Origin of the sequence: Arthrobacter sp. HS15c, assembly GCF_040812005.1 — a bacterium.
Taxonomy (GTDB): Bacteria; Actinomycetota; Actinomycetes; order Actinomycetales; family Micrococcaceae; genus Arthrobacter.
Genome location: NZ_JBFOHM010000006.1, coordinates 1 through 54,478, shown reverse-complemented (window position 1 = coordinate 54,478; position 54,478 = coordinate 1). Strand labels below are relative to the sequence as shown.

The following is a 54,478-nucleotide window of genomic DNA, read 5'->3' as shown; positions in this document are numbered from 1 at the left end:
CCTGCCAAGGCACCCTGGGCAAGCGTGCCCGGCAGCTGGTCCGTGTAGTTTTCGAGGTACCAGCCGTTGCGGAGGATGGCGAACGGGACACCGGAGTCCTTCAGGATGGCCTCGGTGGCCTGGTGTTCGGCGGCCAGTTTCATGGCGGTGGTGTCGGCGTTGGCGATGCTCGTGTACGCGACCAGGTCCACGCCTTCAGCCTTGGCCGCCTCAATCACCGTGCGGTGCTGGTCAACCCGCTGGCCAACCTCGCTGCCGGAGATGAGCAGCACTTTGCTGGCGCCCTGCAGTGCCTTCGCCACGGACGCGGGGTCCGAATAGTCCATCGGCTTGATCTGCACACCGCGGGCGCCGAAATCGGCCAGCTTTTCGAGGGAACGGCCGGTGGCCACGATCTCCGCTGCCGGAACGTTGCGCTGCAGGAGTGCCTCGACGACGTGGCGGCCAAGCTGTCCGGTGGCTCCGGTAATGACGATGCTCATGGGGTGTTTCCTTTCACCATTTGTAAGGGGGTCACCATCCACAACCAGCTGTCCGCATAAATACTTCCTGAAAGAGAGTACGCACTTATAAGTAAGGTACTGACCTTTTGGTAAGATATGGCCATGGAAGCGAAGACCCTGCGTGCACCGCAGTTGGCACCCCTGCCGGCGGACTTTACCAACGGCGTGTTCCAGGCCGGGTGCCCCAGCCGGACGGTCCTGGACCACATCACCAGCAAATGGGGAGTGCTCATCCTCGTGGCGCTCTCGGAAGGTGAGCATCGCTGGAGCGAACTGCGGCGGCGGGCCGAGGGCATCAGCGAGAAGATGCTCGCACAGACCCTGAAGACACTGGAACGTGACGGCCTGGTGCTGCGGAAGGCCCAGCCGGTGATTCCGCCGCATGTTGACTACAGCCTGACGGTCCGCGGCTATGAACTCACCGCCCTGCTGGTTCCTTTGGTCACGTGGGCCTACGACAACGCCGACGACATTCTCGACGGCCAGCGCTGACGGAAGGCCAGCACCGACCGGAAAGTCCCTAAGTAGTGGGTCTCCGCCAAAACGAGTACCTGTTACTGGTGTGACTGGTGTGAATAGCACCTAGCGTATGTGTAAGGTGCCAGCCAGGAATAGGAGGACCATCCTCTGCTGGAGCGTTCCGGCAACCGCACCGCAGTGGGCGGCTCCATGCCGCCTTCAAGGAGTGGTTCATGGTGAAAGCACATGTCCCGGACCTGGCCAGCATGGGCCGGCCAGTCAGACTTTCCTCCCTCATCATCAGCATCCGGGACCGGATCCTGGTGACCCTCGGCCCGAAGTGCCCTTACCGCGTGGGGGATGCCGTGGTGGGGGATGATCCGTATAACGGCCGGCACGAGGGGATCGTCATGACCCGCCGGGGTTCGTCCGTGGAACTCGGAACAGCGGCAGGAGTCTTCTTCTACGACCACCGCCACCTGAGGCGGCTGGACTGAGTTTTTGTCCAGATAACGCGCCTTGACCTTTTTGGCACGCTATCTGGACAAAAACTCATTGGGGCTACCGCGCGGACCAGCCGCCGTCCATGGTGTAGCTGGCCCCGGTGACCATGCCGGCATGATCGGACGCCAGCCAGGCCACCAGTGACGCCACTTCCTCGGGCTCCACCAGCCGTTTCACGGCGGATTCGGTGAGCATGACCTTGGCCAGTACCTCCGACTCCGGGATGCCGTGCACCTGGGACTGGTCGGCGATCTGCTTCTCCACCAGCGCCGTCCGGACGTAGCCCGGGTTGACGCAGTTGGACGTGACACCGCGCTCCCCGCCCTCAAGCGCCGTCACCTTGCTCAGCCCTTCCAGGCCATGCTTCGCGGAAACGTATGCGCTTTTGAACGGGGAGGCACGGAGTCCGTGCACGGAGGACAGGTTGATGATGCGGCCGAAGCCGTTGGCGTACATGTGCGGCAGGGCTGCCCGGATCAGCAGGAACGGGGCCTCCAGCATGAGGGCGATGATCCGGCGGAACTCCGCCGGATCGAACTCCTCGATGGGGCTGATGCGCTGGATCCCGGCGTTGTTCACCAGGATGTCGCAGTCCAGGCTCAGGGTGGCGAGCGTGTCCACGTCCAGCAGGTCAACGGCCCAGGAGGTGCCGCCTACTTCGTCGGCGAGTGCGGCGGCGCCGGCGGAGTCGACGTCGGCAACCACCACCTTTGCCCCGCGGGCGGCGAGCTCCCTGACACACGCGGCGCCGATCCCGCTGGCTCCGCCGGTCACCAGGGCCTTGCGGCCGTTCAAACAGTTTTCCATTGCACTTCCCATCGTCTGCCAGTCAGCCTTCGTGCCCGGTCCTCAGCGGCTCAAGCAGCTCAGCGTGAGCCGGCCGGCAGGAGTCCTTCGCGGGCGGCGTCGGCCTTGTCCACGTCCTCCAGGGCGATGCCCTTGGTTTCCTTCAGGCTCAGCACCGCCACCGTGGTGATGGCACAGGCCACCACGAGGTAGACGGCGGTGGGCAGCCAGGAGCCGGTGTCCTTGAGCCACTGGGTGGCCAGGAGCGGCGCCAGCGAACCGGCAAAGATGGACGTCACCTGCGAGCCCAGCGAGACGCCCGAGTAGCGCATCCGGGTGGGGAACAGCTCGGCCATAATGGCAGGCTGGCCGGCGTACATAAACGCGTGCAGGCACAGGCCGATGGTCACCGCCAAAACGATTACCACGGCGTTGCGGGTGTCGAACATGGGGAACGCGAAGAAGGGCCAGGCCGCCCCGGCGATGGCGCCGAAGAGGTAGACAGGCTTGCGTCCCAGCTTGTCCACGAGACGGCCCACCTGCGGGATGACCAGGAAGTGGATGACATGCGCGATCAGGAGTGCCAGCAGGAGCGAGGACGTGTCGTACTTGTGCACGCTCTTGAGGTAGACAATGGCGAAGCTGACCATCAGGTAGTACATGATGTTTTCCGCGAAGCGCAGTCCCATGGCCTGCAGGATGCCCTTGGGGTACTTGCGGACAACCTCGAAGACGCCGTAGCTGACGGCCTGTTCCTTCTCCACCAGGGCCTTGGCCTCCAGGAAGATGGGGGCTTCGGTGACGTGGGTACGGATGTAGTAGCCCACAAACACGATCACGGCGGAGAGCCAGAAGGCCACGCGCCAGCCCCAGCCGAGGAACGCTTCGGGGCTCAGGGTGGTGGACATGATGAACAGCACCAGCGTGGCCAGGAGGTTGCCCACGGGCACGGCGGCCTGCGGCCAGCTGGACCAGAATCCGCGGGAGGCGTTGGGGCTGTGTTCTGCAACCAGCAGCACCGCGCCGCCCCATTCGCCGCCGAGTGCGAAGCCCTGGATAAAGCGCAGGGCCACCAGGAGGGCCGGTGCCAGGTAACCGATGTCGGCGAAGCCGGGGAGGCAGCCCATCAGGAACGTGGCGACACCCACGATCACGATGGTCAGCTGCAGGGTGGGCTTGCGGCCCAGCTTGTCGCCGATCTGGCCGAACACGATTCCACCGAGCGGGCGGGCCACAAAGCCCACGGCATAGGTGAGGAAGGCCTGGATGATGCCGTCCAGCTCGTTTCCTGTGGCGGGGAAGAAGTACTTCCCGAACACGAGGGTTGCGGCGGTGGCGTAAAGGAAGAACTCGTACCACTCCACTACGGTGCCCACCATTGAGGCGGCTACAATCTTCTTCAGTCCGGATCCTTTAGGTGCGGATCCGGCGGCATTGTCTGCCGAGCGTTGTCCTACGCTCATGGGGTTTCTCCTTAGTGTCCACTCCGACACGTGCTGTGATCCACAGCACTAATGGCTTCACTGAGTATTGCTGCACAAACATGCACGTTCAATGCCCAATCCAGCACCAACCATGTGCACAATTGCAGATATGAATGCCAATCCGGACGACCTGCTGGTCCTGCTCGCCGTCTCCCGGTCCGCTAAATTTACGACGGCGGCACAGGCCCTGGGCCTCAACCACACCACCGTCTCACGCCGGATAGCCTCCCTTGAGAAGGCGCTCGGCGGCCGGGTCCTGGCCAGGGCGGCCGGTGGCTGGGAACTGACGGAGCTCGGCACGGAGGCCGTTCGGGTTGCCGAACAGGTGGAGGCTGCGGTGAGTGCGCTGGGACCGGCAGGAAAGGCACCCGACCCGATTACCGGCGTCGTACGCATGACGGCGACTGACGGCTTCAGCGCCTACATCGCGGCCCCGGCCGTGGCCCGGCTGCGGCGCCACCACCCGGGGCTCACCGTGGAGGTGGTGACCATGACCCGGCGGGCATTGCAGCAGCGCTCGGGCCTGGACATCGAGGTGGTGGTGGGTGAACCGCAGGTCCACCGGGCCGAGGCCGTGCGGCTGGGCGACTACATGCTGGGGATGTACGCCTCGCGCGCCTACCTGGCGGAGCACGGGACGCCCGCCAGTGTGGCGGAGCTGACGGAGCATCCGCTGGTCTATTTTGTGGACTCGATGCTGCAGGTGGACGACCTCGACGCTCCCCGCCGGCTGGTGCCGGCGATGCGCGACGGACTCACCTCCACCAACGTCTTTGTCCACGTGGAGGCCACCCGCGCCGGCGCGGGCATCGGCTTCCTGCCGTGCTTTATGGGCGACCTGCACAACGACCTGGTCCGGCTGCTCCCTGGCGACTTCGCCGAGCTGCTCCCCTATTGGATGGTGCTCCGGCCGGATTCGATGCGCCGCCCCGCCGTGGCCGCCGTCGTGCAGGCCTTGCGGGACCAGACGGCGGCGCACCGGGAGGCTCTCCTGGGCCGGGGAAAAACCCCATCGGTTGCTCCGTAACGGCCCTTTTAGGGCCTGAAAACGGCGGTTACGGAGCAATCGATAGGGCCGCCGGGTCGTGGCGCACCGGGGAGCCGGCGGCGAAGGCGCGCACCTGGGCGTCGTTCCAGATATGGGCCGGGACTGCACCACCCAGGAGCCGGCGGGCCAGCTGCGGGTCGCCGTCGAGCGGGGCGTCGCTGCCGGCCATCACCATGTTCCCGTACCGGCGGCCCTTGAGCATGGCGGGATCGGCGATGATGACTGTGTGTTCGAAGGCTGCGGCGATGGTGGCGGCGTCCTCGCGGGCGTTTTTCAGGTCCGGAGCGTCGCCGGAGTTGACCACATAGATGCCGCCCGGGGCCAGGACACGCCTGATGTGGCTGTTGAATTCCGCCGTGGTGAGCGGGCGCGGGGTCAGCGATCCGGCAAAGACATCGCGGATGATGAAGTCGCGGGTGTCCGGCGTGAGCGTCTCGGTGACCTCGCGGGCCTCCCCCACGCGGATCCGAAGCAGCGGCGCCTTGGGGAGGTCGAACCAGCCGCGGACGTATTCGGCCAGCTTGCCGTCAAGCTCCACCACCACCTGGCGCGCGTCCGGGTAGGCGGCGTGGAAATAGCGGGCCAGGGAACATGCCCCGCCGCCCAGGTGCAGCCCACGGAGGCGGTACGGTTCGGGCTGGGCCCCGCCCTTTCCGGACGCCACCGGCCAGCGCGACTCGATCAGCGCCGCCATCCAGCGCATGTATTCAAAATCGAGGAAGAGCGGATCGGCGAGGTCGATGTGGGAACTCATAACACCGTTGATCCTCAGGAGCCAGCCGTTGGAGTTGTCCTGGTCCGCGATGAGCTCGCAGTCGCCCGTGTCGATGTAGTAGACGCCCTCGACGGGGCCGTCCGGCCGGGTTCCCTTGGGCACCTCGATGACTCCCGCCGCCGGACGCTGGCTGTTCCGGCCGCCTGACTTGCCGCGTTTTGCCATTATCCGTGCGCCGCATCAGTCATGGTTCAACATTAGTGGACCGGACCGCGCGGGACAGGCGCCCTACTGGCCCGGCCCGGCTCCTTCGCCCGCCCGGATGCGGTTGACGACCGCCGACGTCGAACGTTCCGCCACGTAGTCCAGGATGGCTACCCTCCCGCCGCATTCCTCCACCGCGCCGGTTTCCTCAAGCATTTCCGGAGTGTAGTCCCCGCCCTTGGCATACACCTCCGGCCGGAACCGCCGGATCAGCGGACTTGCCGTGGGGGTGTCAAAGACCGTGACATAGTCCACGCAGCTGAGCGCGGCGACGACCGCTGCCCGGTCCGCCTCGGTATTGATGGGACGGTCCGGCCCCTTGAGCCGGCGGACTGAGGCATCGCTGTTCAGCGCCACCACCAGGACGTCGCCCAGCTGCTTGGCCTGGTTCAGGTAGCGGGTATGGCCCTTGTGCAGCACGTCGAAGCAGCCGTTGGTCAGCACGATCCGCTGGCCCTGGGACCTGTGCGCTTCGAGTTCGAGGGCCAGTTCCTCGATGCCGAGGGCCGTGTCGGCGAAGCTCGCCAAGTAGCGGCCCAGCTGCGCGGTGCTGCACACCGACGTGCCGGGCTGGTGGACCACCACGTCCGCCGCGGCCTGGGCGAGGTCCAGGCTTGCCGTCAGCGGGAGGCCCGCCGAGTGGGCCAGGGTCAGGGCCGCCACAAAGGTGTCTCCGGCGCCGGAAGCCTGCTTCTCCGCAGCTGGCCTCGCCCACGTCCGGTGGGTGCCGCCGTCGGCCGGGAACAGGACTGTTCCGTCCCGGTCCAGCGTCACCACCACCGCACGTGCCCCGGTGGCAGCGCACAGGGCGTCGCGGTGCCGGGTCACGGCAGTCACCCGGTCCGGCCCCTCGGGCAGGCGCAGGCCCAGCAGGCGGCCTGCTTCCTGGGCATTGGGGGTGGCCAGGTCCGGCCGCAGCGGGGCCCAGGGCCGGGGATCGTGGGCGTCCACCACGGTCAGCGGCCGGGATTCGGCCTGGCCCAGCGCCTCAATGATGGCCGCACGCACGGGACCGGCCAGGACACCGGTGCCGTAGTCGCACACCAACACCGCGTCCTGATGGTCGACGGCGGCACGCACCACTGCGGCGAGCGCCGCCAGCGCCTCGGCCGGGACGGATGTGGCTGAGTCGTCGATGCGCAGCATCACCTGGCCGCCGCTGCTGATCCGGATCTTTGTGGTGGTGACCATTTGCGGGTGGGCAAGCAGATGCCGGACGTCAATCCCAGCATCCTGAAGTTTCCTCCGAAGCGTGGTCCCGGCGTCGTCCGTTCCGATGATGCCGGCCACCGCCACCCGGGCTCCGAGCGCCGCGAGGTTCATGGCGGTATTCGCTGCCCCGCCGGGGGCGAAGTCGCGGGCGGCAACGTCCACCACGGGGGCGGGCGCTTCCCGGCACAGGCGCTCGATGGTTCCGCTCCACCAGCCATCAAGCATCACGTCGCCGATCACCGTGATGGCAGGCCGTTCGGCGGCGAGGCGGCGGGGAAGCCATTCGGAGAGCGCCCGCTGGCTGGCGAGGTCCCCGGCGCTGGCATCCGCCGGACTCATGGCTGCTCCTTGTGCGGCGGCTGGAGGGCGAACGGCGGCGGGGCCGCGACGTGCACCACCTTCACGCGGGTGAATTCATCCAACAGCTCCGGGCCGTAGCCGAATCCCTCGCCGCTCGCGCCCCGCGGCTGGGCCGAACCGCCTGGCGCCCCGCCAAACACCTCGTTGATTTTCACGGTGCCCACCGGAAGCGCCGCGATGGCCTGCTGAACGTGGGCAATGCTCCCGGTCAGGACTGTGGCAGCCAGCCCGTAGCGGCCGCTGCCCGCCAGCTTGAGCCCTTCCTCGAAACTTTGGACCACCCTGACCGCAGCCACCGGGCCGAAGGTTTCCTCGGTCATCACCTGCATGCCGTCCGTGCAGCCGAGCAGGACTGTCGCCGGGTAGAAGGCGCCGGCGCCCTCGGGAACTGAACCGCCTTCCACGGCACGCGCCCCCTGCTCCAGCGCCTCGGAGACCTGGGCGTGAACCGCGTCCCGAAGTCTCGTGTCCACCAGCGGAGCGACGGTGCCGTTGCTGTTGCGGAGCGCTGCTTCGGCTTCCAGGGCGGCGCAGAACCCGGCGGCGATGGCTTCATGGACGTAGATCCGTTCCACGGAGGTGCAGATCTGTCCGCTGTTGCTGAAAGCACCGATGGCAGCCTGCTCGGCCGCCCACGCCGGGTCGACGTCCCGGTCCACCACCAGGGGATCGTTCCCGCCGTTCTCCCGGACCACATGGGCTCCGGTCTGCACCGCGGCGTGGGCGATCCGCTCGCCGGAGGCGCTGGACCCCACATGCGCGATGACGTCGACGCCGGCCTGCGTCAGGAGGGCGCCCACCCCCGCCCCGCCTGAGACGGTCAGCAGGACGCCCGGGGGAAAGGCCGGTGCCAGCACTTCGCCCAGGGCTTCGCCGAGGCGCGGGCAGCGCTCGCTGGGCTTGTGCACCACGGTGTTACCCGTGACAAGGGCCGCGCCAATCAGTCCGCAGGCCACAGCCACCGGATCGTTCCACGGGGTGAGGAGGACAGCGACGCCGCGGGGTTCGGCAACCGTATAGTCGGAAGCCGACCTGTTGCCCAGCAGGCTGTGTCCGCGGTGCACCGGGCCCAGCTCGGCATACTGCTCCAGGGTGGAGACTCCGGCCGCGATGCCGGCCAGGGCTTCCTCCAGTGGACGCCCGGTTTCGCTGCTGTTCAGCTCCGCCAGTTCCTGCGCGGCGGCGTCGAGTGCCCTGGCAGCGGCCCGGAGGGCGGCACCCCGCTCAGCCGGCGCGACGGCGGGCCACCGCCCGGCCGCGCTCCTGGCCACATCGACAGCGTGGTTCACGGCGCCGGGTTCGGCCTCGGGAACGGACCACAGATACTCTCCGGTCCGGGGATCCTTGATTGTCAGTCCGGAGCCGTCACGGGTCAGGTCGGCAGGCATTGTGGTTCTGGCAGTCGTATACATGGAACTCCTCCGTCCGTACTTCTCCTTGGAGTCCCGTACCCCGGGAACGGATGTTTACACGGTGGACGCACCGACAGAATGCGCCCCTAGCCAGCAGGCCGGAGCATCCGTAGGGTGGCACCACACGGACGGAGCGGCGCGTGGAAGGAGCCCGCATGGAACAGACCAGCCGGGGCGTTGGACCGGTGCTGGGCAGGTTCGACGGCGTCTGCCGTATTGCCGTGCTGCGTGGCGGCGGCCTGGGCGACCTGATGTTCGCGCTTCCCGCAGTGACCGCATTGAAGAAGGCGTACCCCGGCTCGACGGTGACCCTGCTGGGAACACCGCTGCACGGGTCGTTGCTGGCGGAGGTCCGGAGCCCGGTGGACGATTTCATGGTGCTGCCGTTCGCCGAAGGGGTTCGGCCCGGCACGGAGGACGTAGCCGCCGTCGACCGGTTTTTCCTCGACGCCCGGGCACGGGCGTTTGACCTGGCGGTCCAGTTGCATGGCGGCGGCCGGTTTTCCAACCCGTTCCTGCTGCGGCTGCAGGCCCGGCACACGGTGGGATCCGCGACGCCCGACGCTGTCCCCCTGGAGCGGACGCTCCCGTACGCCTACTACCAGCACGAGCCGATGCGTGCCCTGGAAGTCGCGGGCCTGGCCGGCGCCTTGCCAGCGGCACTCGAAGCGCGGCTCCAGCCGCAGGAGAGGTTCGTTGCACAGCTGCCTGCCAAGCTCGGTGCGGCGCTGGCACCCGTTGGGGAGCCTTTGCTGGTGATCCATCCGGGGGCCAGCGATCCCCGCCGACGCTGGCCCGCTGCCAGCTTCGGCGAGGCGGCCCGGGCAGCGGCCGACGACGGCTGCCGGGTCCTGGTGGTGGGTGACCGGAGCGAAACCGGGCTGGCGGAAGCAGTGGTGACTGCCGCCGTCGGGCCCTCCAGCGGAACCGGTCCCGGTGCGGCGTGGGTGGCCGGTCCCGTGGCCTCCGTGGCCGGGAAGCTGGGGCTGGGTGAACTGGCCGCCCTGCTGGCCCGCGCCGACGTGGTGCTGGCCAACGACAGCGGCCCGCGGCACCTGGCGCAGGCGCTGGGTGCGGCAACGGTAGGGATCTACTGGGCGGGGAACGCCCTCACGGCCGCTCCCCTGGGCCGCGGCATGCACCGGATCCGGCTGTCCTGGGTAACGCACTGTCCGGTGTGCGGCGCTGACGTGACGCAGGTGGGCTGGACGGCGCCGCGCTGCCCGCACGACGAGTGCCTGGTGGCCGGAATCCAGCCGGCCGACGTGTACCGGGACGTCCGAAGCCTGCTGGGGCACTAGCCCAAGCTCGGGGGCAGGACCGCAGCCTCAAGGCCAGGAGCCCTCCTCAGCATGGCAGATCAGCATCTCCCGCACCTCGCACCCCGGGGGCTGGGAGAGCACAAACAGGATGGCCTGTGCCACGTTGCCCGGGCTGTTCAGCCGGGAGTCGTCCTGCGGCTTGTACTGCTCGGTCCGGTCGTCAAAAAAGTGGGTGTTCATGCCTCCGGGGATCATGGTGGTGACGCCGATCCGGCCGCCGGTTTCCGCGGCAAGGGCGTGGCTGAACCCCACTACGCCGAACTTGGAAGCGCAGTAGGCCGTGGCGTCAGCCACCGCCCGCTTGCCCAGCGTCGAGGCCACCGTGACCACCCTTCCTCGGGACTCCATCAGGTAGGGCAGCGCGGCGCGGACCACGGAGACCGTGCCCAGGAGATTGACGCCGATCACTTTCTCCCACTCGCCGGCGTCGACGTCGGCGAGCTTGCCGCAGCGGTCGATCCCGGCGGCAGTGACCACCGCCTCGAGTCCGCCCAGGGACTCCGCAGCTTCCCGCACCGCCTGCTCTACGGCCAGGCGGTCAGCGACGTCGACTTCGAAGGCCTTCACGCCGGAGACGGCACTGATGTCCCGGTCCAGGACCACCGGCGTTCCGCCCGCCTGCAGGACGGCGTCGACGACGGCAGCCCCCAGTCCGGAGGCTCCTCCGGTGACCAGGATGCGGCCGGGCCAGGGTGTCTCTGTATGCATGGTGTTCCTTTCGATTGCGGGATACGTTGCCTAGCTGACCTTGCCCAACGCCTCTGCGAGTCCGGTGGTGGACCGGGCCGGATGGTAGGGGACGGTGACGCAGCGGCCGCCCCAGCCCTCAACGAGCTCGGCCTCGGGAAGCTTGGCGCCCTTGTAGTCGCCGCCTTTCACCCAGATGTCCGGCCGCAGCCGGGCCAGCGCGGCCTCCGGCGTGTCCTCGTCGAAGACCATCACGGCGTCCACGCATTCCAGCGCCAGCAGCAGTTCGGCGCGGTCCTGCTGGTTCATGATGGGCCGCCCATCGCCCTTGAGCCGGCGGACCGATGCGTCCGAGTTCAGGCAGACAACAAGGCACTCACCCATTTCGCGGGCGGCCGCCAGTGACCTGACGTGGCCGGCGTGCAGCAGGTCGAAGCAGCCGCCGGTCGCCACCACCCTGCCGCCGTTTTCCCGTACGCTGCGGGCCAGGAGCAGGGGCTCGGTGGTGCGGTGCCTGCGTTTGACGGGCACGCCCGGCTCCGGCAACGATGCCACTCCCCCGGCGGCCAGGAAATCCGCGGCCTCATGGACGGCGAGGACAGCGGAGTCTTCCATGTCCCGGCCTGCCGCGAGGTGCACTGCCAGGCTCGCCGTCAGCCGGTCGCCTGCCCCGCAAGGATCGGATGCCTCCACCCTGGGTGCCGGAACGGACCGCGGCACGCGGTCACGCTCGCGCAGCAGCATGGCCCCGCGCTCGCCCGTGGTCACTAAGACAGCGCGGCTGCTCCACCGGTCCAACAGGATGCCGGCAACCTCGGCGGCCCCGTCCACCGGGTCGGATCGCCCCCGTCCACTCGCGCCGCTGCCGGCCGCCTGGTGCGCCTCCGCCAGGTTGGGCGTCACCACCGCAACCCCCGCAACGGGAGGCGCTCCGGCGGGATGCGGATCCCACACGATCGGCACGTCCTCCGCCAGTGCGGCCAGCAGCTCCCGCAACTGCGGGTTGGCCGCCAGGCCGCGGCCGTAGTCCGCAACAATAATGGCGCCGGCCTTTTCCACGGCCCGCAGCATTGCGGGCGTGACATCGGGCACCGGCACAGGACTGCAGCCCTGGTCGAACCGGACCACGGGGTGTTTCCCGGCCCGGACGCGCGTCTTGACCGGAGTGGGGAAGCTGGTGGGACCGGCCGCCAGGCGAACCCCTGCGAGCGCCGCCTCAAGCTGCCGCCCGGCGTCGTCATCCGCCAGCACCGTGACCAGGGTGACGGGCCAGCCGTCCCCGGCAAGCATCCTGGCCACCAGCCCGGCTCCGCCCGCGCGCCGCTTCACCCCGGTCACATCAACCACCGGAACCGGCGCGTCCGGGCTCAGCCTGGTGGCATCCCCGGACAGGTCAACGTCCAGGATCACATCCCCGACCACTACGATTCCCATGGCGCACCCCACTCCGATTGTGCCGGTCCGGCCTGGACTCCGGCGCTCGGCCGGCGGACCTCCAGGTCAAAAGCCCGGCAGATGGCGTGCAGGGCAATCAGGTGCCCCTCCTGCGCGTTGGCGTTGAGGGCGTCAACCATCACTGCCTCGTCGCAGGCGGTGGCCAGCGGATTTGGCCCGGGGCCCGTCAGCGCCCAGGTGGTGACGTTAAGGCGCCCGGCAGCTTCCACCGCGCGCAGCAGGTTGGGGCTTTGGCCGCTGGTGGATAGGAGTAGCAGCACATCCCCGGAACGGCCGTGGGCCCGGACCTGCCTGGCGAACACCTGCTCGTAGCCGTAATCGTTGGCAAGCGCCGTCACTGCTGACGTGTCGGCGTGCAGCGAAATGGCAGAGAAGGGGACACGCTCGCCGTCGAACCTCCCCACCAGTTCGGCCGTCAGATGCTGGGCTTCGGCCGCCGAGCCCCCGTTTCCGGCTGCCAGGAGCCGCTGGCCCCGGAGGAGGCGCTGCGCCAATTCCACGCCCCACGCCGAGAGCCGGCCGGACTGGGCCCGGAGTGATTCCAGTGCAGGAACCACGTTGTCCAGGTGCAGCCGCACGGCTTCACTGGCCGCCGTGTCCCCGGACGCGCTGTCCGCCATCTCCCTGTCCGAGGCCTCCAGCCCCGGCAGGGTGGCCGGAAACGCGAGCGCCTGAAGGTCGGCTTCACGGACGGACCATTCGGCCGTCACAGTGCTGCCCCTTCCATTCGCAGGGCCGGAAGTTTCGCCATCGCCAACTGGTAAGCCTTCTCTGTTTCTGCGGCAACCCGGTCCCAGGAGTACCGGGCCCGGGCGCGGGCCTGCCCTGCGGCCCCCAGTTCCGCGCGAAGGTCCGGGTTTCCCAGCAGGACGGCCAGGGCGTTGGCAATCGCCTCCGGGTCCCGGGGCGGCACGTGCAGCCCGGTGCCGTGGTCCAGCACTGTGTCCTGGAGGCCGCCCACCGCGGCAGCCACCACCGGCACCCCGCAGGCCATGGCTTCCAGTGGAACGATGCCGAACGGTTCATACCACGGCGTGCACACGACGGCGTCGGCGCTGCGGAAGATCCCGGGCATGGCCTCCCGCGGCACCTGCCCCGCCAATGTCACTTTGTCCGCAATGCCCAGCCCTTCGGCAAGGTCCAGGAGCCTGCGCACTTCCGGGTCTGCGTGGAGCGTCCCAGGCTCTGCTCCACCGCCAACGATGAGGAGTTCGACGTCGGTGAAGCCCGCCTTGGCCAAGAGCGGAAGCGCGCGGATCACCAAGTCCACGCCCTTGCGCGGCACCAGCCTGCCAACAGAGAGGAGCCGGTGCGCCCTGGGTTTGGGGGCACGCGGGCCGTCCGTGGAAAAGAGGCCCAGGTCCACGCCGCACGGCGCGATGGACACCTTGCCGGCGTCGATTCCCATCGCCTTCAGTTCGAACACCTCGTCCGAGCAGGTGGCGATGATTCTGTCCACCGACCGGCCAACAGCGGGTTCCAGCCAGCGCCGCTGCGGCGGGCTGGTGTCCTCACTGCCCTGGTGCCTGCGTTTGACGGTACCGAGCGCGTGGAAGGTCTGGATGACCGGAACCCGGTATTCAGCATCGTCCTGCCCGGGGGCCCGTCCGGTGGAGTCCCGGGCCACCGGGCCCTCCCGGCGTGCGGCGCGACGGGCCGCCTCAAGGGCAGCGATCCCAGACATCCAGAAATGCCCGTGCACCACGTCCGGCGGCCGCTGCCCCCAGTCCTCGGCGATGCCCTGCGCGAGGTCCCCCATGTGGGGCAAAAGCCCGTCCTTGGGGACGTGGCAGGGAGGTCCGGCGTCCACGTGCACCACCTCCAGCCGCGAACCTGCCTTAACCCGGGCGGGCAGGTCCTCCGCGTCGCGCCGGGTGTACACGGTCACCGTGTGGCCGCGGCGCGCCAGCGCCTCCGACAGGGCGGCAACGTGGACGTTTTGTCCGCCCGCGTCAACCCCGCCCAGTGCTGCCAGCGGGCTGGCGTGCTCGGAAACCATCGAGATCTTCATGGGATGTTCCTTTCTCGCGCCGGAGCGGGGATCTGCTCTTCCAGACGTGTGGTGTGGGGGTGCCGGTGGCCGTTGGCGGCGGGCTGGGTGCGGAGGTCCGCGAGGACCTCGTTCCAGCGGTCCAAAAACCGGGCCAGGCCGTAGCGTTCCAGCGCCGAAGCGCGGGCGGCGAGGCCCCGCCGTCGTGCTTCCTCAGGGTTGGCGAGCAGGCGGCGGGCGGAGCGGAGCAGTTCGTCGACGTCGGCGGACACCGCGCCGGCTTCCGGCGGCACCGCCCGCGGCGCCTCCGTGGCGGCCAGGGCGAGGACCGGCATGCCCAGGTGCATGGCCTCCAGGAGGGACAGTCCCAGGGATGTCCACCGCATGGGGTGCAGGTATACACGGCAGCGGGCCAGTTCGCGGTGCAGTTCACGGGTCCGCAGATCCCCGCGGAGCTTCAGCCTGGACTTGTCCCCACCGATCGCGGCAGCAAGGCCCTCTGTTTTCATGCCGAACACCTGCAGGGGTGCCACCGCCGCGAAGGCAGGCAGCAGGTCCGTCCCAGTCACCCGCCCCCGCCGCACAGGTTCATTGACCACCACTCCGAGCTCCGGAAGCTCACCGGAGTAGAGGTGCCCGGGATCCGGGATTCCGTGTTCGATCACCACGGCGGGCGCGCTGCCACTGTCCCAGGCCAGCCTGTTGAAGTGGGTTACGTGGACGATGGGGATAGCCCCTTGGTCGGCGAGCGGATGCCGTGTGAACGGGAAATCGCCCTTCGGCGTGTTGTGCTCCACGAACACCGCCGGCAACCCGATCCCCGGCGGCCGCCCCAGCGCCCTGGCAACCTCGGCGATTTCTTCGGGCCGTTGAAGAACGACGGCGTCAATACAGTCAGCGTCGAGGTCCGCCAATGCCACCTCCCGGGCGGCGGCAGGCCACTCCCTGCCCGCACGTCCCAGACCCCACGGTCCGCCTTCGGGGAGGACCGGCAACAGGTACTCGTGGGGGCCGCGGACGAAGGCATCCGTCCAGGACCCGTGCACGTGCCACAGCAAAATCCTCATCAGCTTCTGGCCTTTCTCCGGGTACTGACGTGAGTGCTGAAGGAGGACACTCCGCCGATCAGCCTTTCCACCGCATCGACCACGTCCTGGGGTGAGACCGAACCGAGGCAGGGGTGGCCCGGGACAGGGCAGACCCGCGCCCGCGTGAGCCGGCAAGGTGCGTCCTGGTCGCCGAGGAGCTCCAGCGGAACGCCGTACGGCGCCCACTGCACGGCCGGAACCACCGGGGCGAACAGGCAGGCAACCGGTGTTCCCACGGCAGCTGCCAGGTGGGCCGGACCGGTGTTGCCGGTGACCACGGCGTCTGCCCCGGCGAGGACGCCGGCGAGCGTGGACAGATCGGTGCGGCCTCCAAGGTCAACTGCGGCGGGACCCGCGACCGTGGCGGTCAGTGAGGTTTCCGAGGGGCCCCCGGTCACCACCACGCGGTGTCCCGCGCCTTCGAGGAGTTCTACGGCGGCAGCGTGGTGAAGGGGCGGCCAGGCCCGGGCTGGAACGGCTGCACCCGGGTGGACCACCACATAGCGGCCTTCGCCCACGAGGTCTCTGACGTCCGGAACGGCTTTCACTTTCAGTTTTCCGTCGTCCCGTTCAGGGAGCCGGAAGCCCGCCGCTTGGGCGATGCCCAGGGCCCGTTCCGCCTCGGGCTGTTCCTCCGGGAAGTCCTCGCCGGGCCGGAGCCTGACATCCAGGAGTGAGCCTGCGTAGTCGATGGAGGCCCCGGTAATGTGCCCCACGCCGCCCAGGCGCAGCAGCAGCGCCAGCGGCAGCGGCGACTGGTGGAAGGACGTGAGGATCACTGCCTGGCTGATCCTGGAGTCTTTGACGTACTCAATCAGGCGGTCCGCATGGGGTCCTGTCATCGCGGGGGCGGGATTCACGATCCAGGGGCTGTCCCAGGTGTAGATCTCCGTGGCCTCCGGCAGCAGTGCCGCTGCCGCCCCACCCTCGCGGCCGCACAGCATCACCACCTCATTGGGCTGCCCACCGTCAGGCCGCCGGCCATTCGCTACGGCTCGCACCGCCGGCCCGGCCAGCAGGACATCGCCGGCACTGTCCATGCGTGCCACCAGTACGCGTGCCATCAGGCCTTCTCCAGCAGGAGCCGGACTGCTCCGGCAAGATCCGGCGCCACCAGCCGGGACCGGGCCACCTCGTCGGGGCGCGTCACGGGGGTGGGAACCAGCACGCCGACGGCTCCGGCGGCTTCGGCAGCCTCAACGTCGGATCCAATGTCCCCGATCAGGGCTACCTCGGAGGTTTCAAGGCCCAGTTTCCGGCAGGCATTGTGCACCATTCCGGGAGCGGGCTTACGGCAACTGCAGCCTTCCCCCGCTGCATGTGGACAGATTTCCCAGACGTCGAACGGGCCCAGGATCTGCTCCACGCGGGCATTAACCCGGTCCACCTGTGCCCGGTCCAGCAGCCCGCGGCCCAGGCCGGACTGGTTGCTGACCACGCCCGTGGCCAGGCCATTGCGACGCACCCAGTCGACGGCGTCCCTGGCTCCTGGCATGGGCCGGACCTGGGCCGGGTCGCCGTTGTAGGGCACGTCGACTACCAGCGTTCCGTCCCGGTCGAAAAGGACAGCCCGGAGCTGCGGACTTTCGGAGCTTCCCATACCCACCTAGTTCCCCATGGTCCAGGCTCCTAAACAGCACAGGTCCATTTCCCGGGTACTAGACTCCTCAGCACGGCAGGGAGGTGTAGTTATGACCATTCCGACGGCGGCGCGTGAGGGCCAGCCGCAGCTGCTGGTGCTGCGGGCACTCGCTTTGGGCGACCTTCTTGTGGCCGTGCCGGCACTTCACGCGTTGCGGAGGGCATTTCCGGGGCACCGGCTGCTGTATGCTGCTCCGGGCTGGCTGGCCGGCGTTGTGGATCTGGTGGGCGGTTTCGACCTGTTGCCGGTGCCGGGCCTTGAGGCTCCGCTTCCCTTCCGGCCGGGTGGCGTGGATATTGCCGTGAACCTCCATGGCAAAGGTCCGCAGAGCAGTGAACTCCTCCAGGCCATCGGGTCCCGTCGGGTCCTGCAGCATCGGGGAAGGTCCGGCGACGGCCCGGAATGGGTCGAGGACATGCATGAGCGGGAGCGCTGGACACGCCTGCTGCAGTGGCACGGGATCGACGCCGACCCACTCGAATGCGGGTTGCTCCTCCCGCCCCGGCCTACTGATTTTCCCGGCGCCACGGTGATCCACGTCGGCGCAGCTTTCGCCAGCCGGCTCTGGCCGGCGGAACGGTTCGCCCACGTTGCCAGACAGTTGTCAGCTGACGGCCATGAAGTGGTGTTTACGGGGAGCGCCCCGGAGCGGGACCGGGCGCGTGAGGTCTGCCGCCTGGCAGGACTCACCGAAACTGCCGTCCTGGCCGGCCTGCTCGACCTGCAGGCTTTTGCCGCTTGTGTGGCCGGCGCGCGGATGGTGATTTCCGCCGATACCGGCGCTGCCCATCTGGCGTCGGCGTATGCCCGGCCTTCGGTTGTGCTGTTCGGGCCGGTGGGGCCGGAACGGTGGGGGCCGCCGCCGGGACCTCACGTGGTTCTGACGCGGGCGGAACTGCGCCGCGGGGATCCTTTCTCGGACCGTCCTGATCCCGCCCTTCTCGCGATCTCCGCCGATGAGGTGCTGGCGGCCGCCGCAGGGCTCGAATCTGCGTAGTTGCCCTCCTGCAGCCGGCGTTGGAGCGCAACCAGGACGCGGGCGAGCCGGCGGGAAACCTGCATCTGGGACATGCCCAGCCGCTCGCCCAACTGCACCTGGGTCTCTTCGCAGAAGTACCGCCGATACAGCAGTTCGCGGTCCGCAGGGGCAAGATCATGCATCGCCTCCCGCAGGCAGGCCAGTTCCTCCAGGCGTTCAATCGGCGAGTCTGGCGTGGCAAGCATTTCGGCGACCGGAAGCGAATCACCGTTGGGATTGACGGCGTCGAGTGAGTCCGGATGCATGCTGCTCGAGGCGCAGATCGCTTCCAGCACGTCGGCGGGGTCCGTCTCGAGCTCCTGCGCGAGTTCGGCGATACTGGGCGTCCGGCCGAGCGCCTGGGCCAGTTCGGGTTCCACCCGGTACAGGCGGGTACGGAGGTCCTGGATGTGCCGCGGCGGCCGGACCATCCAGCTGCGGTCGCGGAGATACCGCTTCAGCTCGCCGTTGATGGTGGGGGCTGCATAGGCGGGGAAGCTGTCTCCTTTGGCCTGGTCGAAGCCCCGGGCGGCCTTGACCAGGCCCAGGTATGCAACCTGGTTCAGGTCGGCACGCTCCCTGCCCCGGGCATCGAAACGGGCGGCCAGCGCCTCGGCAAGGTCCAGGAACTCCAGGACAAGGTCTTGCTCAAAGGTCTCCCGGAGTTGTCCACCCCTCGAAGCCGGCCCTTGTGGGCTGCGCTCCTCCTGTGGTGGAGCGGTGGGCTGATCCAGGGCAGGTGGCTGATCCAAGGCAAGTGCAGGAAGGAAGTCGGGCATCGTCGTGGGTTCCCTCGGTCTGGGTCCGAAAGCCTGCGGCAAGACTTAGAAGTAGGAAATCATAAGGTTGCTTATTAAACAATGGTTCCGGAGATAGTGTCGGTGTGCAGGTGGCCAAGACAGCCACGCGAAGGGAGAATCCTGCTATGCGAATCGCCATTACCGGAGCAAGCGGAAACGTGGGGACTGCGGTGCTCCACAATCTCCAGCGCCAACTCGAATCAAAGCCCGGATCCCTGGAACTGGTGGGCATCAGCCGAAGGCTTCCGGACACCTCACGGGCACCGTACCGGGGCGTGGAATGGCACACCCTGGATGTCGGCCTGGAATCTGACCTCCCACTGCTCCGCGCAGCGCTGGCGGGCGTGGATGCGGTGGTCCACCTGGCCTGGCAACTCCAGCCCAACCGCGACCTTGAACAGCTGTTCCGCACTAATGTCACCGGGACGGCCAATGTCCTGGAGGCTGCCGGGCAATCCGGGGTGGGGCATATTGTCTGCGCCTCATCGGTGGGCGCCTACAGCAGAGCCCCCAAGGACCGGAGGACCGACGAGTCCTGGCCGGCCACCGGGATACCCGGCTCGCATTACAGCAGGCACAAAGCCGAGCAGGAAACGCTGCTTGACCGGTTCGCGGCGGACCACCCAGGGGTCAAGGTGGCCAGGCTCCGGCCTGCCCTCACTTTCCAGCGCAATGCCGGAAGCGAAATCGGACAGTACTTCCTGGGCCCGCTGATTCCCCGGCTGCTGCCGCGCCGGCTGAAGATCCCTATCCTGCCGGCCCCGGACGAGCTGATATTCCAGGCCGTCCACGCCGACGACGTCGCCGAGGCGTACTGGCGCGTACTGGACCGCCGCGAGTCGGGGGCTTTCAACATCGCCGCAGAACCGGCGGTCACGCCGCAGGAGCTGGCCAGGCTCCTGCATGCGCGCCGGATCCTGCCCATCCCGATGTCCCTGCTCCGTGGGCTGGCCGGGCTGACGTGGAAACTCCGCATCCAGCCTACGGACGCGGGCTGGATTGATATGGCCGCCGGCGCGCCCGTGATGGATACCGGGCGGGCGCGCAGGCTGCTCGACTGGGAGCCCAAAACATCGTCCGTCGATGCGATCGCACATCTACTGGACGGCATGGCAACGGGGGAAGGCGTTGCGCCCTCCCCCGTCCTGAAGCCACGGGGCTGACTCCCGGGGACTAGCCAAGCCGCACTAGATTCCCGACCGTGGGTTTTCGCGGTCGGTGCGGGCTTCCTCCGTGCGCGCCTCATCGACGCGCCCGTCCGCGGTGCGTGCCTGATCGACGTGGCCGTCACTAGGGCGCGCATCCTCAGCGCGACCTTCCTCAGCGTGGGCGTCGCGGACATCCCGGCGCGTCCGGACATCGCCGTCATGCGCCTTGCCGGTCTCCACATCAGGGTCGACGGCGTCAGCCTTCCTGGCGTGCTCGGCAACGTCACCGCGCAGTGACTCCGCCTCAGCAGCCCGATACTCGGCTTCCTGACGCAGCCTGGCAGCGTCCACCTGGGCCTGCTCGGCGTCGGCCCTGGCACGCGTGGCCCGGGCCTCGTTTTCGCGGGCGTCCAGTTCAATGTCCTCGGCCTTGCGGCGGATCTCGGCCGCCTTCTCACGGTGCGACTCATCCCGCTTCTGCTGGATTGCCTTACGGCGCTGTCCCGTCACCAGAAGCAACACAATCAGCACCACCACAACGATTCCAACTACCACCCAAACCCATGGTTCCACGCCACCCACCTCTTCCTATGTTGTTATGCCGGCCCGGCAGATGCCCACAGAAGCTGACCTTCGGTAACTTGCATAAAGTTATTTACCAAGGGTACTTACTATCTGTTGGTAATCATGCTTACTATTTTACGGCCAGTATCGCTGGTTCTTAATCAACAACCAGCCTTCTTGGAAAGAGAGAGCGAAGATGACAGAGAACCAATGGCCCGCGGACAGCACCAACACGGTACCGCCGGCCAATCCATTGACTGCTGGAGAGCGGAGCGCCACCACCTTCCCCTCCGCTGCACAACCCGCTCCCCCGGCGACCCCGGGGTATTCCCCGTCGGACGACACGTATTCCCGCCCGGACGAGAACGACGGGACGTCCCGCAAGGATGCCGTGAAGGACGAGGCCGGTGACGTTGCACGCACTGCGAAGGAATCCGCGCAGGGCGTGGCCGAGACGGCCAAGACGGAGGCCGCAAATGTGGCTTCCGAGGTCAGGTCCAACGCCAAGGACCTGCTGTACCAGGCCCGTACCGACCTCACCCACCAGGCCGGCGCCCAGCAGCAGAAGGTTGCCAGCGGGCTTCGGTCCATCTCAGACGAACTGCATGCCATGGCCCAGGCTTCCGACCAGCCGGGCGTCGTCAGCGACCTGGTCCGCCAGGCTGCCGACCGGTCGTCGTCCGTGGCCTCCTGGCTGGACGGACGCGATCCCGGATCGCTCCTGGACGAAGTCAAGTCTTTCGCCCGGCAGCGGCCCGGTACGTTCCTGCTCCTCGCCGCAGGCGCCGGAGTACTGGCCGGCAGGCTCACCCGCAGCCTGAGCGCCGGCGCACCGGAGTCGAGCACGACGGCCGCACGCAGCACCGGCGATTACGGCTCCCGCGCAAACGGCTCACCCGGCCAATTCAGTGGCCAGTATGGCAGCGACAGCTACAGCAGCGGCCCGGGCGGTTACACCCCCTCCGGCGGCGCGGTGCCACCGCCACCTGTCCAGGTTCCCGGGCCGGCCACCACAACGGCCGGGTTCGACGGCGGCTCTCCGGGCTATGCCGGAGAGACCGGTTATCCCGGCACCACCAGCGCGGCCAGCCCGCTGGACAGCCCGCAACTGGCAGAAGATCCGTGGTCGGGCAACCGGCTCGCCGACGATCCGCTCCGGGACCGCGACCTTGCCGATGACCCCATGGGCAGCGACCCCCTCACCAAGGACCGTTCCACGGACGGCCAGACTGGCAGGCCGTGATGAGCACGCAGATGCCGGAAACTCCTGCTTCGGCGGCGCATGTGAAGGCGGATAACACCTCGTTGGGTGACCTGCTCGGTGAGGTGACCCGTGACCTGTCCACGCTGATGCGCCAGGAAGTCGAGCTCGCCAAGGCCGAACTGAAACAGTCAGCCTCGAAGGCCGGCAAGGGCGGCGGCATGCTCGCCGGCGCCGGCGTGGCCGGGCACTTCGTCCTGCTCTTCCTCTCCATCGCGCTCTGGTACGCCCTGGGTGAGCTGATGGGACTGGGCTGGTCCGCCGTCGTCCTCGCCCTGATCTGGGGCATCATCGCCGCCGTCCTGGCCTCCATCGGCCGCAAGGAACTCAAGCAGGTCAAGGGCCTGCCCCAGACAGGCGAAACACTCTCAGAAATCCCCCCAACCCTGAAACCCGGTGAGGTAAAACGATGAGCGATAACCCGGACGCAATCCGTTCAGACATAGAAGCGACCCGAGCCCGGCTCGGCACCAACGTGGACGCCGTGGCCGACAAAGTCACCCCGTCCAACATCGTCCACCGCCAAACCGACAAGGTCAGGGGCGCCGTCTTCGGCGTGAAGGAGAAAGTCATGGGAGCAGCCGACCACGCCACAGCCAACATCCACAGCGGCACCGGACACGCCGGTGACGCCATGGGCCACGCCGGCGACACCGTCAGCGGCGCCCTTGGCGACGCCGGCCACGCGATCGGCGAGGCACCGGCCCAGGTCAAGGCCAAAACCCAGGGCAACCCCCTGGCCGCCGGCCTGATCGCCTTCGGCGCAGGCATGCTGCTCTCCTCCCTCATTCCCGCGAGCGAGAAGGAACGCGAAGCCGCCGACGCCCTCAAAACCGCCGCCGAACCGCTGACCGTCGAGCTGACCGAAGCCGCCAAGGACATGGCCCAGGGCCTGAAGGAACCAGCCCAGGAAGCCATGGAAAACGTCAAAGCCACCGCCACCGACGCCGCCGAACACCTCAAAACCGAAGGCCAGTACGCCGCCGCAGACGTACGCGACAAGGCAACAGACGCCAAGGACCACATCCAGAACGCCTGACCCTTAACCAGCAGACAGGCCGGCTCCCGCCTCCCCCGGCGGCGCCGGCCTGTTTGTTTTTCAGCTTTAGCTTTCACCGTGGGAGAGGACCCCATGACACCTCATGATTCTTCAGAAACCAGCACTGCCAAGGCGGCCCAGGCCCCGGCACCGGACGATCCCCGCAAGCCAGACAGTCCCACCGACGTCACCAAGCCATCCTGGAAGTACATAGCTAAAAAGACCCTGCGGGAGTTCTCCAAAGACCAATGCCCCGACCTTGCCGCGGCCCTCACCTACTACGCCGTGCTGTCACTGTTCCCGGCACTCCTGGCACTTGTTTCGCTGGTGGGGATTTTCGGCGATCCGGAAAAGACGACGGCGGTGCTGCTGGAGATCGTCCGCGGCATCGCCCCCTCCGACACCGTTGCTACTGTCAGCGGCCCGGTGGAGGAGCTTGCCTCCTCTCCTGCCGCCGGACTCACCCTGTTCGTCGGCCTGGCTACGGCCCTGTGGTCAGCATCCGGCTATGTGGGGGCGTTCGGCCGGGCCATGAACCGCATCTATGAAGTGGACGAGGGCCGCCCGTTTGTGAAACTGCGCGGGACCATGCTGGCCGTCACCCTCCTTGCCGTGGTCATCGTGGCCCTGCTTGCCGGCATGTTGGTCCTGAGCGGACCGGTCTCGGAAGCGGTGGGAGGTGCCATCGGGCTGAGCGGAGCCTTCCTTACCGTCTGGAACATTGCCAAGTGGCCAGTGATTGTGGCCCTGGTAATCGTGATCATCGCCGTCCTGTACTACGCCACCCCGAACGTGAAGCAGCCCAAGTTCAGGTGGATGAGCATCGGCTCCCTGATCGCCCTGGTCATTTTTGTCCTGGCATCGCTGGGCTTTGCCTTCTACGTGGCCAATTTTGGCAACTACAACAAGACGTACGGGGCCCTCGGTGGAGTAATCGTGATGCTCCTGTGGCTCTGGATCCTGAACATGTCATTGCTGTTCGGTGCCGAGTTTGACGCCGAGATGGAGCGTGGACGCCAACTCCAGGCCGGCATCAAGGCTGAGGAAACGATCCAATTGCCGCCCCGCGACACAAAGAAGAGCGAGAAGCTGCAGAAGCAGGAGGAAGAAGACATCCGGCACGGCCGTGAACTCCGCGAGCGCCACAACAGCGACGCGAATCGGAAGGACTAGGCAGGGTCGCCAACTTGGAGGAAAATCAAAACAGGACAGGCCCCATTTAGCTTGCTTGTGTCACTTGGGCACGGGCGTCAGACGGGGTCGGCGGCGAGTTGGCCTCTTCTGAGACCGAGGCCAGTCCCCCCAGTCGCCGTCGGCCCCCTCGATCCGGTTTCCTCCGCTCCCTCCCGCACTCATGCCGTTTGAGCCACTGTTGACCACTGCCCTTGCTGGCTAGCATGGAAGAACCACCGGTGGCATTCCGCCGCCGCAAACAAGCCGTAGGGAGAATCACCATGGGTTTGGATGACAAAATCGAGAACACCGCCGAGAAGCTGGGCGGCAAGGCCAAAGAAGCCGCAGGCAAGGCAACAGACGATGAGCGTCTTGAGGCCGAAGGACGAATGGACCAGTCCAAGGCGGACCTGAAGCAGGCCGGCGAGAAGGTCAAGGACGCCTTCAAGAAGGACTGATCCTTCAGTTACCTAACCCACGGGCCGGGACGGCAGGTATGCACCTGCCGTCCCGGCCCTTCTCCTTGGATCAACCCATTCGGCCGGCTCAGCCTTCGATCGCCACTGCCGGCTCCAGCCCGAGGGCGAGAAGATAGGCGCCGAAACCGTGGGGTGCCCTCGCGTGGATACGGCCCGACGTCAGCACCCTGATGCTGTCAGTGGCCGTGACCGCGAACCCGCGCCGGCGCAGCTTCTCCACCAGTGCGCGGTCCTCGTGTGAGCGCTGGCGCGGAAACCCACCCGACAACTGGTAGGCCGAAGCCCGCACACCAAAGTTGGCTCCGTAGACGTGGGCATGGTTCTCCTCGAACGGGTGCCTGGCGTGCCACCGCCGCAGGATCTCGGCGTCCATGCCGTCGGGATCCGGTTCCACTGATCCGAGCACGGCGTCGGCCCCGGCGTCCGCGAGCGCGACCTGGCGCTGGAGCCAGTTCGCGGGAACGCAGGAATCAGCGTCCGTGTTGGCCAGCCACAGCCTCCGGGAAGCAGCATCCGTGGACAGTGGACAAGCGGCCAGGAACGATTCGATGCCGGCCGCGCGGCTTTTCCCCACGCTCCGGAAGGCAACCTCAAGCAGGGTGATCCGCGTATCTGCCGCCGCGGCCCGCGCAGCCATCTCCAGGGAGTTGTCGGTACAGGTGTCCAGGACAACCACGATGGCGACCCCGACGTCGGGCTGGCGGGCCTGCAGGGCGTTGGCCGCGGCCCGGATGCCGGCGAGGGCCCGTGCCAGGTGCTGCTCCTCGTTGTGGACCGGTACGACGACGGCGACCTCGCCGATGCGGTCCATCAGGGTTCCAGCGGGGTGGTGTCAAGCGGCGCCACCAGGGCTTCCAGCACAAAATCCCGCTCCCGGTAGAGGCCCGCGGCAGGCCAGCGCAAACGGTCCCGTGCGAGCGTGTGGACGGTCTCGCCGTCGAGCTCCCAGCCGGAGACCGGGTGCCGCCAGTGGCACAGCAGCAGGGTGCCCCCGGGCTCCAGCGACGCCTCGATGCGATCCAGCAGGAGCACCAGCTCGGCCGGCGACAGGTAGTAGCCCACCTCCGAGACAACTACCAGGTCGAAGGTGCCGTCCGGCCACTCCCCCGGAAGGGTGAGCTGTCGGGTGGCCACGCCGGGGAACGGGGCCAGCCTGGCGGAGGCCTGCTCCAGCGCCGTGCTGCTGGCGTCCACGGCGAGGAGGCTGGTACAGCGGTCCGCAAGCTCAAGGCTGAGCGTGCCGATGGAACAGCCGATCTCGAGGCCGGAACGGTAGTGCTCCTGCGGCAGTGCGGCCAGCGTCAGGGCGCGTTTTCGGCGTTCGTACCAGCTGGTGGTGTATTTCCACGGATCTTCGGACGCTGAATGGACCTCGTCGAAGATCCGTTGGGCATCCGCGCTGCTGTGGGGGGCAGAGGCACCGCTGGCTGCAGGCGTCCACGCGAACGTCTCAAACGGGCGGTCAAAATGCCGGAGGAAGTCAGGAGCCAGCAGCGCTTCGTCGCCCGGATGGGGCGATAGCGGGAGCACCTGGCTGGCGTGCGCGCCCATCGCCGCCGCCTTGGCCTCCTGTGCTGCCCGGTCCAGCGGAAGCCGGACCCAGGACTCCCACTCGGAGTGGGCCGGCGATGCCCACAGCCAGTACCAGATGGGGTATTCGAGCAGCGCGTGGCCGCCGCCGAGCGCCACCTGCGCCGCGGCCGCGCCCAGGGCGTCGTGGTCCGTGTGGCCGTCGGCACGGTACGGGGCCACAATGACCAGCTGTTCCGGCGGGCCGGCGTGGCGGCTGACAGCCTCGCGCAGGCCGGCGGTGATCTCGGCGACGTGCCCGGCGATCCCGCCGTCCGGCAGGCCCAGGTAGCGCCAGTTCCCGGCATGCCCCAGCGCGGCCAGGGCCGCGCCGAACTCGTTGACGCGGGTGGTTCCCAGCTGGTCCGTGGAGACTGTTTTCGAGTGGGGATGCGACCCCTCACCTGCGGTGCATAGTACAACGTCGACGTCGGCCCCCAGGCGGTGCAGTTGTGCCAGCAGCCCGCCGGCACCGAGCGTCTCGTCGTCGGGATGGGCCGCCAGCACCACAAACCTCATACCGGCCAGCTCCTCCGGGGCAAGCGGCAATTCAGCGAGGCCGGCGAGGCCGCTGGCAGCCCAGACGGCCTCGTCCGTCCCTTCATCTGTGTGCGAAAACGTCACCACAGCCGTTCCCCCTTCAGGGTCAGCGCCCCGAGTTGCGCGTCGTCGCGCTGGGCGTGGTGCTGGCGCACATAGAGCGCCAGGTCAGCCATCCGCTTGGCATACTGTTCGTCGAACGCCAGTGGTCCCGGCCCGCGGTTCCGGCTGACGAGGGAAAGGACGCGTTCGACGGCGGCAGCCACCGTGCCGCGCACGCGCAGCGCTTCGCTCCACGCGCTGCGGTCCGTGCCGGGGTGGTCCGTGCCTGGGTGGTCCGCATCTCCATAGCGACCGACGGCGGCCGGCTGAGCGCCGTCGCCGAGTCCGCCGTCGTCGATCAGCACTGCCGTCCGCGTCAGGTACTGGAGAGAGGACGAAAGGATGCGGTCCGTCTCGCCCAGGCCGGCGAGCGCAATCTGGTCCGCTTCACGGCCCCGGTCCGAAGCCCCACGAAGGCCGTCCGCGAAGTCCCTGGCTACGGCAACCGCTCCGCCGAGCCAGCACGCGGCCACGCCCATGCCTCCCCACGCGAAGCCCGGACGGTCGAAGTACCAGCCGTCGCCGCCCAGCTGCCCGGCCGGGACCTGGTTGAAGTGCACGGTCCCGCTCGGTATTTCCCGCAGTCCGCGGGCGATCCACGCCGGCTCCTCGCAGGTCACTCCCGGGTGGTGGAGGTCCACGGCGAAGGCAGCCCTGCCGCCTGTCTCGGTGTGGGCGGTTACCACTGCATGGTCCAGCAGCGGCGCCAGGGAGCACCAAGGCTTTGAACCACTCAGGAGGATGCCGCCGTCGCCCGCCTTGGCTTCCAGCTTGGCCCCAGGACCTTCGGCAGCGAACACTCCCCAGGTGCCCTCAATACTGCCCGGATCCCTCCCTGACTGGGCGAGGATGGCAAGAGCATCAAAGTGCGGCTCGAAGATCCGGCCGGCGGCAACATCCACGGCGGTGACGGATGCCAGCAGCTCCCACAGCTCCGCCGTGCTGCCCCGGCCTGGCTGCGGCCACGCCCTTCCTGCCTCGCGCGCCAGCGCCAGGAGTGCCGGCACGTCACCCACCGCCGAGGCCACGGCGTCGAGCAGGCTTTCCAGGGCGGCGTCAGGTCCTGACGGCACAGTGAACCTGACGGGCCGCGGCCTCCGGTGTTCTGATGCCGCGGGCTGGCTCTGCGGTTTGGGTTCCTTCACGGACCTGCCCTGCCGCAGCCTATTTGCCAGCTGGCTCGGTAACGGCGGCCGACGGCGTCATGGTTTCCGCATTTACCATCCATGCGAGTTGCTCCATGCGTTCGATGACGGCGTGGAGGAGGTCCGCGCTGGTGGGGTCTTCCTCATCCACCTCGTCATGGACGTCCCGCATGGTCTTGACCGTCCGTTCCAGCCTCGCCGTGACGAGCTTGACGGCGTCCTTCGTGGACGTCAGGCCCGCGGGGAACTCTTCCAGCCTCGTATCGGAAGAGACAGTCCGGCTCCGGCCATCCGGAAGGGCATGCAGCGCCCGCATCCGTTCTGCTGCCTCGTCCGCGAACTGCCGGGCGGCCTCGATGATTTCGTCCAGCTGCAGGTGAAGGTCGCGGAAATTCGTTCCCACGATGTTCCAATGTGCCTGCTTGCCCTGCATGTGCAATTCGATCAGGTCGGTGAGGACCATCTGAAGGTTACTGGCCAGGGTGGGTGACGCTTTCATCAATTGCCTCCGCTGCAAGCTTCCGTCCCGTCCGGGGTTCCGGGCGGGACACCATTCTAAGCATACTTAGTACTTTTCGGAGGCTGAAGTTTTGGAACCCGACGATTTACCGGCGGCGCAGCCCTGTCACCGGATGACCGCCAGCGCGAACCCGTCCCATCCCTTGGAGCCGACCGTCTGGATCACCGTGGCGTCCAGCTGGGGGTGCTTCCCCATCAGCTCAAGGGCGCTGATGATTCCCGGCGCATTGACCGGGTCCATGGCTGGCTCCAGCACGGCCCCTTCCCACACTGCGTTGTCGAGGATCACCGTGGTGCCGGGCCGGCCCAGCCGGACTGCCCAGTCGAGGTATTTGGAGTCGTTTTCCTTGTCCGCGTCGATGAAGACAAAGTCGAAGGCTTCCTGGCCTTCAGCCTCCAGGGCGGCCAGCGAATCCAGCGCGGCACCGATCCGGATGTCAACTTTGTGGCCCACGCCGGCGGCGTCAAGGTTGGCCCGTGCCACGTCAGCGTGTTTGGTGAGGTATTCGCACGTGACCAGCGTGCCGTCGTCGGGAAGTCCCTGGGCCATCCAGATGGTGCTGAAGCCGGCCAGTGTGCCGATCTCCAGGACCCTGCGCGCACCGGACATCTGAACCAGTAGCTTGAGCAGTTTCCCGGCGTTGGGCGCCACCTCGATCGGCGGCATCCCGGCGTCGATCGCGGACTGCACCGCCCGCTGCAACGATCCGTCGGGATGGACCACCTTGTCCGTCAGGAATTCCTCCACGGCAATCCAGCCTGGCTGGGGCTTGTGCTCAAACATGGCCACAGTCTGGCACGCGGGAATGCGTGGGTCCAGGCACATCCGCCGGAACCTCGCAGGTGTTGCCGTATCTTGTGCAGGCTATTGCGCGTAGGCTCGAAATGAGAGCGCAATCCAAGGATTCGTGCGCAAGCATCCCGTCGAAACGGGGCTTCGGCTCCAGTACGCCAGTTCTGGAGCGCCCCAGGCCATGGCCCACCAGCCACAGCCGCTCCCGGCCCGTATGGACCAGGGACTAAATAGAATCGAGGCCCAGCATGGCCTCAGGACCAGCCTCCACGTCTACCGCCGACCACCTCCAGGACCTGCTGCTGGAAAGCCGCGACTTTGACTCGTTCCTCCTCGACCTCACTCTCTATTCAGCCTCCCAGCTTGGTGCGGACGAGCCTATCCTGTGTGCCATTTCCGTCGAACGGGCGGGCGCACCCTTCACTGTTGCCAGCAGCGGGGACAAGGCGCGGCTTTTGGATGAACGCCAATACGAGCTCGACGACGGCCCTTGCCTCACCGCCCTGCGCACCGGCCTAACAGTTAAGGTGGATGACCTCAGCCTGGACGAACGGTGGACCCGCTACTTTGAGACCGTTAGGCATTCCGCTGTCAATGCTGTGCTGGCCGTACCCATTGACGCTGGCGAAGGGGCTTCAGCCGCATTGAACTGCTACGCCCACCGGACCTCTGCGTTCGGACCGGCCACCGTGGCCGGCATTGAGTGGTACGCGCAGTCACTGTCCCGCCCCCTTCGGCTCGCCTTGCTGGTGCATCCTTTGCTGGACGCACCGACATACCCGGATGGGCTGCGGGCAGCGCTTCGTTCCCGGGCCACCATAGATGCGGCCCTCGCCCTGGTCATGGCGCACACGCGTTCCAGCCGTGAAGCCGCCATCGCACTGCTCGCGGAAGCCGCCAGGGCCAGGAAAGTGCGGCTGCCGGCATTGGCCCTGGACATCGTCCGGGGAGCGGCCATTCCGGCCGGCTCAGCCTAGGCACAGCCATGCGGTCTATGCTGGACCAAGCGGCAGCCTTTGCGTTTCTCCTGCCGGTTTCGGCGGCAACCAGGAGATGACCCGTAATGCGAAGAGAGTCCGTGACCGGAGAACTTTACTCCGTATTCGCGCGCGTATCCGGCCTGTTGCTGACCGAACAGGTTGCCGGACCGGCGATCGCCAAGATTGCCCAGGCGGCGTTCGAAAGCATCCCCGGCAGCATCGGCGCCGGCGCCACACTCCTTGATGCCCAGGGCCGTCCTACAAGCAGGGCCGCCACAAGTGCGCTGGTGGAAGACGCCGACCAACTCCAGTACGAGCTCGGCGAGGGGCCATGCCTCGCGGCGTGGGCAGGGCCCGCCACCGTCCGGGTGGACGACGCCGCCACGGAAACACGCTGGCCGAGGTGGAGCAGGGCCAGCGCGCAGCGTGGCCTGATGTCCTGCCTCAGCGTTCCCCTGCTTCTCCCCGGACACAACGGAAAACGACCGGCCGAAGCCATCGGCGCGCTGAAAGTCTATTCCGACCGCCCCAATGCCTTCGACACCTCCAGCGAGCACCTGCTGGAACTCCTCGCCGCACCCGCCGCCGTAATGCTTGCCAACATCCAGGCGCATGAAAGCGCCGAGCAGCTCAGCGTTGCCCTCAAGGAATCCCTGCACAGCCGGAGTGTGATCGACATGGCCAAGGGGGTGCTGATGGAGCGCCAGAACCTTAGCGAGCGGGCCGCATTACGTGCACTGACTGACCGGTCGCGCCAGGAAGGAGCTCCCCTCTTCGCCGTTGCACTCAGTGTGCTTGACCGTCCCGCGGAACCTGACCACGAACGGCCATGAACGCTGACGAGACTGCCGAGGAGCAGCGGGAGCGGACGGCGGCGGCCTACCGCAGGGCCGGCCTGACCCTGGAATCGCTGTGGCTGCACTACTTCAGCATTGGTGGCGACGCCGGCGAGCTGGAAATCGACGCCTACCTGAACAGGTCCTACATGCTGCGGCCCGTACAGCGCGACCTCCTGGACCACGCGGTCCATGAACTGAACGGCCACTGACGTACGGCTGGCTCGTTTCGGAGCCTGCGTTTACACAACTATCTGCCTAGGCGTCTTCTTCGAGTGCGCTTTCCAGCCGGTCCACCTTGGCGGTGATCTCACCGCTGTAGCCGGGGCGGATGTCCGCCTTGATGACCAGGGAGACTCGGCTGCCGAACTGGCCAACCGCCTCGGTGGCCCGCTTCACGACGTCAAAGACTTCGTCCCATTCGCCCTCGATGGTGGTGAACATGGAATCCGTCTGGTTGGGGAGTCCCGACTCCCGGACGATTTTCACGGCGGCGGCAACGGCGTCGTGCACTGACGCATCGGTGGGACGGGAACCGCCGCTGGGCGTACCGGACGGGGCGACAGAAAATGCAAGCAACATAAGGAAAGTGTGCCACGCCGGGCGCAGGGGCCAAATGGGCTGAAGCGGGCCGCGCACGTCACATAACCGCCTACCCTCCAGTAACGGTGATCGCCCCGGGCTGCGTTGCTACCCTGATCGCATGAGCATCGCAGTCGCCCGCAAACCACTCCGCGCAGACGCAGCGCGCAACGTGGACAAGATCATCACGGCGGCCCGGCAATGCTTCCAGGACTTTGGTCCGGAAGTGCCGCTGCAGACCATTGCCGCCACGGCCGGCGTCGGACCGGCAACCCTGTTCCGCAACTTCGCGGACAAGGAAGACCTGGTCCTGGCCGCCCTCAACCGGCAGCTCAGGCTGACAGTTGATCCGGTCATCGACGACGCCTTGGTGGACATCGATGCCGCCGCAGGACTGTTCCGGGTCATCGAGGCCATCATGGCTGCGGCCAGCACCGACGCGAACCTGCTCGGCGCCGTCGCCGGGCGGCGGCAGCTCCTCACCGGAATCACCGGCTCCCTGATCGATTCCATCGGCATCCTGCTGGGACGCGGGCAGGGGCAGGGCACACTCCGCCCGGATATCTCCATGACTGACATCTTCCGGCTGCTCGCCATGCTGATCGGCGTGGTGGACACCATGGAGCCGGGTTCCGATGCCTGGCGCCGTCCCGTGGCACTCATCGAGGACGCCATCCGCTCGGAACGGCCTCACCGGCCGCTCCCCGCGCACGTGCCGCTTCCGGCCGCCCAACTGCCCGTCGGACATATGGCTGGCGACTTCGTCTCTGGCCGCCGTTTCAGCTGAACCGCTTCACCTGAACCAGGCCGAGCGCGCACCGTTCCGCGGGTGTGCCGCAGGGGGCGCCATTGTGGGCATCCATTCGTTGGAATAGACTCGTGTGGGGTTACGCAGCCAGCCTCTGATTTCCCAGATGGAGCGACCCCATGAGCAGATTCCTGCGTATCCGATTCGACGAAACCACCGCACGATGAACAGTTCACAGCTCGCGCATTTCATTAATGACCCGCGTGGACCGGAAGTCGTACTCCCGAACCTGTCCCCCGAAGAACTGGCGAACCTCCTGGACGCGCTGTTCCAGAACCTTGATACGGCGACGCCGGAATTCGGCGCGCAGGTCTGGTACGAACTCGCTGTCGAGGAAAGCGGCCGCCGGGCCGGCTCCTCCGACGGCGCGGCCCACGGAGTAGCCTGACCCCGCGTTGATTCTCCTCTAGCCAGCGTCTTCCCGCTGGCCGACGCGCTGATCGGCGTCTTCCGGCTGGCCGGCGTCCTCCGGCGAAGAATGCGCGTGTGTGTCCGCGTTGGGGGTGTGTTCCTTGGCTTCGAGCAGATGCTGCTGGAGCTTCTCTTCTGCATCCCGGCGGCGGCGCGCCGTGTCGCGGAGTTCGCGGGTGGACTCGGAGCCACTGGACTCCAGATACGCGGGACGCACCTTGGCGTGGCTGCCGGTCGTCGTAGCTTCCACCCCATCGTCCTGGGCCGGTGTTTGCGGCTGTTCGTTCATGGTGATTCCTCCTTCCGGGCGCCTGCCTTGGGCGGCGGCACCTCTTCAGTGGACCATACTTCAGTCCCGAAAAGCTCAATCGTCGAGGGCTGATTCCCGGTTGCGCAGTTCGTGGCGTACCGCTGCATGGAGCGCCGAGACATGTGGTTCGTGCCCCAGATCCAGCGCCAAGGTGATGCGCTCGGAGAGCAACTCCAGGTCCGACGCAGGGACGTCTGACAGCGACCTGAAACGGGAAAAGAACCTCTTCACAGGTAGGCCCGCAGGTCGTTTGGGGGACGCCATTCTTACTGGCGTCCCGGATCTGCCGCTTGCTAAGTACAGTGGGTTTTCCATGGCTACCGCTCCAAAAAGACGATCCATGGCCAGCTGCATAGCCAGACTTATAGTACCGCCGCCGTGTTCCGCGTCACCAGAGGCACGCGTCACGTGAACCGTGCGTCAGTTCCATCCCAGAAGCCGAAGGACTGCGGCGGCCCCGGCGCCGGCCAGCACCACCACCAGGAACGGAGCCCGGAAAGCGAGCGCAATGGCTGCCGCGGCGAGCGCTCCCAGCCTGGCATCGGCCGCCAGCGACTGTCCGGAAGCCACCGCATTCACCACAGTCAAGGACGCCAGCAGGCCGATGGTCATGGTGCCGGCCACGCGTGACATACGGGGGTTTTGAAGGAGCCTGGCGGGCACAAAGTAGCCAACGAGCTTCCACGCATAAGCCAGTGCACACGCCAGCAGCAACCAGATCCAGAGGCTCATGCGCCAGCCTTCGTCGACCCGGCGGGACCGTGTTGGCGGTGGTGGTGCTCGGCATACGGGTCCACGTCCGGCTCGAGGCCTTCGTCGCTGCGGCCGTGGCTGAACCAGCCGATCACCGCGGCAACTATGGCAGCGATCAGGATCGGGACGCCTGCGGGCACGAACGGCACCGCGAGGACGGTTGCCAGGGCGCAGACAACGGCGATGGCCACCGGCTCCCGCCCCTTCAGCCGCGGCCACAGGAGCGCCAGGAAGGCAGCCACCGCGGCACCGTCCAGTCCCCACTGCTTCGGATCGCCCAGACCCGCCCCGGCGAGTGCGCCCACTGCGGTGAAGAGGTTCCACAGGACATAAATGCCGATCCCTGCAGCCCAGAAGCCGCGCCGCTGTTCGTCCGGATCGGTCTGGCCGGTGCTGGTAGCGGTTGACTCGTCGATGGTGAGCTGTGCCGCCACGTACCTTCGCCAGCCGGTGGGGTGCAGGAGCGCGTTGAGCTGCATGCCGTAGATGCCGTTGCGCATGCCCAACAGCGTGGCGGCGCTCATCGCCGCGACGCCGGATCCGCCGCCCGCCACCACTCCGATAAACGCGAACTGCGAGCCGCCGCTGAACAGCAGGAGGCTCAGCGCCATGGTCTGCCAGAAGTCCAGTCCCGAGGTGACGGACAGCGCGCCGAACGAAACACCGTAGAGCCCGGTGGCGATGCTGATGGAGATTCCCACTTTGACTGCCGGGGATGCCAGGAGCTTCATGAGCTGGTCCGCCGGCCAGCGTTCCGAAGGCTCCACGCCCACAGGACCAGCGGCACCTGCAGGGGCAAGCGGGCTGTGTGCACTTTGCGTTGGGCCGGTGAACCGTCCGGGCCATAGGCACGCCGGATTGCGTCCACGTGGCCGGACAGGAACACCCCGAAGAGGGCAGCGACGCCCGTGGCCGTGACGCGTCGCGTCGCGGGAATGAGGAGGCCGACGGCGGCACCCGCCTCCACGAGGCCGCTCAGCGCGATCCATTCATCGCGGGTCATCACGGCGAGCGGCCGCGCGCTGGCGACTCCAGCAGCTGAAGCTGCCGGCGCGGCGGGGGAACCCTGCTCATCGCGGCAAAGGTAGTCCGGGACCACCTGGCGGTAGAAGCCGGGATCGCGGAAATGCTTCATGGCGCTGGTCATCAGCAGGGCGCTCAGGGCTGCCGCGGAGAGGGCCTGGGTGGCGGTGCTGGACCAATGAACGGCGCCGGGCCAGTGAAAAGGCATGGTTCCACTCAACCACAGCCCCGTCCGGCGCATGAACCGGACGGCGCCTGAACGGTACGGGTCAGCCTAGAGCTGTGCCAAAACCCGGGCGGGCATGTTCGTGGTGATCTCGTGGATGCCCAGGCCTTGGCAGAGGGCCACGTCCCGCTCGGAATCCACAGTCCATACCCGGAAACGCCGGCCGGATTCCAGCCACCGCTGCACTGTGCGGGCGTGCAGGCGGACATAGTCGATGCCCGGCCCGGCGAGCCTCACTTCGCAGTCATCGAGGATGCGTTCGCCTTCCAGCTGGGCAGCCTTCATGACGTTGGCGACAGCACTGCCGGTGAGCGCACCGAGACCGAGCTCTTCGCGGACTTCGTCAACATCGATTTCGTCCACCAGTTGGCAGATGAACTCCGCAGGCACGGTGTGGAGCAGGTGCTTCACCGAATCCGGGCTGAAGCTCATGAACGTCACTCTGACGTTGTCCACGGTTGATGTCGTCGGGTCCCAGCCTTCGCTCCGGAGGACGTCCAGGACGCGGTCCTCCAGCTTCAGCTGGTACGGGCTGGGGTGCTTCAGCTCAATGGCAAGCCCCACAGGCCGTCCGGCATCGCGGAGGATGCCCAGGAGCTCCTTGAGTGTCAGGAACTGTTCCGAACGGGCTCCGTATTCCTCTGGAATCCGCACGCCTTTCCACGACGAGAAATCCAGGAGCCTCAACTCCTCGAGCGTGCGGTCCGCGACCGGCCCGGTTCCGTCGGAGGTGCGGTCCAGATTCGCGTCGTGGAGCAGGACTGCGTGCTGGTCCCGGGTGAGGTGGACGTCGCACTCGACTCCGTCGGCGCCGTCGGCCAGTGCCTGGAGGTAGGCGGCCCGGGTGTGCTCGGCAAAGGCGGCGCTGGCGCCGCGGTGGGCATAAACCAGTGGCCGGTGGGGTGCAGACTCGTCGATGGTCATGCAGACACGGTAGCCGACCCGGCGACCGTGGGCGGGACTAGGCTGGGCACATGCAGGTGAACTCTGAGCCAATTACCCGGCAGGACCCTACCCGACCCGACGTGCCCGCCCAAAGGGGCGCCGCCGTCGTCGGCCATCCGCTCAGTGCGGGTGACGCGGAAAAGGCGGCAGCGCTGCGGAAAATGAAGCTGCTGGCGCTGGGCCTGCTGATCGCCATGGCAGTCATTTTTGTGTTCGCGTTCGCCTTCCAGAAGGAATATCCGTGGCTGCAGTACGTCCGGGCGGCCGCCGAAGGTGGCATGGTGGGGGCGCTGGCCGACTGGTTCGCCGTGACCGCCCTGTTCAAGTACCCGATGGGGATCAAGATCCCGCATACCGCCATCATTCCGCGGCGCAAGGACCAGATCGGGGCGTCGCTGGGTGAGTTCGTCGAGACCAATTTCCTGTCCGAACAGGTGGTCCAGGACAAGCTCGCCAGCGTGAACATCGCCCGGAAGGCAGGCGAATGGCTCGCCACTCCCGGCGGCGCCGAGCGGGTGGCGAAGGAGGGCGCCGCCGTCATCCGCGGTGCGTTCACGGTTTTGAACGACGACGACGTCCAGGCGGTTATCGAAGGAATGGTGCGCAAGCATCTGCTGGCTCCGCCGTGGGGACCTCCCGTGGGACGGATGGCGGAGCGGATTTTCGCCGACGGCCACCATCACAAGCTGGTTGACCTGCTGGTTGACAGGGCTGCCGACTGGGTGGACGACAACCACGAAACCGTCAGCCGGCTGGTTTCGGACCGCTCCCCCGCCTGGGTTCCGCAGTTCGTGGACGGGCTGGTGGGAGACAAGGTCTATGTGGAGATCCTCAAGTTCACCCGTGCCGTGCAGTCCGACCCCAACCACCAGGTGCGGCAGCAGATCGACAAGTACCTCAACGATCTCGCGCAGGATCTGCAGCATGACCCCGCCATGATCGCCCGCGCCGAGGACATCAAGGCACAGGTCCTCGGCGATCCTGAGGTCCGCGAACTGGCCTCGCGGACCTGGGGCACCGTGAAGAACGCCCTGCTTACCGCGGTGGACGATCCCGACAGCGAGCTGACGGTCAAGTTCAAGGCGGCCGTCCGCGACTTCGGCTCACGACTGGTGAACGATGCCGAACTTGCCGGCAAGGTCAACGCCTGGATCGGCGACGCCGCAGGTTACCTGGTGCGGACATACCGCTCGGACATCGCCGGCGTAATCACCGATACCGTGGCCCGCTGGGACGCGGAGGAAACATCACAGAAGATCGAACTCCAGGTGGGCAAGGACCTGCAGTTCATCCGGATCAACGGAACAGTGGTGGGCTCTCTGGCCGGGCTCGCCATCTTCAGCGCGGCGCACCTGGTCTTCGGCTGAGTTTCCCTCCCTTCCGGACTGCCACGCGAACAAGACAGCGCGAACGTACAGTTGAGGCCCTGCCGCCCCGCTTGAGTTCTAGGGGTCGTCGCAACACCCAGACTTTTTGGGAGTTGCAACGACCATGGTTCGTTCTATCGATGACTCATCGGGATCCGGCTGGTACGGGCAGGACGCGAAGGATGCCTTCTTTGTGGTGTTTGACCGTCTGGGCAACACAATGGCTTCTGCGAGGGAGCTTGGGCTGAATCCTGCCACCTGCGCCGCGTGGGTCAGGAAGGCGGGTCTGAAGGCCCGGGGGCGGGGCGGGAATGGTCCCCACGCGGGGCGGGAGGAGTACCTCGAGCTCCGCCAGGCCGGGACCAGCCGCCGGGAGGCGGCCAGCGCCGTGGGCGTGAACATTCGCACAGCGCAGGACTGGGACCACGGAGTCCGCAGGTCAGGCCGCGTGCGGGTCTACCCGGACGGGCGCGTGATCGACTACAAACAGGGAGTGACGACATTCCACTCACCCTCCGCCTCAGCGCCTGAGCCCGGGGCCATCAGCGCCGGCACACCCGTCGGGCGGTTCCTGTCCCTGCAGGAACGTGAAAGAATCCGGGACCTGACGGGGGCCGGTTCCTCGTTGAGGTCGATAGCGTTGGCTTTGGACCGTTCACCTTCGACGATCAGCCGGGAACTGCGCCGCAACGCCGATCCCCGGCTGGGTTACCTGCCCCACGGAGCGGACCGGAAAGCCGCGACCCGCAGGTCCCGGCCCAAGACGGCGAAATTGGCCGGCGACTCGGATCTTCGGAAGTACGTGCAGGACAGGCTGGTCCGGAAGTGGTCACCGGAGCAGATATCGCACAGGCTGGTCACGGAACACCCCGATGACCAGGAGATGCGCGTGAGCCCCGAGACCATCTATCAAGCCCTCTATGTCCAGGCCAGGGGCGGACTCAAACGCGAAATCCAGGCCGCCCTGCGCACCGGCCGCGCCCGCCGCAAACCTCACAGCAACCCTGCAGAACGCCGTCACCGATTCGCCGATCCCATGGTCATGATCTCCGAACGCCCGCCCGAAATCGAAGACCGTGCCATCCCCGGGCATTGGGAAGGAGACCTGATCACCGGGACGCTGAACCAGTCCGCGATCGCCACCCTGGTCGAACGGACCACCCGGTACGTGATGCTCGTCCACCTCCCGGGAGACCATGGCGCCGAAGCAGTCAGGGACGGACTCGTCGCGGCCATGGCCACACTGCCGGCGCACCTGCGCGGGTCCCTGACCTGGGACCAGGGATCAGAAATGGCAGCCCACCGCTCCTTCAGCATCGCCACGGACATGGACGTCTACTTCTGCGACCCCGCCAGCCCCTGGCAGCGCGGCTCCAACGAAAACACCAACGGGCTGCTGCGCCAGTACTTCCCCAAAAGCACCGACCTGTCCGTCTACGGTCCCGAAGAGCTCGAACTCGTCGCCCAAGAACTCAACGGCCGCCCACGCAAAACGCTCGGCTGGGAAACCCCAGCCGAGCGAATACGTGCTTTACTACTAACCACCTAACCAACAGGTGTTGCGACGACCCCTAGAAACCGCCCCGACACAGTCAGCGCGAACGTACAGTTGTGGCCCTGCGGCCCCGACAAAGACTGCGCGAACGTACAGTTGCGGCCCTAGGCTTGGCAGCCGAAAGCCCTCCAAGAAATGGCTTTTGGAAGGGGCCGGAGGTTATCCACATAGGCCATTTGCTTCGCTGTTTTTGGCGGTGCCTCGCCGGATGATGGGGGTATGGGAAGCGGAGCGGCAGTGGATTCGGTGGAGGCCATGATGGCTTCCATGGCTGCGATTGCGGTGTTGGCGGACCGCAGCGAGGGCCGTTCCGGGTCCACCAGTTCGGACCCGCTTCGTGACCAGGCGGACGCGTGCCTGGAAGGTCTTGAAAAGACGGCCCGGATGGAGGCCATGCTGGCCGCCAGGAAAGTGCGCTTCACCGCAGGGTTCGCCAACATAACCCGGGCGATGTCCCCTCCGGATGAGCAGCCGCATCAGCGCCTGGCTCGCGAGATGGGCGTCGTGGCCGAGGTCGCCTGTGCGCTGACGGTGAGCGAACGGACCGCATCAGCACTCCTTGCCCAGTCCCACGAACTCACCACCACACTGCCGCTGACCCAGGCCACCTTGGAGCAGGGGTCGATGTCGTGGCAGCACGCAAGGGTCATGGTCGACGAGGCTGCAAGTCTGGATCCAGCCGGGGCGGCGGCGTTGGAAGCCCATTTCCTGGGCACGGACGTCGAGAACTCCGCCAAAAGCTGCCCGGCCGGGGAGATGGTCCCCTCCCGGTTCCGGCACAAGGCCCGGACCTGGCGGGAACGGCACCACCCGGAGAGCATCGAAAAACGCCACGCCAGGAGCGTCCTGGACCGGAGGCTGGAGTACGCCCCGGACCGGGACGGCATGGCCTGGCTCTCCGCCTACCTCCCGGCGGACCAGGCGGCCGGGATCTGGAACGGCGTCACCGCCACAGCCCGCGCCCTGCAGGGCCCCGCCGAGGACCGGACACTGACCCAGCTCCGCGCCGACGTCGCCGCCAAACTGCTCCTCAGCGCCGGCTTCACCACCAGCAACCCAACGGACAGCAGCACAGAAGCAGCCGCCGGCAGCAACACCGATTTAGCGACCACCAGGACCAGCACCAGCAATGATGGCGTGGTTGGCCGCCTGGTCACGGACGGCGTCGCTGCGGGCGTCGTTTCAAATAGGGCCGTGGCCGCTTCGGGCCGGGTGCCCTCGCCGGCGGCGCAGGTCCTCGTGACCGTCCCGGTGTTCGCCCTGATGGGCCTTACCGACGAACCCGCCGACCTCGACGGCTACGGACCCATCCCCGCCTCCATGGCCCGCAAACTCGTCGCCGACGGGGCATCCTCATTCCGCAGGGTCCTCACCGACCCCCGCAACGGCGCACCGCTGGAAATCGGACGGAACAGCTACCCCATCCCCGCAGCGATGCGGCAATGGCTCAGACTCCGCGACGGGAAATGTTCGTTCCCCGGCTGCAACAACCAATCTCTGGACAACGAAGCCGACCACATCCTCGCCTGGTCCGACGGCGGCACCACCGGCATCACCAACCTCGAGTCACTGTGCCGCAAACACCACCGGCTAAAACACACCACCGGATGGACCCCCACCGACGCCGCCAAGGACACACCGCCCGGCTGGATTTCACCCACCGGCCGCCACTACCAAAGCGAACACCACGACTGGGAACCACCCCACTGGCCACCCCAGATACGGAGCCTGCTTTCGGACAGAGGACTCAGCTCTGCCGTGCCCGAAGACGATTTGCCCGAGGATCATTTGCCCGAAGAGCTGCTGCTGGAAGCAGCTGCGTCCGAAGCGCCCTAATTATGCGAACGACTCCAGGTCCACACCGGCCGCTTCGAGGCCGGCACGGACTCCCGCTGCCATCTCCACTGCCCCGGGGGTGTCGCCGTGGATGCACAACGAGTCGGGCCTGACCTGCACCACCGTCCCGTCAACGGCGACTACCTCGCCCTTCACGGCAAGGCGCACCGCGCGCTCAACGATGGAATCGACGTCGTGCAGGACGGCACCAGCGTGCGAGCGCGGGACCAGCGTGCCGTCGGCCTGGTAGGCGCGGTCCACAAAGGCCTCCACAAAAACGGGGTGGCCGGCTTCCTTGGCCTGGACCAGCAGTTGCGAGCCCGGCAGTCCGAGGATGGGCAGGCCGGGGTCGTAGGCCTGGATGGCGGCAACCACGGCTGAAGCCTGGTCGGCGTCGTGGACCAGGCGGTTGTAGAGCGCGCCGTGCGGCTTGACGTAATCAACGGAGGCACCAACTGCGTGGGCCACGCCGTCCAGGGCGCCCAGCTGGTAGAGGACGTCGCCGAATAGCTCATCGAAGGACATATCCAGCGAGCGCCTGCCGAAACCTGCCAGGTCCCGGTAGCCCACGTGCGCGCCGACCGTCACATCAAGCTCAAACGCGGCCCGGCAGCTGTCCAGCATCGTGACGGGGTCACCTGCGTGAAAGCCGCAGGCGACGTTGGCGCTGGTGACCAGCCGGAACATGGCGGCGTCGTCCCCCATATTCCACGAGCCGAATGATTCGCCAAGGTCAGCGTTGAGGTCCAAGGTTGTTGCCTTCCAGAGTGAGGTTGTCCGGGCCCGCGCCGGCGGCTTTGAGCTCCCCTGGAATCGTATCCGGCATCGGCCCGAAAGCCTCTTTGGCGTTTGCCACCACAGCCCGGCCCATCATCAGGTTTCCGGCCCCGCCCACCACGGCGCCGATGCCGAACGGCAGGGCGCGGCCGAACAGCGCCGTGCCCTGCCGCTTCACCAGACTCTTCAGGAACGCCTTCTGGATCCGGCTCCGGACGGCGCCGAAACCGGACCCCGGAATGGACTTCGAGAGCGCGTTGCCCCACGCCTTGGTGGGGCTCGTTCCCCTGCCCATCGCCTGGCCGCTCAGGGTGCCCAGAAGTGCCGTGCCCTCCTCGCCCAGCATGATGGCCATGACCATGGTGCTGGCTTTTTCGGGGTTGGTCAGGCGGATGCCGTGAAGCTCGGCGAGCGAGGTGGCATAAAGGGCTGTGGCCTCGAGGAATCCCACGGTGGCAGCTGCGGAGAGTCCAAGCGATGCGACGGTCCCGACGCCGGGCACCAAAGCAGTGGCACCCACGATCGCGCCGCCGCCGGTCACCGCCGCGAGGTAGTCGCGCTCAATTCTTACAGCGAGCTGCGCCGCCGATGCGTGCGGCTGTTTGCGCTGCACCCGGCGGATGTAGGCCAGCACCAGCGGGCGCTGGATTTCCACTGCCCGGAGCAGCATGTTGTGGACTCCGGGTTTGGGCTTTCCTTCAGCGTCGAACACCGCGTTGTGGGCGGTTTCCTGCGCGATCCGCACGGCGGGATTGCTGCGCTTGGCCATGGTGACCTCTGCTTTCGTCCGGCGGCAGTTTTCACTGCCGTCCTAAATACTAAGGTTGCTTAACACTAGGCCAACCTGCCCGGCTCCCGTACATCACCGGCAGGTCCCCTACATCACCCAGGATTCGGCAACGGCCATGTAACCGGACGAGGACGGCCCCCGCGGTCCCGGATAAACGCTCGGCGCGCCGGGCCACTCCACTCCGAATTCGGCCAGCCGGCCGCTGCTGCACGGCAGGTAGACATTGCTCAGGGCCGCCGCGTTGGGCCCGAGCTGGAAGTCCGGCTGCGTAAAGGGCCGGCGGTCCAGAATCCCTCCCAGCTCCAGCTCAGCCTTGCGGCCGGTGGCGCGGAATCCGCGCTCCAGGTCCAGTTCGACGTCGAACTCGTCCTGGGTGTGCGAGATCCCGTCGAGCGGAAACCTGGCTGCCTCCGGAAAGTAGCGGGTCAGTTCGGCCGCGAGCGTGGCGGCGAAGAACTCGTTGCTTCCGTAACTCCGCCAGCCCTGCAGGGTGGCAACGAGGAGGGCGTTCCCCGTTCCCCAGCGCGACCACTCCGCCATCCAGAACGAGGCGAAGCAGCTGGCTGCCTCACCCGGGAGCTGTTTGCCGTTGGCGTCCACGGGATGCAGGGCGAGCCCATGATTGGCGCCGACAAAGGCCAGGTTGCGCCGCCACGACCCGGCCGGAGTGCTTTCCAAGGTTCACCAGTCCAAATCGGGCGCACCGAGTGACACGAAGCGCGGTGACCGGCGCTCGTCCGATTCCAGCAGCTCCAGCAGCTCCCGCGCCGCAGCACGGGGTGGCTTCACGGCGTCCGCCTGCCCCATGCCGGTGGCGAGCTTGCCGGGATGGACCGCCCAGCAGCGGACCTGCCCGGCCAGGTCCTGGGCAAGCGATACAGTCAGCATGTTCTGGGCAGCCTTGGACACCCGGTAGGCATAGCTCGTGGAAAGGCCTGCGAAATCCCCGCGGGCCTGGGCCGAAAGCGACCCCAGGCGGGAGGTGACGTTCACAATGACGGGATCGTCGGCGTCGAGCAGCTGAGGCAACAACGCCTGCACCATCCGCAGCGGACCGGTCGCGTTCACGTCGACGGCGGTCAGCACGCCCGCCGCGTCCACCGCACCGAGCGGCTGGTGCGGCGCACCCTGGGCCGCGTTGTTGACGAGGACATCCACCGGACGCCCCTGCACCACGTCAACCACGGCTGACACGTCCTCCGACCGGACGTCGTGGATCACGGCCTGCACGCCTGGCAAGAGGTCAAGCGCCGCCGCCTGCGCAGCCTGCCGCACCACTGCCAGCACCAGCCATCCGGCCGCTGAAAGCTCCCGGGCAAGCGCCTCGCCGAAGCCGCGGCCGGCGCCGGTGACCACGGCTAACCGTTGCCCGTGCCCTTGCGGTTGCTGGTCAAGTTGCCCTGCCGGCTGCATTCCAGTACCCCCCGTTTTCCCCAAAAGCCTAGACTTACCCTATGCCCACCCTCAAAGCCCTGCGGCCCTTTGCGCACCGCGAGTACAGGGTCCTGATCGCAGCCCTCGCCATCTCCATCTTCGGATCCGGGATGTGGGCTGTCGCGATGGTTTACCAGGTGATCCACCTGGGCGGCGGCCCGCTGGAGCTCTCGCTGGTTGCCACTGGCGGCAGCGTGGGCCTGGTGGCGTTTGTGCTGGCGGGCGGCATCGCGGCCGACCGCTTCCCGCAGCGTCTCCTGATCATCGCGGTGGAAGGCGCCAACCTGGCCGTCATCGCGGGCATCAGTGCCCTGTCCATCGCCGGCTGGCTGCAGATCTGGCACCTCGCAGTGGGCGCCTTTGTGCTGGGCGTCGGCGCCGCGTTCTTCTTCCCCGCGTACTCGGCCATCCTGCCGCGGATTCTGCCGCCGGAGGACCTGCTCGCGGCCAACGGCATGGAGGGGACCATGCGCCCCACCCTCCAGCAGGCGGCCGGGCCCGCCGTCGCCGGCATCCTGGTGGCCGCGCTCTCACCGGCCCACGCGGTCACCGGTGTGGCTGCCTGCCACCTCATGGCGTTCATCATCCTGAATTTCCTCGGCCAGCACGCCCTGGCGGCGCCCGCCAACGGTTCCGAGGCCGGCGGCCCGGACCCTGGCGGCGTGACCGGCAAACGGCGGCCCAAGTCGTCCTTTTTCCACGACCTCCGCGAAGGCATCAGCTATACACTCCGCACGCCCTGGCTGCTCTGGACCCTGCTCTGGGCCTGCATTTCGGTGCTGTTCCTGATCGGGCCCATCGAAGTGCTGCTCCCGTTTGTGGTCCGGGACCAGCTGGGCGGCGACTCCAGCATGTTCGGTTTCCTGCTCGCCATTATGGGCGTCGGCGGGGCCGCAGCGTCGCTGGTGACCGCGTCGTTGAGGCTGCCCCGGCGGTATCTCACGGTGATGATGGTGTCCTGGGGCGTGGGCTCCCTGCCGCTGGCCGCCGTCGGAATCATGGACAATTTCTGGGCCCTGGCCTCGGCCCTGTTCATCTTTGGCGCCACCGGCAGCGTGGGCATGGTCATCTGGGGCACGCTGCTCCAGCGCCGCGTCCCGCCGCACCTGCTCGGCCGGGTCTCCAGCCTGGACTTCTTTGTGTCCCTCGCCCTGATGCCTGTCTCCATGGCCCTGGCGGGACCCGCCGCTGAGGTGCTCCCCATCTGGCTGATCTTCCTGGTGGCCGGCGGTGTCTGCCCCGTCGTGGCAGTGATCGCGTCAATCGTTGCGAAGATGCCCCAGGACGAGCTCGCACACCCGCTGGACCGGGCGCCTGAGGTGGAACGCACGACGGCGGCAGGAGACTGACGCGCGCAGCGTCAGCCTCCTGCCGCCGGATCAAGCGCACTACGGCTGAGTCCAGCGGGGGTTACGGCACCGGAAACTGCGCCAGCGGCAACTAAGCCCGGGCGCGCACGACGGGGATGCTCGCCGTCGGGGGCCCACTGGGGAAGACCGTGGGCTCCGGGACCTGGACCGGGGCCAGCACCACGCGGACCGGTTCGCTGCCCACGCTGAACAGCTCTCCGCGGACGTCCACATCAAGCGGCTCGCCCTCGGACACGGTGAGGGTGAGAGAGCCGGCGTCGAGCTCCGCCTGCAGCAGCCTGCCTTGGACCTTGAGGTGGAAGGCGAGGCTGTCCCACTCCGCGGGCAGCCGCGGATCAAAGAACGGCACCGGTCCCTGGTCGCGGAGACCCGCGAAGCCGCAGACGAGTGAGCTCCACACGCCGCCGGTGGAGGCAATGTGCACGCCGTCGATCGTGTTGCCGTGGGTGTCGTCGAGGTCGATGAACACGGCGTTGGTGAAGTGCTCCAGCGCAGCCTTGGGGTAACCCACCTCGGCGGCCATGATCCCCTGGACACAGGCGGACAGGGTGGAGTCGCCGGTGGTGATGGGGTCGTAGAAATCGAAGGCCCGGCGCTTTTCCTCTGCCGTAAAGTCCTGCCACTGCAGGAACATCGCCAGCACCGTGTCGGCTTGCTTGAGTACCTGGTGGCGGTAGATCACCAGCGGGTGGAAATGCAGCAGCAGCGGGTACTTGGACCGGGGTGTGGTCCAGTCCCACGGCTCAAGGGTCATGAAGTCGTTGTCCTGCGAATGCACCTGCATCCGGTCATCGAACGGAAGCTGCATCCGGTCGGCCGCGGCCGACCACAGCTGGCGCTCTTCGTCGCTGATTTCGGCGTGGCCCAGGGCAGCGGCGGCGCGCAGGTTAAAGCGGGCCATCACGTTGGTGTAGAGATTGTCGTTGACCACGGCGGTGTACTCGTCCGGGCCGGTAACGCCGTGGATGTGGAAGAGCCCGTCCTTGCCGAAGAAGCCCAGGGAGATCCACATGCGGGCAGTCTCAATCAGCAGTTCGGCCCCCATGCCGTCACGGAAGGACGCGTCGCCGCTGGCCCAGACGTACCGGTTGGTCGCGAAGGCGATGGCTGCCGCGATGTGGAACTGCGCGGTGCCGGCAGCGTAGTAGGCGCTAGCTTCCAGCCCGTTGATGGTGCGCCAGGGGAACAGCGCCCCGTGCACGCTGAGTTCCTTGGCCCGGATCCGTGCGGTGGGAAGCATCTCGTGCCGGAACTCCAGGACCTGCCGTGCGCCCTCCGGGTTGGTGTAGGTCAGGTAGGGCAGGAGGTAGACCTCCTGGTCCCAGAAGTAATGCCCCTCATAGCCGGAGCCGCTGACTCCCTTGGCGGGGATGCCTGCGACGTCGGCACGCGCGGTGGCCTGGGCCAGCTGGAACAGGTTCCAGCGGATGGCCTGCTGCAGTTCGGACTGGCCTCCCACCACGATGTCGGACGTTGCCCAGTAGTCGCGGTAGTGCTCGCGGCTTTCAGCGAAGATGTCCTCCACGGAGCGCAGGCCCTCTTCGGCGACTTCCGCTGCGTCCCGTCCGGAGTCCTGGACGCCTCGGCCGGCGGCGTAGCTGACGATCTTCTCCAGCCGGAACGGCTCATCGGCGCCGACGGCGAGGACGTACCGGACGCTGCTGTCGTCCTGGTCCACCAGGGTGTCGAACGGCTGCTGGCCCGCGGAGGTCCAGTGGTCCACGGCGATCCCTACGCGCTGTTTGGATTCCGCGGCCTCCCACGAGAGGCGGAGCGAACCGTCGCCGCCGTCGAGCCGCAACGGCAGCAGGACACGTCCGGCGTGCCGGCCGGCGCGGCGCGGGTCGTGCTCCGAATGGTCCTCCACAGGCTGGTCCTGGCGGTTGATGACAGATGACGTGACGTCTGCTGACACGTCCCGGTCCGCCGATACCTCCAGGGAAATGCCCAGGCTGCCGCGGGATGCGAAGCCCACGGCCCGGCGCTCGGTGGTGGTGACGGTGGCACCGGAGCGGCACAGCCAGGTGATGCGGCATTCGTAGATGCCGGTGGCGAAGTCCACCGACCGGCGGTACTCCTGCACCGCCGACTCGGCAAGGCTCAGCGTCTCGCCGTCGATAATCACCGTGAAGTTATTCGCATCCGGGATGTAGATGATCCGCTGCCCGGTCCGGGCGAAGCCGAACGCGTTCTCGGCATGCTTGATGTCCCAGATTTCGTGCAGGCCGTTGATGAAGCTGCCCGGCAGGTCAGCATCGGCGGCCGCCCAGTGGGCGCCGCGGATGCCAAGGTGCCCGTTACCCAGCGCGAAAAGTGTCTCCAGGGTACCGGCGTTGCCAGGCTCGTGGCGGGTCTCCACAAGCTGCCAGGGGGTGTTGGGGAACCGGTCGCGGTCCGCGGTGATAAGAGCCATGGTGTTGGGGTCCTTTTGGCGTTGTGCTGGGCAGCCGGGTCTCATCCGGCTTGGGGCGCTTTTGTGCGTGCCCGTTGCGGGCGTGCGTGGGGGTTCGTTGTGCGGTCTGTCCTGGGGGAAGGAAGCCGCGGATAAATCATGCGGAGCAGGCCGTCGGGGGAACAGCCGGACCCCGGGGAGTTACCGGGCTACAGGAGTTCCTTCAGGTCGTTGACCACCAGGGTGGCTCCCGCGTCCAGCAGGGTCTGCCTGCCTGCGCCGCGGTCCACGCCGATTACGGAATGGAAGGAGCCGGCGTGGCCCGCCTGAACACCTGACACGGCGTCCTCCACCACCACGCATTCCTCGCTGGGAAGTTCCAGCAGCCGGGCAGCGTAGTCGTAGGTGGCGGGGCTGGGCTTGCCGGGCAGGCCTTCCGCGGCGGCCACCACGCCGTCAACCACCACCGGGAAACGGTCGCTCAGGCCGGCCGCCTTGAGCACCGCCGGGGCGTTGCGGGAGGATGAGACGACGGCGACCTTCAGTCCCTGCACGAGCACGGCTTCGATGAAACGCACTGAACCCTCGAACGGCTCCACGCCGGAGCTGACAATGTCGTTGAAAATCCGGTTCTTGCGGTTGCCCAGCCCCTGCACAGTGGTGTGTGCGGGATCGTCGTCGGTAGGTCCCTCGGGCAGCACAATGCCGCGCGACGCGAGGAAGTCCCGGACGCCGTCGAACCGCGGCTTGCCGTCGATGTGGTCGAAGTAGTCACTCTCCCGGTAGCCGGGGACCTGGGGCTGTGTTGCCAGGTAGCTTTCGAAGAGTTCTTGCCAGGCCTGCTCGTGGACAGTGGCCGTGGGGGTCAGCACTCCGTCGAGGTCGAAGAGAATGGCGGAGGCGCCGGTCCAGCTGGTCGGGTGGTTCAGAAGTTCAGTCATGCGCGGTGCGGTGTCCTTTCAGACGGCGGGCAGGCCCGGCGGGCGCGGTGCTTGGGATGGGCTGTGCGTGGGCTATGCGGTGCGAGGAGCGGCGACGGTGTCCGCTGTGATCAGCAAGCGCGGCGCGGGGGCGTGGGCTGAAATGCCACGGCGGGCCGGAGGGGCGCTGATGAATGCCTTCTTCCATCATGGGCGCCTTGCTGCGCCATGACAAACTGGACGGCAACCCACCAGCGGGCAGCCGGTGGCGCGACCCGCGCAGGGCCATAAAACACGTGCATGCGGCAGATCTCCCTTCCCGCCCAGTTCAAGGGCCGGTGGAATCGGCCGAACTCGAGTGTAAGCGCTTACAAATTTGGCATGCAACTGTTTTTTCTCTGCGCCGGAGTGTGACGCGACTCTCAATCCTGGGGCCCATGCCACCCGGGCGCCGCCCGCTTGAGGACGAGGGGGCCTAAGGGAGGACGTAGTGGCGCAGGAAGGCGCTGACATCCACCATCTCCGCCTTGCACATCGCATGACCCATCCCGGGATAGGTCCTGGCTGTCAGCCGCGTATTGGCGTTCAGCCATTCGCCAGCGTGGGCGGTGGCGTCCTCGTTGATCACCAGGTCCGCTTTGTCCCGGCCCCAGAAGAACGGCGGCGGGGTCTCGAAGGAGTCAGTCAGCGCCAGGAGGTCGTTCTCGAGTACGAAGCCTGACAGGCCAACCACAGCTTGATAGCTCTTGGGATGCAGCCGCAGCAGGGTGCTGGCCATGGCCATGCCCTGCGAATAGCCCAGCAGGCTCACGCTGCTGTGCTGGCCCCTGACCGTGGTAATCCAGTCATGGACCGTGTTCGTGGTGCCGATGACGTCGGCAAAGTCGTTGGCGAGGAAGTAGTCCAGGAGGAACCATCCGTAGTGGTCACCGATGACCATGGGCGCCCGCAACGCCGCGCAGGTGAAGTTCTGCGGCAGGTAGTCAAACAGCCGCACCATCCGGGACTCGTCGGTGCCGTAGCCGTGCATCATCACCAGCAAAGGCGTGCCGGCCCGCTCCCCCTCCGGCTTCGACCACACAACTGTTTCCATCAGATCAGCCTAACCAGCAGGCGGGGCGCAACGGCACCGTGGCGCATGGTTACGATTGCGCCGCACCTTCGCCCGGTCGTTGAATCGGCCATGACGGCGCTGTAGCCTGACGCTAGACAGACAGCATGCTTAGCAAACGCACGGCAACCACCGCACAACGTCCTGCAGTTCCAGAAGTACCGCCCACCAATCCGCGGACAATAAGGAGCAAGTCATGAGAATCGGTTCCTCCATCTTCCTCATCGCCATCGGCGCCATCCTCGCCTGGGCTGTCGCACCAGGCCTGATTCCCTTCGTGGACCAGGTGCTGATCGGGTACATCCTGATGGCTGTGGGCGTGATCGGCCTCATCGCTTCGCTGATCCTGGCCTCACCGGGGCGCAGCCGGCGGGTCAGCGAAACGCGTTCAGTGGTTGACCCCAACACCGGGGAGCGCATCACGCGCAACGAAAGCCGCGACGGCGGCCTGTAAACCCCAGGCCCGAAAGCCCCACCATGAACCCGAAAAGCCGGGCCGGACCACCACGGTCCGGCCCGGCTTTTTGCGCCCTCACCGACTCCGGCCGCCCGCATCGTGAAGCAGACACCCCTCTTTGTTTCGTGTGGGTTTCCATTGACAAACCAACATAAACAAAGATAAAGTCAAGTAATTCCACATCATGTGATGCCAGTCACTCAAAGAATCCCGCAGGACTTTACGCAACGGAGGGTACGTGTTCGCCGAAGAGCGCCAGCAGAAGATTGCCGAGCTTGTTGCCGGCAGCGGCCGGGTCAGCGTGACCCTGCTGGCTGAGCGCTTCCGCATCACCACTGAAACCGTCCGCCGCGACCTCGCCACCCTGGAAACCGCCGGGACCGTCCGCAGGGTCCACGGCGGTGCCGTCGCGGCGGACCGGTTCAGCACCACCGAGGAAAGCATCAACGAACGGGCCATCCAGCGCCCCGACCAAAAAAGGCGCATCGCCGAAGCCGCGATGGCCCTGATCCCGCAGACGGCCTCCGGAAGCATCCTGATCGACGCCGGCTCCACCACCGAAGTCCTGGCCGACCTCCTTTCCCGGCGCACCGCCGTCGAGCCTTCCGCTACCGAGCCCGGCGGCGAACTCGTGGTGATCACCCACGCCGTTCCGATTGCCGCCAGGCTGTCCAGCACGCCCGGAATTGCTCTCCAGATCCTGGGCGGGCGGGTCCGCGGCCTCACCCAGGCCGCCGTGGGACAGGCAACGGTGGATGCCGCGCAGCGGATGCGCCCGGACATCGCGTTCATCGGCACCAACGGCATCCACCCCCGCTTTGGCCTCAGCACCCCCGATCCTGAAGAAGCCGCCGTCAAGGCAGCCTTCGTCCATTCGGCCCGCCGCATCGTTGTACTGGCCGATTCCTCCAAGCTGGACGCAGAAACCCTGGTCCAGTTCGCCTCACTGAAAGATCTGGACACCTTGATTACAGACAGCGAGCCCAGCCCGGAACTGGCAGCAGCCCTGACAGAGGCCGGCGTTGACGTGGTGATCGCATGATCGTCACCTTCACGGCCAACCCCAGCCTGGACCGCACGGTTGCCCTGCCCGGACCGCTGGAGCGCGGCGAAGTCCAGCGTGCCATCTCCGTCAGCCAGGAGTCGGGCGGCAAGGGCGTCAACGTGTCCCGGGCGCTGGTGGCGTCGGGCCTGCAGACCATCGCGGTACTCCCCGGCGGCGACAGCGATCCTGTCCTGGCCGGGTTGCAGCACGACGGCGTTCCGTTCGCGGCGCTGCCTATTGACGAGCCGCTGCGCACGAACGTGGCCCTCACCGAGCCCGGCGGCGTGACCACCAAGATCAACGAGCCCGGTCCATCGCTGAGCGCAGAGCAGCAGGAAGCCCTGATCGCCCTGCTGCTGGAGCGCGCCCGCGGCGCCAGCTGGGTGGTCCTGGCAGGCTCCCTGCCGCCGGGTTTCCCAGCCGACTTCTACGCCACCGTCACCCGGCGGCTGCGTTCCGGCGCTGGTTCCGGGGCCGACGGCGGCGTGCCGCTCATCGCCGTCGACTCCTCCGGGGCGCCGCTCGCCGGTGCCGTCTCCGGCACGTCGCTGGATGGCATGTCCGGGAAACCGGACCTCCTCAAGCCCAACGCCGAGGAACTGGCGGAACTGGCTGCAGCAGCCGGCTTCGCCACGGCGTCCACCGCAGACGAACTGGAAGCGGATCCGGGGGCTGCAGCAGCAGCCGCCGCCGCCGTCGTGCGTTCCGGTGTGGGTGCTGTGCTGGCAACTCTCGGATCCAAGGGAGCTGTGCTGGTAACGGCCGACGGCGCGTGGCTGGCCACGCATCCGCCGGTCGCCGCGGTCAGTACTGTCGGCGCGGGCGATTCGTCGCTGGCTGGCTATCTGCTCGCCCACGGCCAGGGCGCCGCCCCGGCCGATTGCCTCCGTCAGGCAGTGGCACATGGTGCCGCCGCCGCTTCGCTGCCGGGTTCCACTGTCCCGGCAGTCCACCAAACCACCCCGGATGCCGTAACCATCACGGCCCTTCGAAAGGATTGACAGTGACTCAGCTCATCACCACCGAACTGGTCGAGCTCGACCAGAACCTGGGCACCTCGCCCGAGGACGTGATCCGGCACCTGGCCAGCAAAGTGGCTGCCACCGGCCGCGCGTCAGAAGTTGAAGGCCTCTTCGCCGATGCCTTCGCCCGCGAACAGAAGACCGCCACCGGCATCCCCGGCGGCATTGCCATCCCGCACTGCCGCTCTGCTGCAGTCATCGAGCCCACACTGGCCATGGCACGGCTCAACCCCAAGGTGGACTTCGGCGCCAAGGACGGCCCGGCGGACCTGATCTTCTTCATCGCCGCCCCCGACGGCGCAGACCAGGAGCACCTGAAGCTGCTGTCCAAGCTGGCCCGGTCCCTGATCAAAAAGGACTTCACGGCAGCCCTGCGTGCCGCGTCCTCCCGTGAGGAGATCGTGGAACTGGTGGACGGCGCACTGGCGGACAAGCCGGCGGCCCACGCGGCTGCTGCTCCTGCTGCTTCTGCTGCTTCTACTGATGCGGCGCCTGCCGCGGCAGGCGCACCCGCCGCTGGTTCTGCGGGACCGAGGCGCCTGGTGGCCGTGACCGCGTGCCCCACCGGCATCGCCCATACCTACATGGCCGCCGACTCGCTGGTCGCCGCCGCCCAGGAAATGGGCGTGGACCTGCAGGTTGAAACCCAGGGCTCCTCCGGCGCCAAGCCGCTGGACCCCGCCGTCATCGCCGCCGCCGAGGCCGTGATCTTCGCGGTGGACGTGGATGTCCGCGGCAAGGAGCGCTTTGCCGGCAAGCCCGTCATCAACGCGCCCGTCAAGCGCGGCATCGACGAGCCCGCCAAGATGGTCCAGGAAGCGCTCGCTGCAGCCAACGACCCGCACGCCCGCCGCGTGCCGCACTTCGGTGCCGAAGAGCAGGCCGAGAAGGAAGCGTCCGAAAAGGGCGAGCACATCGGCCAGAAGCTGAAGCGTGCACTGCTCACCGGTGTCAGCTACATGATCCCGTTTGTGGCCGGCGGTGGTTTGCTCATCGCACTGGGCTTCCTCCTGGGTGGCTATAACATCACCAGCGTCGCGGACAAGGTGGTGGTGGTGAACAACTTCGGGAACCTCCCGGAGGGCGGCCTCGCCATTTACCTCGGCGCGGTCCTCTTCAAGATCGGCGCCCTGTCCATGGGCTTCCTGGTCCCCGCGCTGGCGGGCTACATCGCCTACGCCATCGCCGACCGGCCCGGAATTGCGCCGGGCTTCGTCGCCGGTGCCGTATCCGGCTTCATGGGTGCCGGCTTCCTTGGCGGCATCGTCGGCGGCCTGCTCGCCGGCTACATGGCCCACCTGATCGGGACCTGGCAGGTACCCCGCTGGCTCCGCGGCCTGATGCCCGTGGTGATCATCCCGCTGCTGGCCTCGATCTTTGCTTCCGGCCTGATGTTCCTGGTCCTCGGCGGTCCGATCGCAGGCCTCACTGCAGCACTGAACGCCTGGCTCTCGGGCATGACCGGCGCCTCGGCCGTCGTCCTCGGTATCATCCTCGGCCTCATGATGTGCTTCGACCTCGGCGGCCCGGTCAACAAGGTTGCCTACGCGTTCGCAGTGGCCGGCCTGAGCGCCGGTAGCGCCTCCAACCAGGCGCCGTGGCAGATCATGGCAACAGTCATGGCTGCCGGCATGGTCCCGCCGCTGGCGATGGCCCTGGCCACTGTCCTGGACAAGAGGCTCTTCAGCCTCGCCGAGCGGGAGAACGGCAAGGCAGCCTGGCTGCTGGGCGCCTCCTTCATCTCCGAAGGTGCCATCCCGTTCGCCGCGGCCGACCCGCTGCGCGTCATCCCCGCCAGCATGGTGGGCGGTGCCCTCACCGGCGCCCTCTGCATGGCCACCGGTGTCACCTCGCAGGCACCCCACGGCGGTATCTTCGTGTTCTTCGCCATCGGCAACCTGGTGATGTTCGTTATCTCCATCCTGGCCGGAACCGTGGTCAGCGCCCTGGCCGTCATCGCCCTCAAGCGCTGGGCTGCCGCCAAGCCCGCTGCTACCGTGGAGTCCGTTCCCGTAACGGTCTGACCCGGCTTCACCCACGACACATCAACGGCGCTGAACCCACAGGCGCCGAAAGACAAAAGGAGCAAAAATGCCAGAACGCACCGCAACCGTCGCCAGCCGAGTAGGCCTGCACGCCCGTCCCGCCGCCATCTTCGCTGAAGCCGCCGGCGAGTACGACCTCGACATCACCATCGCCCGCGAAGGTGAGCCTGCCGACGAAGCGATGGACGCCGCCAGCATCCTGTCCCTGATGAGCCTGGGCGCCTCCCACGGCGACGTTGTGGTGCTTCGTGCCGAGGGCACCGGCGCGGACGACGCCCTGGAGAGCCTCGTGAAGATCCTGGAAACGGATCACGACGCGTAAGTAGCGGCACGGCGTTCGACTCACAGAGTGCAGGCGGCCGCCGTCGCGCCCTCCCCTTGTGGGGAACGGGCGCGACGGCG

General features: G+C 67.3%; 58 protein-coding genes and 1 pseudogene (1 of these 59 cut by a window edge). 25 read left to right on the top strand and 34 right to left on the bottom strand.

All coding sequences use genetic code 11. From position 1 onward, the window contains the following. Positions 1-482 carry the 5' portion of an SDR family oxidoreductase gene (locus tag ABV518_RS11095; RefSeq protein WP_367767137.1) on the bottom strand. 382 nt of this gene lie to the left of the window's left edge, so only the first 482 of its 864 coding nucleotides appear in the window; it begins with the start codon at positions 480-482; its stop codon lies beyond the left edge, outside the window. Positions 483-605: 123 nt separating this feature from the next. Here ABV518_RS11095 and ABV518_RS11090 point away from each other — a divergent pair, with 123 nt between their 5' ends. Together ABV518_RS11090 and ABV518_RS11085 are read left to right on the top strand one after the other, a co-directional pair. Next, positions 606-995, top strand: coding sequence for a winged helix-turn-helix transcriptional regulator (locus ABV518_RS11090; protein ID WP_367767136.1), 390 nt, complete (start codon positions 606-608; stop codon positions 993-995). Between the two features lie 200 nt (positions 996-1,195). Then, complete coding sequence (locus ABV518_RS11085) at positions 1,196-1,459, top strand: hypothetical protein (RefSeq protein ID WP_367767135.1); 264 nt, start codon at positions 1,196-1,198, stop codon at positions 1,457-1,459. Positions 1,460-1,523: 64 nt separating this feature from the next. Here the strand turns inward: ABV518_RS11085 and ABV518_RS11080 are convergent, their stop codons facing one another. Both ABV518_RS11080 and ABV518_RS11075 read right to left on the bottom strand, forming a co-directional pair. Beyond that, the gene (locus tag ABV518_RS11080) at positions 1,524-2,273 is read right to left on the bottom strand and encodes a 3-hydroxybutyrate dehydrogenase (protein WP_367767134.1); all 750 of its coding nucleotides are present in this window, start codon (positions 2,271-2,273) and stop codon (positions 1,524-1,526) included. A 59-nt stretch (positions 2,274-2,332) separates the two neighbouring features. Then, positions 2,333-3,715: an MFS transporter gene (locus ABV518_RS11075; protein WP_367767133.1), complete on the bottom strand. Its 1,383-nt coding sequence runs from the start codon at positions 3,713-3,715 to the stop codon at positions 2,333-2,335. Positions 3,716-3,845: 130 nt separating this feature from the next. Between ABV518_RS11075 and ABV518_RS11070 the strand changes: the two genes are divergently transcribed. Next, positions 3,846-4,763, top strand: coding sequence for a LysR family transcriptional regulator (locus ABV518_RS11070; protein ID WP_367767132.1), 918 nt, complete (start codon positions 3,846-3,848; stop codon positions 4,761-4,763). A 28-nt stretch (positions 4,764-4,791) separates the two neighbouring features. Here the strand turns inward: ABV518_RS11070 and ABV518_RS11065 are convergent, their stop codons facing one another. From ABV518_RS11065 to ABV518_RS11055, 3 genes are all read right to left on the bottom strand, one after another. Beyond that, entirely contained in the window at positions 4,792-5,724 is a 933-nt protein-coding gene (locus tag ABV518_RS11065; protein ID WP_367767131.1) for a spermidine synthase, read from the bottom strand. Between the two features lie 63 nt (positions 5,725-5,787). Further along, complete coding sequence (rfaE2, locus tag ABV518_RS11060) at positions 5,788-7,314, bottom strand: D-glycero-beta-D-manno-heptose 1-phosphate adenylyltransferase (protein ID WP_367767129.1); 1,527 nt, start codon at positions 7,312-7,314, stop codon at positions 5,788-5,790. After that, the gene (locus ABV518_RS11055) at positions 7,311-8,747 is read right to left on the bottom strand and encodes an aldehyde dehydrogenase (protein ID WP_367767128.1); all 1,437 of its coding nucleotides are present in this window, start codon (positions 8,745-8,747) and stop codon (positions 7,311-7,313) included. Before ABV518_RS11055 ends, rfaE2 (ABV518_RS11060) begins: the two co-directional genes overlap by 4 nt. Before the next feature lie 155 nt (positions 8,748-8,902). On the opposite strand from ABV518_RS11055, the gene ABV518_RS11050 reads away from it, so the two are divergent. Further along, on the top strand, positions 8,903-10,048 hold the full coding sequence (locus tag ABV518_RS11050) for a glycosyltransferase family 9 protein (protein WP_367767127.1): 1,146 nt from the start codon (positions 8,903-8,905) through the stop codon (positions 10,046-10,048). 27 nt (positions 10,049-10,075) lie between these two features. Here ABV518_RS11050 and ABV518_RS11045 read toward each other — a convergent pair whose 3' ends face one another. The 7 genes from ABV518_RS11045 to ABV518_RS11015 are packed head-to-tail and all read right to left on the bottom strand — an operon-like array spanning position 10,076 to position 16,889. Beyond that, positions 10,076-10,777 (bottom strand): SDR family oxidoreductase, encoded by a 702-nt coding sequence (locus ABV518_RS11045; RefSeq protein ID WP_367767126.1) that lies wholly within the window; start codon positions 10,775-10,777, stop codon positions 10,076-10,078. A 30-nt stretch (positions 10,778-10,807) separates the two neighbouring features. Then, positions 10,808-12,190, bottom strand: coding sequence for a D-glycero-beta-D-manno-heptose 1-phosphate adenylyltransferase (gene rfaE2, locus ABV518_RS11040; protein ID WP_367767125.1), 1,383 nt, complete (start codon positions 12,188-12,190; stop codon positions 10,808-10,810). Continuing rightward, a complete protein-coding gene (locus ABV518_RS11035) occupies positions 12,178-12,921 on the bottom strand; it encodes an SIS domain-containing protein (protein WP_367767123.1) in 744 nt (247 codons plus the stop codon). Before ABV518_RS11035 ends, rfaE2 (ABV518_RS11040) begins: the two co-directional genes overlap by 13 nt. After that, positions 12,918-14,222, bottom strand: a complete 1,305-nt coding sequence (locus ABV518_RS11030; RefSeq protein WP_367767121.1) for a glycosyltransferase — start codon at positions 14,220-14,222, stop codon at positions 12,918-12,920. Before ABV518_RS11030 ends, ABV518_RS11035 begins: the two co-directional genes overlap by 4 nt. Continuing rightward, positions 14,219-15,268, bottom strand: coding sequence for a glycosyltransferase (locus ABV518_RS11025; protein WP_367767120.1), 1,050 nt, complete (start codon positions 15,266-15,268; stop codon positions 14,219-14,221). Before ABV518_RS11025 ends, ABV518_RS11030 begins: the two co-directional genes overlap by 4 nt. Further along, the gene (locus ABV518_RS11020; protein ID WP_367767119.1) at positions 15,268-16,353 is read right to left on the bottom strand and encodes a glycosyltransferase family 9 protein; all 1,086 of its coding nucleotides are present in this window, start codon (positions 16,351-16,353) and stop codon (positions 15,268-15,270) included. The genes ABV518_RS11025 and ABV518_RS11020 overlap by 1 nt, the downstream gene beginning before the upstream one ends. Further along, complete coding sequence (locus ABV518_RS11015; protein WP_367767118.1) at positions 16,353-16,889, bottom strand: D-glycero-alpha-D-manno-heptose-1,7-bisphosphate 7-phosphatase; 537 nt, start codon at positions 16,887-16,889, stop codon at positions 16,353-16,355. Before ABV518_RS11015 ends, ABV518_RS11020 begins: the two co-directional genes overlap by 1 nt. Positions 16,890-16,980: 91 nt before the next feature. On the opposite strand from ABV518_RS11015, the pseudogene ABV518_RS11010 reads away from it, so the two are divergent. Further along, positions 16,981-17,904: pseudogene (locus ABV518_RS11010) on the top strand (glycosyltransferase family 9 protein); the annotation flags it as partial. Here the strand turns inward: ABV518_RS11010 and ABV518_RS11005 are convergent. Continuing rightward, a complete protein-coding gene (locus ABV518_RS11005) occupies positions 17,802-18,728 on the bottom strand; it encodes a sigma-70 family RNA polymerase sigma factor (protein WP_367767117.1) in 927 nt (308 codons plus the stop codon). The pseudogene ABV518_RS11010 and the gene ABV518_RS11005 sit on opposite strands and share 103 nt — an antisense overlap. Before the next feature lie 146 nt (positions 18,729-18,874). Between ABV518_RS11005 and ABV518_RS11000 the strand changes: the two genes are divergently transcribed. Then, entirely contained in the window at positions 18,875-19,912 is a 1,038-nt protein-coding gene (locus tag ABV518_RS11000; RefSeq protein WP_367767116.1) for an NAD-dependent epimerase/dehydratase family protein, read from the top strand. Between the two features lie 24 nt (positions 19,913-19,936). Here the strand turns inward: ABV518_RS11000 and ABV518_RS10995 are convergent, their stop codons facing one another. Continuing rightward, the gene (locus tag ABV518_RS10995; protein ID WP_367767115.1) at positions 19,937-20,470 is read right to left on the bottom strand and encodes a hypothetical protein; all 534 of its coding nucleotides are present in this window, start codon (positions 20,468-20,470) and stop codon (positions 19,937-19,939) included. A 187-nt stretch (positions 20,471-20,657) separates the two neighbouring features. Here ABV518_RS10995 and ABV518_RS10990 point away from each other — a divergent pair, with 187 nt between their 5' ends. The 5 genes from ABV518_RS10990 to ABV518_RS10970 all read left to right on the top strand — a co-directional run bounded on the left by ABV518_RS10990 (position 20,658) and on the right by ABV518_RS10970 (position 24,392). Beyond that, positions 20,658-21,704, top strand: coding sequence for a hypothetical protein (locus ABV518_RS10990; RefSeq protein WP_367767114.1), 1,047 nt, complete (start codon positions 20,658-20,660; stop codon positions 21,702-21,704). Then, positions 21,704-22,135, top strand: a complete 432-nt coding sequence (locus tag ABV518_RS10985) for a phage holin family protein (protein ID WP_367767113.1) — start codon at positions 21,704-21,706, stop codon at positions 22,133-22,135. The genes ABV518_RS10990 and ABV518_RS10985 overlap by 1 nt, the downstream gene beginning before the upstream one ends. Continuing rightward, a complete protein-coding gene (locus ABV518_RS10980; RefSeq protein WP_367767112.1) occupies positions 22,132-22,761 on the top strand; it encodes a DUF3618 domain-containing protein in 630 nt (209 codons plus the stop codon). Before ABV518_RS10985 ends, ABV518_RS10980 begins: the two co-directional genes overlap by 4 nt. A 93-nt stretch (positions 22,762-22,854) precedes the next feature. Then, positions 22,855-23,934, top strand: a complete 1,080-nt coding sequence (locus ABV518_RS10975) for a YihY/virulence factor BrkB family protein (RefSeq protein ID WP_367767111.1) — start codon at positions 22,855-22,857, stop codon at positions 23,932-23,934. A gap of 281 nt (positions 23,935-24,215) precedes the next feature. Continuing rightward, a complete protein-coding gene (locus ABV518_RS10970) occupies positions 24,216-24,392 on the top strand; it encodes a CsbD family protein (RefSeq protein ID WP_367767110.1) in 177 nt (58 codons plus the stop codon). A gap of 88 nt (positions 24,393-24,480) precedes the next feature. On the opposite strand, the gene ABV518_RS10965 is transcribed toward ABV518_RS10970, so the two are convergent. The 5 genes from ABV518_RS10965 to ABV518_RS10945 form a co-directional block, all read right to left on the bottom strand. Beyond that, on the bottom strand, positions 24,481-25,224 hold the full coding sequence (locus ABV518_RS10965; RefSeq protein WP_367767109.1) for a glycosyltransferase family 2 protein: 744 nt from the start codon (positions 25,222-25,224) through the stop codon (positions 24,481-24,483). Next, positions 25,224-26,609 (bottom strand): PIG-L family deacetylase, encoded by a 1,386-nt coding sequence (locus ABV518_RS10960; protein ID WP_367767108.1) that lies wholly within the window; start codon positions 26,607-26,609, stop codon positions 25,224-25,226. The genes ABV518_RS10965 and ABV518_RS10960 overlap by 1 nt, the downstream gene beginning before the upstream one ends. Further along, a complete protein-coding gene (locus ABV518_RS10955; protein WP_367767107.1) occupies positions 26,603-27,697 on the bottom strand; it encodes an acyl-CoA dehydrogenase family protein in 1,095 nt (364 codons plus the stop codon). Before ABV518_RS10955 ends, ABV518_RS10960 begins: the two co-directional genes overlap by 7 nt. Before the next feature lie 91 nt (positions 27,698-27,788). Further along, entirely contained in the window at positions 27,789-28,268 is a 480-nt protein-coding gene (locus ABV518_RS10950; RefSeq protein ID WP_367767105.1) for a Dps family protein, read from the bottom strand. A 126-nt stretch (positions 28,269-28,394) separates the two neighbouring features. Beyond that, positions 28,395-29,072, bottom strand: coding sequence for an O-methyltransferase (locus ABV518_RS10945; RefSeq protein ID WP_367767104.1), 678 nt, complete (start codon positions 29,070-29,072; stop codon positions 28,395-28,397). A gap of 257 nt (positions 29,073-29,329) precedes the next feature. On the opposite strand from ABV518_RS10945, the gene ABV518_RS10940 reads away from it, so the two are divergent. From ABV518_RS10940 to ABV518_RS10930, 3 genes are all read left to right on the top strand, one after another. Next, positions 29,330-30,058 carry a GAF domain-containing protein gene (locus ABV518_RS10940; protein WP_367767103.1) on the top strand — a complete coding sequence of 243 codons (729 nt, stop codon included), beginning with the start codon at positions 29,330-29,332 and terminating at the stop codon, positions 30,056-30,058. Positions 30,059-30,159: 101 nt separating this feature from the next. Continuing rightward, entirely contained in the window at positions 30,160-30,894 is a 735-nt protein-coding gene (locus ABV518_RS10935; protein ID WP_367767102.1) for an ANTAR domain-containing protein, read from the top strand. After that, the gene (locus tag ABV518_RS10930; protein ID WP_367767101.1) at positions 30,891-31,109 is read left to right on the top strand and encodes a hypothetical protein; all 219 of its coding nucleotides are present in this window, start codon (positions 30,891-30,893) and stop codon (positions 31,107-31,109) included. The genes ABV518_RS10935 and ABV518_RS10930 overlap by 4 nt, the downstream gene beginning before the upstream one ends. Before the next feature lie 46 nt (positions 31,110-31,155). Here ABV518_RS10930 and ABV518_RS10925 read toward each other — a convergent pair whose 3' ends face one another. Continuing rightward, a complete protein-coding gene (locus ABV518_RS10925) occupies positions 31,156-31,479 on the bottom strand; it encodes an MTH1187 family thiamine-binding protein (RefSeq protein ID WP_367767100.1) in 324 nt (107 codons plus the stop codon). 121 nt (positions 31,480-31,600) lie between these two features. Here ABV518_RS10925 and ABV518_RS10920 point away from each other — a divergent pair, with 121 nt between their 5' ends. Both ABV518_RS10920 and ABV518_RS10915 read left to right on the top strand, forming a co-directional pair. Then, positions 31,601-32,266 (top strand): TetR/AcrR family transcriptional regulator, encoded by a 666-nt coding sequence (locus tag ABV518_RS10920; protein WP_367767099.1) that lies wholly within the window; start codon positions 31,601-31,603, stop codon positions 32,264-32,266. A 184-nt stretch (positions 32,267-32,450) separates the two neighbouring features. Beyond that, positions 32,451-32,675, top strand: coding sequence for a hypothetical protein (locus ABV518_RS10915; protein ID WP_367767098.1), 225 nt, complete (start codon positions 32,451-32,453; stop codon positions 32,673-32,675). Positions 32,676-32,693: 18 nt separating this feature from the next. On the opposite strand, the gene ABV518_RS10910 is transcribed toward ABV518_RS10915, so the two are convergent. The 6 genes from ABV518_RS10910 to ABV518_RS10885 form a co-directional block, all read right to left on the bottom strand. Continuing rightward, positions 32,694-32,987 (bottom strand): hypothetical protein, encoded by a 294-nt coding sequence (locus tag ABV518_RS10910; protein WP_367767097.1) that lies wholly within the window; start codon positions 32,985-32,987, stop codon positions 32,694-32,696. Between the two features lie 75 nt (positions 32,988-33,062). Continuing rightward, positions 33,063-33,239, bottom strand: a complete 177-nt coding sequence (locus ABV518_RS10905) for a hypothetical protein (protein WP_367767096.1) — start codon at positions 33,237-33,239, stop codon at positions 33,063-33,065. A 189-nt stretch (positions 33,240-33,428) separates the two neighbouring features. Next, on the bottom strand, positions 33,429-33,740 hold the full coding sequence (locus ABV518_RS10900) for an AzlD domain-containing protein (RefSeq protein WP_367767095.1): 312 nt from the start codon (positions 33,738-33,740) through the stop codon (positions 33,429-33,431). Beyond that, entirely contained in the window at positions 33,737-34,492 is a 756-nt protein-coding gene (locus ABV518_RS10895; protein ID WP_367767409.1) for an AzlC family ABC transporter permease, read from the bottom strand. Before ABV518_RS10895 ends, ABV518_RS10900 begins: the two co-directional genes overlap by 4 nt. After that, positions 34,489-34,992 carry a hypothetical protein gene (locus ABV518_RS10890; RefSeq protein WP_367767093.1) on the bottom strand — a complete coding sequence of 168 codons (504 nt, stop codon included), beginning with the start codon at positions 34,990-34,992 and terminating at the stop codon, positions 34,489-34,491. Before ABV518_RS10890 ends, ABV518_RS10895 begins: the two co-directional genes overlap by 4 nt. A gap of 66 nt (positions 34,993-35,058) precedes the next feature. Beyond that, positions 35,059-35,934, bottom strand: coding sequence for a glycerophosphodiester phosphodiesterase (locus ABV518_RS10885; RefSeq protein WP_367767092.1), 876 nt, complete (start codon positions 35,932-35,934; stop codon positions 35,059-35,061). 50 nt (positions 35,935-35,984) lie between these two features. Between ABV518_RS10885 and ABV518_RS10880 the strand changes: the two genes are divergently transcribed. From ABV518_RS10880 to ABV518_RS10870, 3 genes are all read left to right on the top strand, one after another. Next, entirely contained in the window at positions 35,985-37,322 is a 1,338-nt protein-coding gene (locus tag ABV518_RS10880; RefSeq protein WP_367767091.1) for a DUF445 domain-containing protein, read from the top strand. Between the two features lie 388 nt (positions 37,323-37,710). Then, positions 37,711-38,871: an IS30 family transposase gene (locus tag ABV518_RS10875; protein WP_367767408.1), complete on the top strand. Its 1,161-nt coding sequence runs from the start codon at positions 37,711-37,713 to the stop codon at positions 38,869-38,871. Between the two features lie 225 nt (positions 38,872-39,096). Next, the gene (locus tag ABV518_RS10870; protein ID WP_367767090.1) at positions 39,097-40,713 is read left to right on the top strand and encodes a DUF222 domain-containing protein; all 1,617 of its coding nucleotides are present in this window, start codon (positions 39,097-39,099) and stop codon (positions 40,711-40,713) included. Here the strand turns inward: ABV518_RS10870 and ABV518_RS10865 are convergent, their stop codons facing one another. The 4 genes from ABV518_RS10865 to ABV518_RS10850 form a co-directional block, all read right to left on the bottom strand. Beyond that, positions 40,714-41,463 (bottom strand): LamB/YcsF family protein, encoded by a 750-nt coding sequence (locus tag ABV518_RS10865; protein ID WP_367767089.1) that lies wholly within the window; start codon positions 41,461-41,463, stop codon positions 40,714-40,716. Continuing rightward, complete coding sequence (locus ABV518_RS10860; protein WP_367767088.1) at positions 41,447-42,259, bottom strand: hypothetical protein; 813 nt, start codon at positions 42,257-42,259, stop codon at positions 41,447-41,449. Before ABV518_RS10860 ends, ABV518_RS10865 begins: the two co-directional genes overlap by 17 nt. A 108-nt stretch (positions 42,260-42,367) precedes the next feature. Beyond that, positions 42,368-42,958 carry a hypothetical protein gene (locus ABV518_RS10855; RefSeq protein WP_367767087.1) on the bottom strand — a complete coding sequence of 197 codons (591 nt, stop codon included), beginning with the start codon at positions 42,956-42,958 and terminating at the stop codon, positions 42,368-42,370. Positions 42,959-42,961: 3 nt separating this feature from the next. Next, the gene (locus ABV518_RS10850; RefSeq protein ID WP_367767085.1) at positions 42,962-43,636 is read right to left on the bottom strand and encodes an SDR family NAD(P)-dependent oxidoreductase; all 675 of its coding nucleotides are present in this window, start codon (positions 43,634-43,636) and stop codon (positions 42,962-42,964) included. Between the two features lie 98 nt (positions 43,637-43,734). On the opposite strand from ABV518_RS10850, the gene ABV518_RS10845 reads away from it, so the two are divergent. After that, entirely contained in the window at positions 43,735-45,063 is a 1,329-nt protein-coding gene (locus ABV518_RS10845) for an MFS transporter (RefSeq protein ID WP_367767084.1), read from the top strand. A 91-nt stretch (positions 45,064-45,154) separates the two neighbouring features. On the opposite strand, the gene ABV518_RS10840 is transcribed toward ABV518_RS10845, so the two are convergent. The 3 genes from ABV518_RS10840 to ABV518_RS10830 all read right to left on the bottom strand — a co-directional run bounded on the left by ABV518_RS10840 (position 45,155) and on the right by ABV518_RS10830 (position 49,489). Further along, positions 45,155-47,497 (bottom strand): glycoside hydrolase family 65 protein, encoded by a 2,343-nt coding sequence (locus ABV518_RS10840; protein WP_367767083.1) that lies wholly within the window; start codon positions 47,495-47,497, stop codon positions 45,155-45,157. A gap of 188 nt (positions 47,498-47,685) precedes the next feature. Next, on the bottom strand, positions 47,686-48,417 hold the full coding sequence (locus tag ABV518_RS10835) for an HAD family hydrolase (RefSeq protein ID WP_367767082.1): 732 nt from the start codon (positions 48,415-48,417) through the stop codon (positions 47,686-47,688). A 454-nt stretch (positions 48,418-48,871) separates the two neighbouring features. Continuing rightward, entirely contained in the window at positions 48,872-49,489 is a 618-nt protein-coding gene (locus ABV518_RS10830) for an alpha/beta hydrolase (RefSeq protein ID WP_367767080.1), read from the bottom strand. Positions 49,490-49,703: 214 nt separating this feature from the next. On the opposite strand from ABV518_RS10830, the gene ABV518_RS10825 reads away from it, so the two are divergent. The 5 genes from ABV518_RS10825 to ABV518_RS10805 all read left to right on the top strand — a co-directional run bounded on the left by ABV518_RS10825 (position 49,704) and on the right by ABV518_RS10805 (position 54,398). Next, positions 49,704-49,961: a DUF6458 family protein gene (locus ABV518_RS10825; protein WP_131133333.1), complete on the top strand. Its 258-nt coding sequence runs from the start codon at positions 49,704-49,706 to the stop codon at positions 49,959-49,961. 241 nt (positions 49,962-50,202) lie between these two features. After that, complete coding sequence (locus ABV518_RS10820; protein ID WP_367767079.1) at positions 50,203-51,006, top strand: DeoR/GlpR family DNA-binding transcription regulator; 804 nt, start codon at positions 50,203-50,205, stop codon at positions 51,004-51,006. After that, positions 51,003-52,010, top strand: a complete 1,008-nt coding sequence (locus ABV518_RS10815) for a 1-phosphofructokinase family hexose kinase (protein WP_367767078.1) — start codon at positions 51,003-51,005, stop codon at positions 52,008-52,010. Before ABV518_RS10820 ends, ABV518_RS10815 begins: the two co-directional genes overlap by 4 nt. Positions 52,011-52,012: 2 nt before the next feature. Beyond that, complete coding sequence (locus tag ABV518_RS10810) at positions 52,013-54,055, top strand: fructose-specific PTS transporter subunit EIIC (RefSeq protein ID WP_367767077.1); 2,043 nt, start codon at positions 52,013-52,015, stop codon at positions 54,053-54,055. A 67-nt stretch (positions 54,056-54,122) separates the two neighbouring features. Then, positions 54,123-54,398 (top strand): HPr family phosphocarrier protein, encoded by a 276-nt coding sequence (locus ABV518_RS10805; protein WP_131133329.1) that lies wholly within the window; start codon positions 54,123-54,125, stop codon positions 54,396-54,398. The last annotated feature ends 80 nt before the right edge of the window (positions 54,399-54,478 follow it).

Excerpts from the sequence above, each read along its gene's own strand:
- ABV518_RS11020 (WP_367767119.1), bottom strand. The coding sequence starts at position 16,353 with ATGGCACGCGTACTGGTGGCACGCATGGACAGTGCCGGCGATGTCCTG.
- ABV518_RS10815 (WP_367767078.1), top strand. The coding sequence starts at position 51,003 with ATGATCGTCACCTTCACGGCCAACCCCAGCCTGGACCGCACGGTTGCC.
- ABV518_RS10885 (WP_367767092.1), bottom strand. The coding sequence starts at position 35,934 with ATGACCATCGACGAGTCTGCACCCCACCGGCCACTGGTTTATGCCCAC.
- ABV518_RS11070 (WP_367767132.1), top strand. The coding sequence starts at position 3,846 with ATGAATGCCAATCCGGACGACCTGCTGGTCCTGCTCGCCGTCTCCCGG.
- ABV518_RS10945 (WP_367767104.1), bottom strand. The coding sequence starts at position 29,072 with ATGTTTGAGCACAAGCCCCAGCCAGGCTGGATTGCCGTGGAGGAATTC.
- ABV518_RS11080 (WP_367767134.1), bottom strand. The coding sequence starts at position 2,273 with ATGGAAAACTGTTTGAACGGCCGCAAGGCCCTGGTGACCGGCGGAGCC.
- ABV518_RS10830 (WP_367767080.1), bottom strand. The coding sequence starts at position 49,489 with ATGGAAACAGTTGTGTGGTCGAAGCCGGAGGGGGAGCGGGCCGGCACG.
- ABV518_RS10870 (WP_367767090.1), top strand. The coding sequence starts at position 39,097 with ATGGGAAGCGGAGCGGCAGTGGATTCGGTGGAGGCCATGATGGCTTCC.
- ABV518_RS11065 (WP_367767131.1), bottom strand. The coding sequence starts at position 5,724 with ATGGCAAAACGCGGCAAGTCAGGCGGCCGGAACAGCCAGCGTCCGGCG.
- rfaE2 (WP_367767129.1), bottom strand. The coding sequence starts at position 7,314 with ATGAGTCCGGCGGATGCCAGCGCCGGGGACCTCGCCAGCCAGCGGGCG.
- ABV518_RS11000 (WP_367767116.1), top strand. The coding sequence starts at position 18,875 with ATGCGAATCGCCATTACCGGAGCAAGCGGAAACGTGGGGACTGCGGTG.
- ABV518_RS10950 (WP_367767105.1), bottom strand. The coding sequence starts at position 28,268 with ATGAAAGCGTCACCCACCCTGGCCAGTAACCTTCAGATGGTCCTCACC.
- ABV518_RS11015 (WP_367767118.1), bottom strand. The coding sequence starts at position 16,889 with ATGGGAAGCTCCGAAAGTCCGCAGCTCCGGGCTGTCCTTTTCGACCGG.
- ABV518_RS10925 (WP_367767100.1), bottom strand. The coding sequence starts at position 31,479 with ATGTTGCTTGCATTTTCTGTCGCCCCGTCCGGTACGCCCAGCGGCGGT.
- ABV518_RS10940 (WP_367767103.1), top strand. The coding sequence starts at position 29,330 with ATGGCCTCAGGACCAGCCTCCACGTCTACCGCCGACCACCTCCAGGAC.
- ABV518_RS10910 (WP_367767097.1), bottom strand. The coding sequence starts at position 32,987 with ATGAACGAACAGCCGCAAACACCGGCCCAGGACGATGGGGTGGAAGCT.
- ABV518_RS10840 (WP_367767083.1), bottom strand. The coding sequence starts at position 47,497 with ATGGCTCTTATCACCGCGGACCGCGACCGGTTCCCCAACACCCCCTGG.
- ABV518_RS10880 (WP_367767091.1), top strand. The coding sequence starts at position 35,985 with ATGCAGGTGAACTCTGAGCCAATTACCCGGCAGGACCCTACCCGACCC.
- ABV518_RS10860 (WP_367767088.1), bottom strand. The coding sequence starts at position 42,259 with ATGGCCAAGCGCAGCAATCCCGCCGTGCGGATCGCGCAGGAAACCGCC.
- ABV518_RS11090 (WP_367767136.1), top strand. The coding sequence starts at position 606 with ATGGAAGCGAAGACCCTGCGTGCACCGCAGTTGGCACCCCTGCCGGCG.
- ABV518_RS10980 (WP_367767112.1), top strand. The coding sequence starts at position 22,132 with ATGAGCGATAACCCGGACGCAATCCGTTCAGACATAGAAGCGACCCGA.
- ABV518_RS11075 (WP_367767133.1), bottom strand. The coding sequence starts at position 3,715 with ATGAGCGTAGGACAACGCTCGGCAGACAATGCCGCCGGATCCGCACCT.
- ABV518_RS10930 (WP_367767101.1), top strand. The coding sequence starts at position 30,891 with ATGAACGCTGACGAGACTGCCGAGGAGCAGCGGGAGCGGACGGCGGCG.
- ABV518_RS10825 (WP_131133333.1), top strand. The coding sequence starts at position 49,704 with ATGAGAATCGGTTCCTCCATCTTCCTCATCGCCATCGGCGCCATCCTC.
- ABV518_RS10970 (WP_367767110.1), top strand. The coding sequence starts at position 24,216 with ATGGGTTTGGATGACAAAATCGAGAACACCGCCGAGAAGCTGGGCGGC.
- ABV518_RS10990 (WP_367767114.1), top strand. The coding sequence starts at position 20,658 with ATGACAGAGAACCAATGGCCCGCGGACAGCACCAACACGGTACCGCCG.
- ABV518_RS11025 (WP_367767120.1), bottom strand. The coding sequence starts at position 15,268 with ATGAGGATTTTGCTGTGGCACGTGCACGGGTCCTGGACGGATGCCTTC.
- rfaE2 (WP_367767125.1), bottom strand. The coding sequence starts at position 12,190 with ATGGGAATCGTAGTGGTCGGGGATGTGATCCTGGACGTTGACCTGTCC.
- ABV518_RS11085 (WP_367767135.1), top strand. The coding sequence starts at position 1,196 with ATGGTGAAAGCACATGTCCCGGACCTGGCCAGCATGGGCCGGCCAGTC.
- ABV518_RS10835 (WP_367767082.1), bottom strand. The coding sequence starts at position 48,417 with ATGACTGAACTTCTGAACCACCCGACCAGCTGGACCGGCGCCTCCGCC.
- ABV518_RS10845 (WP_367767084.1), top strand. The coding sequence starts at position 43,735 with ATGCCCACCCTCAAAGCCCTGCGGCCCTTTGCGCACCGCGAGTACAGG.
- ABV518_RS11030 (WP_367767121.1), bottom strand. The coding sequence starts at position 14,222 with ATGAAGATCTCGATGGTTTCCGAGCACGCCAGCCCGCTGGCAGCACTG.
- ABV518_RS10805 (WP_131133329.1), top strand. The coding sequence starts at position 54,123 with ATGCCAGAACGCACCGCAACCGTCGCCAGCCGAGTAGGCCTGCACGCC.
- ABV518_RS11055 (WP_367767128.1), bottom strand. The coding sequence starts at position 8,747 with ATGTATACGACTGCCAGAACCACAATGCCTGCCGACCTGACCCGTGAC.
- ABV518_RS11050 (WP_367767127.1), top strand. The coding sequence starts at position 8,903 with ATGGAACAGACCAGCCGGGGCGTTGGACCGGTGCTGGGCAGGTTCGAC.
- ABV518_RS10895 (WP_367767409.1), bottom strand. The coding sequence starts at position 34,492 with ATGAAGCTCCTGGCATCCCCGGCAGTCAAAGTGGGAATCTCCATCAGC.
- ABV518_RS10965 (WP_367767109.1), bottom strand. The coding sequence starts at position 25,224 with ATGGACCGCATCGGCGAGGTCGCCGTCGTCGTACCGGTCCACAACGAG.
- ABV518_RS10890 (WP_367767093.1), bottom strand. The coding sequence starts at position 34,992 with ATGCCTTTTCACTGGCCCGGCGCCGTTCATTGGTCCAGCACCGCCACC.
- ABV518_RS11005 (WP_367767117.1), bottom strand. The coding sequence starts at position 18,728 with ATGCCCGACTTCCTTCCTGCACTTGCCTTGGATCAGCCACCTGCCCTG.
- ABV518_RS10915 (WP_367767098.1), top strand. The coding sequence starts at position 32,451 with ATGAACAGTTCACAGCTCGCGCATTTCATTAATGACCCGCGTGGACCG.
- ABV518_RS11045 (WP_367767126.1), bottom strand. The coding sequence starts at position 10,777 with ATGCATACAGAGACACCCTGGCCCGGCCGCATCCTGGTCACCGGAGGA.
- ABV518_RS10985 (WP_367767113.1), top strand. The coding sequence starts at position 21,704 with ATGAGCACGCAGATGCCGGAAACTCCTGCTTCGGCGGCGCATGTGAAG.
- ABV518_RS10975 (WP_367767111.1), top strand. The coding sequence starts at position 22,855 with ATGACACCTCATGATTCTTCAGAAACCAGCACTGCCAAGGCGGCCCAG.
- ABV518_RS10900 (WP_367767095.1), bottom strand. The coding sequence starts at position 33,740 with ATGAGCCTCTGGATCTGGTTGCTGCTGGCGTGTGCACTGGCTTATGCG.
- ABV518_RS10920 (WP_367767099.1), top strand. The coding sequence starts at position 31,601 with ATGAGCATCGCAGTCGCCCGCAAACCACTCCGCGCAGACGCAGCGCGC.